This is a genomic window from Methanocorpusculum sp. (genome assembly GCF_030655665.1).
Lineage (GTDB): Archaea > Halobacteriota > Methanomicrobia > Methanomicrobiales > Methanocorpusculaceae > Methanocorpusculum.
In genome coordinates this window covers 398173-445239 of record NZ_JAUSPQ010000008.1, presented here as the reverse complement: position 1 = coordinate 445239, position 47067 = coordinate 398173, and the positions used below count along the sequence as shown (strand labels likewise).

The following is a 47067-nucleotide window of genomic DNA, read 5'->3' as shown; positions in this document are numbered from 1 at the left end:
ATGATTCGCGTTTTGTCCTCCACTTAAACAGCTCTACTATATCAGCATCAGATGCTTATATAGTCTTCGAACCGAATCCCCTTGGAGCCAGGCACGGAGTGCCAAGCCCTTTGGAGGTCAAATCCGAAGGCCTTGCGAGGTGACATAGTTACCCCCAATCACTTATAAACCCACCGAAACAGAAAGGAAACACACCCGAAAAAACCGGGAGGATTCCAACGCAGATCGGTTGGCTTGTGAGGTAATAATGTTAGGGATTCTGGCATATAAAGACGCCGGAATGATGTTAGAAACCCAGTGCTGAGAGACCAATGGAGATCAACATCGCGACAAATCCTAACAGACACAGGATCAGCAGAACATCCAAAACAATGATCCAAAAATTACGCTGCTTTTTGACTCTTCTCTGTAAAACCATCTGATATCACCACCCAAAGATCACCAAAGAACTCATCCTGTTCAAGATCAATCCAGCCGCCCTGAACAAGAAACAGACAGGGAAGATACACAAAATACAGAGGCCAGTGCAGCGTTGCCGCCAATTCATACAGCAAAACTCCCGGGTCCCGCGCATCAGGATGTGAGCGCACGACCGCATAGATCTGCTCGGCCATCTGCTCATAATCCTCATCATGCGCAATTCCCACGACCTCATCCGCATCCGGTTCTGCAAACAACTCATCCTCGGAATCAATATACCTCCGCCTTCTCTGCCTTCTCCGCTCCGCTTTCTCCGCGAGTTTCAGCTGCTTGATCAGCTCATACAGGGTAACCGGACGCTTCCGCGCATCTTTCCGCTTAAGTCTGCGGTCAATCTCCCGCTCCAAAAGCTCGATCGGACCAAGAGCCCGCTCCAGAACAACATCACCCTCCGAAAACGGATCCACCTCACCATCAAAAATATCTTCCTCATACTCCGCTTCACTCTCCTGCCCGTCAAGCAACTCGGACTTCATGCGAAGCAGAACTGACGCGTAAAAAATCGTCCGACCCGAAATCATCAAATCAAGTTCGCGTCTGTGTTCAAGCTCATTCAGGAAGCGTTCCGTAACCTCAACGATATCGATATTCCAGGGATCGATCTCTCCGCGCTTCGCCAGTTGATACAGGATCTCGACCGGTTCTTCGAGTTTCCCTTCAGAAATTACTTCAGTCATTCACCTTCACACCAGTCACAAGCGTACTCTTATCGCTCATGCGCAAAGTCACGCCCACCATCCGGTCCGATGCCTCAATCATCGGCTTCCTATGGGACACGATCACAAACTGACTTTTCGCGCAGATATCACGGACCATATGAGACAAACGTTCCACATTCATCCCGTCCAGATTGGAATCAACCTCATCCAGCGCATAGAACGGGGCCGGCATATACTGCTGGATCGCAAAAATAAACGAAAGGGTCGTAAGGGACTTCTCTCCTCCCGACATCATATTCAGCCGGGTGACTTCCTTTCCACGCGGCGAGACCTCGAAGGTCATGCCACCCAGAAACGGATCCTCAAGATTATCAAGGACCAGATGACCTGCACCGTCATTCAGCCGCGCATAAATATCCTGGAAATGGAGATTGATCGCCGAGTATGCTTCCATAAACACATCGAACTTCATCTGCCTGAAACTATCGATCTTATCAAGAAGGGCCTGACGTTCGCGTGACAGGGTTTCTTTCTTCTCGGTCCGCTCGACCGAACGCTTCTGGACCTCATCATACTGCTCGATCGCGCGCATATTTACGTTTCCAAGCTTTCTGACGGCCCGTTCGGTCGTAGCGACACGGTCAAGGATCTCATCCATCGAAAGATCACAAGCGATATCCTCCTCGATCGAACCCTTGATCTCCGACATCTCCAAAGCAAGAGAGGCCGACTTTTCATCGAACACAGAGATCTGTACATTACACCGCTCCTCGGAGCCCTGTAGTGCTGCGACCCTCAGCTGGGCCTCATCCGCCGCATGCTGAGCTCTGTTCCTCCCTTCGGTAAGCTGCTCGATCTCACCGGTAAAAGCCTTCATCTCATCCTCGAAAGCGGAGATAATTGATTTTGCCGTATCGATCGCCGCATAACATCCGGCGATCTCTTCTTCGATCGAGACGTTCTTAGCCTCAAGAGAAGTTCGTTCCCGCGTTATCTGCTCGACATTCTGTTTGAAATGCTGACGTTCAAGGTTAAGACCGGAAAGGTCACTCACTTTGTTTTCATACCGGCGATACGTATCATTGTAACCCGATTGAGCTTTTTGGAGTTTATCCGTAAGAAGATTGAACTCATCCTCATCCAGAACCGAACGCAGTTCACCCACTCTCTGATTCAGGACATCAATCTCATCAGAAAGTGCATCTACGCGGATCTCCAGTTCAGCGACCTGATTCGCCGTCTCCTTCTTGTCACGTTCCGTTTCTTCCAGAAGCCTGGAGGCCCGGACCTCATCATCCGCGATCTTATCAAGGATCCGGTTACAATCACTGATTTTAAGTTCGAACTTAACGATCGCCGAATCAAACTCGTTTCGTTCAGCACGAAGACCTTCGGCAACCGATCGGTGGCGAGCCTCAGCTGCGACAAGATCGGATTCATCTTCACGCAGATCGGTGAGTTTTGCAGAAATATCTGCAGACTCACGCCCCACGGCAACACCAAATCCACGGATATCTTTCCGGGTAAAACCACCGGTCATCGCTCCTCCCCTCTCCAAGAGCTCACCTTCAAGAGTCACCATCCGATACCTGCCCATGAGCCGACGGCCGGCATCCAGTGTCTCGACGATCACGGTCTGACCAAAAACCAAATTGAACGCATCCCGATATTCAGGATCGAAGTCGATCAGGTTGATCGCATAATCCACCACGCCGTTACCTGCGAGAGGGGGAAGAGGAGGCTGAGCCTTCATCTTGTTCAGGGGAAGAAGCGTCAAGCGACCCAGTCGTTCATCTTTCAAATACCGGATCACATTTGCAGCAGTCTGATCTGAGTCGACAACCACATTGTTGAGCCGGCCGCCTGCAGCGATGTTCAACGCCAATGCATATTCGGAGTCGATTACTTTTCCAAGACTGGAAACGGTACCAAACACCCCATCCAGACCAAGGATAGCGGAAATCGTACGATCCGAGGCGCCGGAAGCCTGCTGCTGGGCCTCGATCTGCATCTGCTTTTTCGTAAGCCTGGCAATCTCTTCCCTGAGTGGTTCGAGAGCCTTCCTTGCGCTCAGCATCGCCCGCTCGGTCTCTCCGAGCTGTTTATCAAGGAGCCCTTTGTTTTTTCTGGCATCCTGAAGATCACGTTCGAGACTTTCGATCTCGGCCTGCTTTTCGGAGCGTTCATCAGCCAGAGAACCCTGCTCCCTCTGGAGCTTCTCCAGTTCCTGTGCACGGACACGGCTCCTCTCAATAATGCCATCCCTTTGGATAACGATCGACCCGCGCTCCTCCTTCTTCACTTCGACCTGCCGCATCAGATCGACCAATTCAGCTTGTGCCCCCTTAGAATCACGGCTGCATTTACTAACGAGCTCGTTCGCTTTTTCCAGCGTCTTCTTCTGTGTTTCAAGCTCCATCGCCAGATTCGCTTTATCGATCTGAAGTGTCTGTGACTCCCGAATCTTATCGTTGAGCGTGTTCTGGTTTTTCTGGAGATCGAGATAGAGACGGTTCATCTCGGCGAGATTGCTCTCCTTCTCCTTTCTCCTCCGTGAGACGGTATCTTCAGCAACACGGATGTTGCCTTTTTCGGCTTCTATCCCGCCGATGATCCGCATATAGGCAGGACCCTGTTTGTGACTGATCTGCCGATCGATCTCATGTACATCCTCAAGACGAGCATTTTTCTCGTTTTCCTGAAGGGATATATCATTACGGATACAGGTACGTTTCTCCTCCTGCTCGGATCTTGAATGAGCAATAAGACCAAGTTCGCGTTCGAGATCATGAAGCCGGACGATCTGCTTCGCAGCTTTGAGATAATCGAGTTCTGCCTGAAGTTTTTGATATTTTACTGCACCTTCACGGGCATCGGCAAGCTCTTCCAACTGTTTGGCATAGGAAGCAAGAAGGATCTCTTCGCGGTCGATACTTGCCCTGACTTGTTCAAGTTCAACGAGAGCCTGTTCTTTTTTATCATCAAACTCCGCAACTCCCGCGATCTCATCAATGATACGCCTGCGTTCCAGATCGCTCATGTCCATAATCCGGGATATATCTCCCTGCATGACGACATTATATCCATGCGGTTTTATGCCGCGTTTTGCGAGATACTCTAGGATCTCCGTCTGGGAGCAGGTCTTTTCGTTCAGATAATAGTAACTATAGTATCCATTTGCAGTTCGTTTGATCCTCCGGCGGATCTTTGTATCGTCCGAAAAAGTGAGGGTGACCTCTGCGGTGTTTTTGCCGGACATGGTATTGATAAAATCAGTGAGCTTTTCAGCACGAAGATTTCGTGAGGTGGATAAAGACAGGACAAAAAGGATTGAGTCGATGATATTACTTTTTCCCGAGCCGTTCGGCCCGGATATTACGGTGAACCCTTCATAAAAAGGAATTTTTGTCTTTCTGGAAAAAGACTTGAAGTTGTCGATGTCAACCTGGACAATGTGCACGAATGAACTCCGTTAACGTTTGATTTCCACAGTGTCATTATCATCAGCTTCAATAACAGCTGAAGAGTCGGCACGAATAGATAAGGAGTGTGAGGTACGGGACGGGTTATACCCGGTACCTGCGATGATAACATTATGATCGTTCGTTTTCTTCCGTTTCTGAATGGTACCGTCCTGCTGCATGACATACTCAAACTCGCCGGGTTTCAGATTTTCGACAGGAACATCAGGGATTACAGGGGCCGATGCCCGTACCGGCTCAGGAGCGGGAGTCGGAGAAGGAGTAGGCCGGCTCATACGGGGAGCCGGAGCCTCGGCGACCGATCGTCTGACCGGTGGAGTGATACGGGATGCAGATTCGGCAGGGCGGGCAGGAGCAGGCTCTGCGATAGGTTCAGCGACGACCTCGCTCCTTCTGACGCCAAAGCGGGAGGCTTCCGGATGGCTCTTTATAGGAGTGCCGCCGAGTTTTTCCACCTGGGCACCAAGTTTACGCGTGACCGACTTCAGATCAAGAAGTTCCTCAGTAAGTCCTTTGACCATTATCTCAAGTTCGCGGATTTTATGTTCAAGTTCCTGAGTATTTTCTGCTTTTTCCACTACGATCTGCGCAGTTTCCTGTTTGCCGGCGAGCCCGCGTTCCTGCTCGGCAAGTTCATGCTCTAAGAATTTCATTCTGGTATCCATGATTGCATCTATCCTGTAAAATAATTAATAGGTTTTTCAGTGCCCATTCTATAATACACTTGTGTATCGGCCGGGCACATTTCAGAGATTCAGAGCGGAATCAGGGAATGATGACAACAATGATCCTGGGATTTGCATATGCATCTAAGAGAAAAAAGCGGGGGCCGGCTGAGCAGCTGCTCAAACCAGTCGGTATGTCTCAAGGTTCTGGGGAGACACAGTCTGAATGTGGAATTTTTTATAAATCGAACTGGCGAAGTCGATCGTCTTGGACTCTTCACCATGGATCGTAAACACCCGTTCGGGCTTCGGCTGAACATACTGAACATAGTTCATCAGCTGCTTCCGGTCTGCGTGACCGGAGAAACCTTCCACCGTCTGGATCTCCATATTGATAACGATCGTGCCGCGTTTGCCGATCGGCACTTCACGCCAGCCTTTCTGGATACGCCGGCCGTAGGTTCCTTCTGCCTGATACCCGACGAAGATGATCATATTCTTCGGGGAATCAGCAAGGTTGCTCAGATACTCGATGACCGGACCGCCGTTCATCATACCGCTCGTGGAGATGATCACACAGGGATCTTCTGAGAAGATGACCGCCTGACGTTTATCATAGGAATCCACCTGCTCGAAACATTCCGCAAGGAACGGATTGTAATTATCCCGGAAGATAAGGTTACGAAGGTCAGTGTTGAGATACTCGGGGTATGCCGTATGCATCGCCGTTGCTTCTTTGATCATGCCGTCAAGGTAAACTTTACACTTCGGGATACGATTATTTCTCATACCCTCTTCGATGGCGAGCATCAGTTCCTGGGACCGTCCAACGGCAAATGCCGGGATCAGAACTTTCCCGCCGCGACCGAGGGTTTCATTGATGACCTCATACAGACGCTCTTCCGCCTCGACCCTTGACGGGGCGAAGTCATCTGAACCGCCGTAAGTACTTTCAATGATGAGAGACTCTAACCGGGGGAACTGAGACACAGCCGGATTGAACAGCCGGCTCTTGCCGTAGAACAGATCTCCCGTAAAGGCAACATTGTACACGCCGTTGCCGACATTGAAGTGAGCGATCGCCGAGCCTAAGATATGACCGGCATTGTGTAAAGTCAGCTTCATGTCAGGAGCAATGTCGGTGACATCCCCATAGCCCAGAGCAATGGTATGTTTCACAAACTCACGGATCTCATTCGAGGAGTAGGGGGGCGTACGGTCCTCCTTGTTGTTCACATCCAGATAATCCAGTTGAAGCATTGTTGCAAGGTCACGGGTCGCCGGCGTTGTATAGACCGGACCATCATATCCGTATCTGAACAGAAGTGGAATAAATGCCGAGTGATCAAGATGGGCGTGGGTCAAAACGACGGCATCCAGATTCGTGAACGGATAGATCTCCGGAACATTCAGATACGGAGAGGAGGCAGCGCCGGTTGCGCCGGGTGATTCGCCGCAGTCGATCAGGACTTTACTCTCCGGCGTACTCAGAAGAAACGCCGCTCGACCGACCTGCCGGCAACAGCCGAGGGTCGTCAGACGAAGCCACTGGTCGTGATCGCGGCCGGTATAGATAGAATCCCGGTGGATCCGCTTACCGCACTTGCGAAGGAACTCTTTTCTCTCGTCACGGGATTCACGCAGATACTGACGGACCTGTTTGATGGTTACTGAAGGGATCGGCGGAGTTCTGGCCGCTTTTGGCGTCCAGCCGGTCTTCATGGTGATGTCGCGAAGGGTTGAACCATTCTTTCCGATGACAACACCGGGTTTTTCGGCCTCGATCAGGACCTCGCCGGTATCAGTATCAAAGAAAATATCCGTGATGCCGGCACTTTCCGGGACAACGGCCTTGATCATGTCATATGCTTCTTCCGTATCTCCCAGAATATTGGGGCGGACAACGATGCGTTTACGCAGGTCTCTCGCAAGTGTCTTGATCAGATCATGATCCTCGGCAAACAGTTTCGGATCATCGGTATAGATAACCATCTCAGGGCCTTCAAATTCAACATCCGTTACGGTAACTCCACGTGGAACTTTTTTATTAATAGTTACTTTGAGTTCTTTGAGTCTATCTTCAACCTGCATAAAATTCGTTTCCAAAAAAAGTAAAATTATTTTGCCGAAGGAAGATATTCAACTATTTTATCCTCAGGCAGATACGCGAATTTCTCCTGCGTTATGATTACCACATTGTATCCCTCTCCGGAGGCTGAGTCACGGAGCATCGCAGCGCGAAGAGCCCGAACGGCTAGTTCTATCGCCTCGTTCTCGGTCATATTGGTTTTGAAGCGATCCTCTAAAACACCATACGCGGTCAGGGAACCCGACCCGGTGGAGACAAAGTTCTCTTCAAGTGTGGCACCGCCGGCTGCATCTACTGAGTAGACCGAAGGACCGCTGGTGTCAACACCGCCAACAAGGAGCTGAACGTAATACGGCGAAAAGCGATTCTGGTTCAGGTAATTGGAGAGGATCGTGGCAGCTGCCCCGACACTGATCTCCTGGCCTCTGCGGATCTCGTAGAGATTACATTCAACATTGATGATTCTGACAAGCTGCTGGGCATCCCCAACCCCACCGGCGATTGTCATACCGATCTTATCAGTGATAGCATGTACTTTCTTTGCTTTCTTGCTTGCAATCAGGGTACCCATCGTTGCACGCCTTTCGGTAGCAAGGATGACTCCGCCGTTGAATACAATACCCACTGTGGTGGTTCCCGTTTTAACGTCCTGGTGTTCTTGTGACATGAGAAACCTCAAATTAAGGTACGCTACAAATTCATAAAACGCTGTTTTTATTTAAACAGCTAAAAGCGCTAATAGTTAAGTGTACGCAAAATGAGATAAACTTGCCGACTCAGGACAATTAAAAAAAAATCTTATAAAGTCCAGGTCTGCATATCCCGTGCACCGTGAGGATAGTTCCAGGGTATTTTATGACTCATATGAACACACCAGAACTCTTTTGGTGCCAGTTTTTCTGCGAGATGTTCTGCATCCTCTATATTCATGTGCTTGGTGATGTTCACTCCCGGCGGGAATATTCCGTCGAGCAGTAAAAGATCGGCGCCTTTCATCTGTTCAAGCGATGCTTCAGAGAGCTCGGCACGTGTATCACAGGAGTATACGAACGTTTTGCCGTCCGCGGTGATCCTGAGTCCGTACGTCGGTGTATCGTGAACGACCGGAAAGAGCGTAACCTCCATGCCGCAAATCTCCGTCGGTTCAAATGGATGGACAGGATGTTCCACGTGAGGAATGAAGGAGAAGATACCGCCGCAGTACTTCAGAACCTCAGGAGCCCCGTACACCGAGATCGGTTCCCGCTGGACCCGATAAAAATCACCGAATCCCATGAAATGATCGTAATGACCATGGGTCCAGATGACCGCATCGATACGCGGTGAGCCGGCAGCCAACAGCTGGGCACGCATATCCGGACCGGTGTCGATCAAAAGATGAAGACCCTTATGCTCGATCAGCAGGGAGGTCCGAAGCCGCTGTATTCCGGCTGCCTTTGCTTCGCTGCAGATCGGACAGTCGCAGCCGATCTTCGGCGTTCCGACGACATCTCCTGTTCCAAGGGCCGTGATTTTCATCTCAGGCGCACCCGGTCCGGACCAAATTCCTCCGGTTGACCAGTTCCATTCCAGCATTTACATCGGCCTCATCAATCTCCTTTCTTCCCGATAGAAGGGCCGAGACGATCGCTTCGGTGAGCATCATCCGGAGATCTGCGCCCGAAAAACCTTCTGTCCGTGCCGCAAGGGTGGTGAAATCGATCGTGCAGGGGATATCGGATGCCACATGATTCAGGATTGCTTCACGCATGCCTGCATCCGGGAGGGTAAAGGTGACGACTTCATCGAACCGGCGCCAGGCAGCCTCATCGAGCATTCCTGCATGGTTCGTTGCACCAATCAGCAACACCTGGTCTTTGATCAGATTTATGTGGTCGATACATTTGAGAAGGGTGTTGACCCCGCGTTTCATCGTGCCGTTGTCATCGGAAATACGGGTCTTTGCGATGTAGTCGAATTCATCGATGAAAAGGATACACGGAGCGATCTTCTTTGCAAGATCGAAGATCCGGTCGATGTTCTTGGAGGTCTCGCCAAGATACTGGGAGGTGATCATCGAAAGCCGGACTTCTAAGACCGGCATGTGGACAGACCGCGAAAGCGCAAGGGCAAATGAAGTTTTACCGGTTCCCGGCGGTCCAACCAGAAGGATCCTGCCAAGTTCATAGATACGGTGACTTCTGAGGAACTCCTGATTCTCCAGAGAGATCTGTACTTTTCTCACGATGGCAAGCTGGTCAGGGGTGCATACAAGATCCGAAAGAGAAAATTCGATCTCTTCCGGGGCATACGGGACCACAAGGTCAGCAGCTTCTTTGAACGACTCAGATTTTTCGGTGATCGCGGCAAGTCTGCCGGTCAGATATGCGGTGGTATCCTCGAAGATCGGAATATTGGCACGGGATTTTTTATAGTTGATATCGGTTTCTCCTGCGGTTTCCAGAGCGAGGGTGAGGGCAGGGTTCTGCATAAGTTTGGCAGGACCGACATGACGGTAATACCATTTCAGTGCCGGAGTGAAGGCGGTGACAGAGAACTGGCCAAGATCATTGCATAAGAGATACGAGTTCTTCTCATCCTGAATTATACGGCGGGCGGCAAGGGTCGGAAGATAGGATTTTAAAACTCCTTCTTTTATTACAACAGGGCGGGCGATGATACCGGGAGATTCGGTGCAGAACATCTGCCGGATTGATACGGGGAGGTCATTGACTTCTAAAGCAGGATTGGTGTTCACCACTTCTGCGGTAAGAACGATCTCGGTCAACTGCAAAAGTCCGGGGTCTATTGATATTGGATCCATGATATTCCATATATATGCGTGTGAAAAAAGTATAAGCCTTCGCGTGATGGACACTTCGAGAGAAGAAGAACAGCCATCCTTGTTTAGAGACATAACCCATGATTATCCAGTTTTCTTAATACTATTAAGATAGACTGAAAGAATGAAGTCAGACATTGCGACAGACGAATTCACGAATAATCGAGCGTGATAATCAAAAATGTCTATCCGTTTACTTCCAACGCCATGTGAATCGCTATGATTATTTCTCATTTCTGCAATAGCCGAAATAATCTTCTCTAATCCCGAGAGCAACATATTGATTCTTTTATCTAAATTTTTATCTCCATGCATATCATATAGATTTTTGACTTGTGTGTAGAGTTTGTTGATATCCCCACTAGCAGATGGGACATCATCTTTTTTTTCGATGACAAAAAAGAAAGTTTCTTCGAGAATGGTTCTTGACTTGGTAATTGCACTATCGTAATTACCATCATCGATATCTCTACAAGCTCTTTCGGAAAGATCCAGAATGTATTTACGATCAATCACTTTAGTCGCAGGAGCCTCAACAGATACAACCAAATTTATTTTTTTGACCTAAAATATTTCACCTTTGCGATAAAGTTCATTCCCACTAATGTGAAGCAAAATATTGATTTCTTCCAATATTTTCAGAACAATTGTTTCGTACGCCTTATCTTTATCATTTGGTAATAAATCAGATAACGAGTTAGTAAATTTATCTTTTGCAAAGAGAAAACCAAGAAGTTCTGATATTTTATTTTCTTTAATGCAAAATATTAAAAGATTATCAAGGTATTGCCATCTACTAAGTGCACCACCTGACGATGGATATTTAACTGAATTTCCAAAGAGGACAGATATTTTACAGATTTCTGTACCGGATAGATAAGGCATTGCAATATTTATGTTTTGGACGGTTCCAGAGACACCATTACAATTATCAAATTTACCAAATTTTTTATCACCATCAAGAATAGCTAAAATATCTTTATTTCTTAAAACTTGAAAGTCGCTCTTATCCATTAAATCACCACCATGAAGATCATAAAATCTATATATAGATAATCCATATTAAATCATCTTATATTAAGTCAATATCATTCAATTAAATTTAGTATAATCTTTTATTTTGGATAATTTCCATTATCTGTGTGAGAAAATAGATTGGAAAATACATTTAGAGTATACTCGAAAACACCCAAACCGAGATTATGATCGACTAATAAAAATAAATAAAAATCCAGCGCTCATGAGGAGGACATACTATTTCACCTCAGGCAACCAAACTCATAGAATAATGAATGAGCATCCACATGTTTCTGATATCCTGAATCAGGTAAGAGATGGAACACTTGACCCGGTGACTGCAGAAAAGAGGCTGACGGCCATGGCAGTGACCCGGGTCGGCGATGTGGCAAATCTGGATATGGAACGATGCAGCAGGTGCGGGATGCCCGAAGTCGTCCTGGCAGAAGGGAAAGATACCGACTCGCTCGTTAAGATCATGCACAGTTATGTACTGGCATCAGGGCGATGCGTAGCTTCACGCATCACCCAGGAACAGGTGAAAGCGGTATGTGAAAACCTCCCGGCCGGTATCACCCCGGAGGTCAGAGAACCAGGAGGGATCCTGATACTTTCGGACGGAACCCTTCCCATCCCATCTGGGGGTACTGTCGGGATCATGACCGCCGGGACATCCGATATCCGGGTTGCAGAAGAGGCACGGTCGATTGCTGAGGAGATGGGCGCAAGGGTCATCACCTCGTTCGATGTAGGTGTGGCAGGAATCCACCGGCTGATCCCGGCTCTGGAAAAACTTCGGGAGGCGGATGTATATGTGGTCTGCGCAGGGCGGGAAGGGACACTGCCCTCTGTGGTTGCGGGGCTGGTCGACAAACCGGTGATCGGCGTCCCGGTAAGTACCGGTTACGGATATATGGGACAGGGAGCGGCGGCTCTCGCAAGCATGCTTCAATCATGTGCAGTTATCACTGTAGTGAATATCGATGCAGGGTTCACCGCAGGGGCATTTGCGGCCAGGATCGCGGCACTGATTGGAGGAAAACAATGAAGCGGGGATTATACGTCGGACGGTTTCAGCCGTTCCATAATGGTCATAAAGCGGTGATCGACGGCCTTGCAAAAGAGGTCGATGAGCTGATCATCGGTATCGGCAGTGCAGATATCAGCCATGACATCCGACATCCGTTTACTGCGGGCGAGCGGGTCCTGATGATCACCCGGGCATTGAATGGTCTCGAGATCCCATTCTATGTAATCCCTCTAGAGGATGTCAAAAGAAATGCCCTCTGGGTGGCTCATGTCAAATCGATGGTGCCGCCGTTTGATACGGTGTATACCTCCAACCCGCTGGTGATCCAGCTCTTCGCAGAAGCAGGTATCCCAGTCATGTCACCACCGATGTATCTACGGGAGAGTCTCTCGGGAACTGCGGTCAGGAAAAAAATGTTTGCCGGAGATGCATGGGAAGGGTGTGTCCCGGAGGAAGTCGTCTCGGTGATCCGGGAGATCCACGGGATCGAACGGATGCAGCAGATCGCAAAAAGTGACTGATGATATTCTTTTTTTTACAAGATGTATTTTGATTTAGTATGTCCTGAAGAGAGAATTGTGACGGAATGATATCAGAGAATCGTCCCGGATCAACCCTCAAAAAAAATACATCATTCAGTTTTTATGAAATCACTTTGATCCACAGATGGAGATCACGGTAAGCTGCCGCCATCTTATCCTCGGCAGATGCTCCGATATCCGGTACCGTTTCATTATACAACAGGAACTCCAGACGGTTATAGTCGGTATCATACACAGTAAAATTATACATCTCCAGATACGTCGTGTTGTCGGCGACTTGGACCGAATACCGGTCAAGAACCTTAGACGAATAGATCACCGATGAGTTCGTTGCCGAGTCCCACTCCGCATTCAAAAGCAAAGTTTCCACAGTATACGTTACATCCCGATACTCATGGTTCCCGATCCCAACCCAGACAAACTGCTCGGTACCTGTAAAAAACTTCTCAGGATAGTCGTCTGCCATCTTATCCGCTCCCAATATATAGAACTCGGTAAACTTCTCCCCTTCTTTCGGAAATGCTATTACATATACGGTCGTGACTGCTGCAATCAAAATTGCCGCAATCAGGATCCAGGATAGCGCCTTGTCCAGCTTTGAACTGTTCTTTGGGAAAAATTCTGTCTTCAGCGCAGGCTTCACCTGCTCAAACGGCACGGCAAACCGCTCCTCTCCAGGAACAGAAGCACGTCTGTACACCGTGATAAGCATCATCACGAGAATGAAGATCACAAGGGAGGTAACGATCGGATCGAGCCGGATCCCAAACGGGGTATAATTCAGAACAAGCCCGATCAGCGGCACCACCGCTATCGAAAGACCGACCGACAAAGCAAATCGTTCGATACCGTCGATCGACTTCTTCTCAGGAAACAATGCAGCGATCAGAACATATCCCGGGATAAACAGGATCACCGGGACCGCAAATATCACCCGCAGAAACGTCTCATTCAATACCGGAACATAGATCATAGCTACCGTAAGCACGACCCAAACCAAAATCACCGCCAGATCCTTGGGGAAGTTCTTCGGGTCTGCCATACTGGCAAGCGTTGCATATATATCTTTTTCCGGCATGTGTAGTGGTAGTATTTGCAGGGAAGGATTATCAGTATTGTGTCTTTCTTTCTGCCGGACCGGCAGAAAATACCTTAGAGCGAGGAGGGGAATGTCGCATCAAGTGCAGCGGTCTTCTGACTTTTATGCAGTTTGTCCGACCAGGGAAGTTCACGCACCGCAGCAGACGCCTTTGCCATCTCAAAAAATGCATTTGCCTCCTCAAGACGACCAAGTTTCAGCAGACTGTAGGCGATCCCAACCCATGTATCGGCGTGGACACTTCTGAGTTCAAGAGCCTGAGTATAATAGGTGATCGAAGCGTCATATAAACCAAGATCCGTGAGATGACCCGCCATCTGCGAAAGAAATGCGAAATCACGCGAATCAAACCGTGCTGCCTGAGCAAACTGCTCGAGTGCTCCGGATGTATCATTCAATTTATAGAGGGTCTCTCCGAGATGCAGATGGATTTGGGCATTATCTTCAAAAGAAAGTGTCTGTAAAAACGCATCTTTCGCTTCATCATACCGTTCGCACCGGAAAAGAACATGGGCATATTTGAACCAGTTAGATGCATCAGGATGCTCTTCAACCATTTTTTTACGCAGCATCAATTCTTTATTGGTGGACATCATCTCCTCAGCAAATCTGTTGAGATGATGATGGACGGTCGCCATACGTTTATAGAGTCCGGGTTCATCCGGGTGTTTCAAAGCAAGGAGCGTATACAGAACAAGGGCCTCATCATATTTTCCAAGATACCCAAGCATATCTCCAACCAGATACTGATGGCGCAGATCCCCCGATGAGGTCGCAGCCTTTTCAAAGAGTATCTTCGCATCAGAAAACTGATGGATCTTTGCATAAGCCGAGCCAAGAGCCACAAGATATTCAGGATTTTCCGGATCAGAATTCAGAGCCGAATCATATGCATCGATCGCATCATAGAAGTTTTCCTGGGTGGTAAGGACATCACCCAGTAATATCCAGACTGCAGCATTGGCCGGATCTTCTTTCAGATACGTGCGATAGAGCTGCTGTGCTGCATCATATTCATGAAGAACGGTTTTATCTTTGGCACTCAGAATCAGAGATGAATCTGCCATATGAGGTATTATTGACAGTAACATAGGATATAGCTGACGTCTTGAAAGCAAAATACATCCAGTAGCCTTTTCACGGATAATGAATGCGGTCGAAAAAATATGAAAAGAATTTGTATTGCAATGAGGATAATCAATTGCCGGCAAGTTCTCTAATCACCGCGACGAGGGTGTTGACCTCGCTTTCGGTGTTATAAAAGGAAATGCATGCTCGTGCCGCTCCTTTTTCTGCAGAAAGATACCGCATAAGGGGTTCAGCACAGTGAACCCCGGATCTGATCTCGATCCCGTGCTCATCATCCAGCCACTCCGCGATCTCATGAGGTGCAAAACCTTCGATCGTGAAAGACACAACGCCGATACGGCTATTCTGATCTCTGCATGAGTAAAGGGTAACGCCCGGGATCTTCGAAAGTCCGTTGATCAGCAGGTCGGTGAGTTTTCGTTCATGTGCTTCGATCTGCTCCATACCGATGCCGGTCAGGAACTCCACCGCGGCGCCGAGCCCGATGCCTCCGGAGATGTTTGGCGTGCCGGCTTCGTATTTCTGATACCCGTCCGCCGGAACATATCCGTCGTCGTTGACGCTTGCGATCATCCCACCGCCAAGGAGAAGAGGTTCAAGGATCGGTTCTCTCATCCAGAGAACGCCGGTCCCCATAGGTCCAAACATCTTGTGGCCAGAGAAGGAGAGGAAGTCCACGCCAAGTGCCTCGACATCAACGGGCATTCGCGGAACAGACTGTGCTGCATCCACCGCGAGAAGTGCGCCGTACTTTTTACACAACTTTGAGATCTCTCTGATTGGTGTGATGGTACCCGTGACATTCGAGGCATGGGTCACGGCGACGAGCCGGACCGATGCATCCATCGCTGCTTCGAATGCAGCCATGTCAAGGGTCAGATCATCATTGAGTCCGACGATGCGAAGCTCGACGCCCTGGGCCTCCAATGCTCTCCAAGGCAGAAGATTTGAGTGGTGTTCGAGGATAGTAGTTACGATCACGTCCCCTTTCTTAAACGAAAGACCGCGGGCGATCGTGTTGATCGCTTCGGTCGTGTTTTTCACAAACACGGTAGTTCCTGCAGATCCGTTGATGAACGCGGCGACCTTTTCGTGAGCATGCCAGTATTTCTGGGTCGCGATCCTCGTCAGCCGGTGGACACCCCGACCGACATTCGCACGATACTGTCTTTCGAACTCATCCGTCGCCGCAAGCACGCACTCAGGAGACCAGGTCGTCGCTCCGTTGTCGAAGTACATCAGGTCCCCCATCATAGGGAACTCGGCGCGAAGAGCTTCCCAGTCCGGCTCTGGTATTTTTACCGGTTCGGGCTCTGTCTGGACACGATCCTCGACGATATCTGTTGTTTTGCCTTCCGGCATAAGGTGGGCAACCGAGGCGGGCGTGCTTCTTTTGGTCTTTTTTTCCGTCAGATCAAGACCTGCTTCTTTGACAAGCTCCAGCATTTTCGGGGGAAGCTCCTTCCAGCGCCAGAGACCCCAGGTGACGAACTCAGGCGGAAGACCTCGTTCATCTGCCCATCTCACGAGAAATTCTTCCCAGCGGTCTGCCATTTCCGGGTGGGTAACGTGAAGCGTCTCAAGCTCTGACTCGAGCATTGCCGGACAAAGGTAGCAGCCGATGCGTTCATATCCTCGTTCGTAGAGCGAATTGTAGGGCAGTTCTCTGAGCCAAAGATAGAAGAACACATCAAGAGCTCTCCATGAACGAATCGGCGAGAGGTTCAGCTGCAGGGGATTTGTCGGGTTCTGACTCAGTGCTTCGAGCGACGCCCGGCTCCAGGACTCATACCAGCGGTTTCCCTGGATCGTCAGGCACTCTCCGGTCTCTGCCAGATGGACTTTGAGCGGATTGAGTTTGAGCAGTTTGCAGCACCAGCGGTGATCCTTTCCCGGCGGTCCTGCTTTTTCCACTGCCTGCCAGAAATCACCGGCTTTCTGAATGATCTCGACACCCTCGGACTTCACAAACTCAACGGTCTCAGGGAACTCGAGGCCTGTGTCAATAAAGAACGCTTCGGTCACGCCGGCTTTTTTCGCGATGCTCCAGACGGCTGTGCTGTCTTTTCCTCCGGAAAATGAACAGTTGACCCTCGGTTTGAGGGGGGCATTCTGTCTGATCTCACGGACCGCATTGCGTTCCATGTTTTTGATGTGGAACGCATTCTTTTCGACCGCTTCATCCCACGACGGGTTCGGTCTGGATTTTATCGGAGAGATGCTGTTGAGCTCTTTTATCCTGACAGCTCCTTCTTTGAGGATACCGGTCCCGTATTTATTTTTATATCGGAGAATGACGACCCCGTCGGTGATCCCGGTCGTAGTGACTATGACCTTCTTCCCGCCAAGCCGTCCTTCCGGCAGACCTACTGCCTCCTTTTCGAGATCGATAATACCCTTATCTATTTTGCCGATCAGGTAAGGCAATGCCTCTGCCTCAAGATCGAGATTGAATCTTCGTGCGACCGGGTCGAACCAAAGCCACGCAAATCTTACACCGTTTGCGATGATGAGGTCGTTCCGGTCAAGCCCTCCTGCTTTGTTCAGAACGAGGATCTTCGGGACGGTGACGTTGTCGCCGAACCGGGTTTTTATGAGAGAAGATATGAGATCATGATCGGTTTTTAAGGCCGGCCTGATATCATACGGCTGCTGCAGAGAGATTTTTATGCTCTCCTTATCACAGGAACAGGTCTTTGCCAGCAGAGGGATGTTGCATGCAGGACACCAGTAAAGGAATTTGGTCACGAAGTCGTCGGTCTCTTTGATAAAATACCCCGGCTTGATCTCCTTTTTTGGAACAGGTTTCTTTTCTCCCCGTACACGGACTGGCTTATCTGCTTTCTTTCTAAAATGCGGTTTCTTATATTCGTGCGGCACGATGCCTATCTATTGGTTTTTTAGAGAGAAAAAGAACTGCCCCGCGGCAACTGTGTATCTTCGCCTTCACAGGACAAACTCATAACCAAAGAAAACCAATACTAGATTTACTATGGCAATACATCCGATAGATTTCCGGTATGGAACTCCAGAAATGAAACGTGTATGGAGTGAGGAGAACCGATTCACCTGTATCGTCCGCGCTGAAATCGCCCTTTCGCACGCCCAGGGAATCGTCGGGATGATCCCGATTGAGGATGCAGAGATCATTGAAAAGAATGCCCTATCGGCTTCACGCATTCGTGCGAAAGAGATAGAGGCAGAGATAAGTCATGATACGATGGCTATAACCCGGGCAGTTGCCGAAGTTTGTGGGGACGCGGGACGCTGGATCCATTTTGGAGCTACGTCGAATGATATCCTGGATACTGCGACCGGACTTCAGCTTAAAGAGGCATATGACCTGTTCGAGAATAAACTTGAAACGCTGATGGACGTGCTTCTGAAACGTGCTGAGGAAACCAAGAATCTGATCTGTATCGGGAGAACACACGGTCAGCAGGGCGTGCCGACGACCTACGGACTTCGGTTCGCGATCTGGGCGTCAGAGGTTTCTCGGCATCTCCTTCGGTTGAGAGAGAGCAGACCGCGTGTCGTCATCGGTAAGATGACCGGGGCAGTTGGAACGATGGCCGCTATGGGTGAACATGGTATCGAGGTTCAGACAGAGATGATGAAGTATCTGGATATCGGATCGGTGGATGTCTCATCCCAGGTGATTTCCCGCGATAGATATGCCGAGTACATCTTCCTGCTCGCAAACATCGCAACAACTCTGGACAAGATCGGTATCGAGGTCAGGTCTCTGCAGAGAACTGAGATCGGCGAGGTCGAGGAGTCGTTCTCGAAGAAACAGGTCGGTTCGTCGACGATGCCCCATAAGAGGAACCCGATCAAGAGCGAGCAGGTCTGCGGTCTTGCACGGATCGTTCGCGCCATGGTCGAACCGGCACTGCTGAACAATACTCTCTGGGATGAGCGTGATCTGACGAACTCATCCGCCGAGAGGATCACGTTCCCTGAGACCAGCATTCTGTGTGATCACTGTCTTCAGGTGATGACCGGGGTCGTGGAAAATCTGAGGATCAACACCGAGGCTGTCACCCGCAATCTGCAGTATCTGCATGGAATCAATCTTGCAGAGTCGGTGATGATCGAGCTGACGAAACGGGGAATGAAGCGTCAGGATGCCCACGAGATCATTCGCGAGGCAAGTATGGAGGCACTTGCGGCGAAGTTGCCGCTTGCGGAAATTCTTTCAGCAAAGCCCCAGATCACTTCGTATGTCTCGGCTGAGGAGATCGGAAGACTTCTGCAGCCTGAGACCTATGCGGGTCTTGCAGGCGTGCAGGTGGAGAATCTGATCAGAAAACTTGCACCGTACTGTACACTGTAATCTATTTTATATCACACTTTTTTGCGGGATTTGGCAAGAGAATACAAAGAGACCGCGAGGGAGGATATTTTTCCAGAAGAATCTACTGCGAACAAAGCAAAAATCATTCAAAAAGCAAAATATATTCTTTGAGAGGGGAAGGTTGTTATTTGACCGCCTTCACCGTCTTTTTCAGAACAGCAGGGCCGGCTTCATAGACCGCATTACCAACTATAATCGTATCAGCATACTGCCCCATCTCTGCAGCTTTTTCGCCGGAGTTGATCCCTCCGCCGTAAAATACCCGGGTCTGTGAAACGGCTTCAGAGACCGCCCTGGTGACGGAGGGGTCACCATACATCCCGCTGTACTCGATGTAAAACACCGGCATTGAGTAATACTTCTCGGCGATCACCGCGTAGGCAGCCACCTCAGCAGGGCTCAGATCGCATTTGGCGCGGGTGAGTTTTCCCACTGATGAGTTCGGATTCAGAACAACATAGGCTTCCTGGACCACTTTATCCCATTGGATCTCGGCGTGCAGTGCCCATTCTTTGTGGAGACCGGTTATGAATGCCGGATGACCTGCATTGAACACGGTCGGTACAAACACAAAGTCGATACCCTCAAATCTGGCACAGGAGGGATCGGCCGGCTCGACCGTGAGCGGGAGTCCAGCATCCCTGACGTTGTCATAGAGCAGGGCGAGGTTTTCAGGAGTTACGTCGAGCGTGCCGGAAAGCATGAGAGCGTCCGTTTCACTCGCCGCGATCTCTGCGATCTCTTCTTTGTTTAGGACCTTATCAGGGTCAAGTTTCGTGATATGACGCCAGGTTTGCCATCTCATTTTTCTGCCACCTTTTTTGAATATTTCTGCAGATCGGCGATCAGCTTCTCCTCGATGCCGGTCACCTTCGCGAGGGTCTTGACATCCGCCTTCACGAGAAGTTCCGGGCTGTAAACTCCCGCAAGCGCAAGCGGAGTGAGAAGTTCAAGATCAGCTTTTTTCCTGAGGGGGGCGATGCCTTCCTCGAATGCGGCCTTACTGATCTTTTCCGGGCACGGCCGGCAAAGTTTTTCGGCGACCTGTTTCTGGTGATTGCAGATCGTCGTGACCGACACCCCGGTCGCAAGAGACAGACCAGCCGGGTGGACCGCGACGAACTTCTCCGGATCATCGAATCCGGCATTGACATATTTTTTCAGCGTGATCGCGGGAACCCCATACTCCTTCATGCGGGAAATGTTGATCGTGGTCTTTGCCTCGGCCACAAGTGATGCGGCTTCTGCTTCGCTGAGTTTCGCCTCAAGAAGAGTCACGGGATCTGCCCGGGACAGGGCCTCGACATCCGTAACGCCCATAGAGATCATGGCCGCGCTCACTTTCGAGTGACCGCGCCCGCGTTTCGGGGCGACATGGGCCGAAATAAACTTCTTGAGTTCGGTTCGTTTTTTCAGGAGAGCAAGCACGCCTTCGGCCTCCCGGATGAGCTTTTCCGCCGCGGATGTTGAAAGACCGAGGTTCTTTGCAAGTACATCCGGACCGCGGGATATCAGCTCGGAGATGGTGTAAATGTGGACCGCATTGAGTTTCCGGATCCCCGCCTCAGTCATTCCCGGAAGAAGGAGGAAGGCATCGGTGTTCGATTTGATGTGGGAACAGAGCGGGCAGCCGATCTTCCATGCAGGAGCTCCTTTACGAAGCAGCTGGACATGGTTCAGGCCGTGGGTCTCGCACACCTCATCCATTTTGATGGCGTTACCCCAGGTCGCCGGCGGCAACCCTGCGTTGAACGTACAGTCAGGATATCCTGAACAGCCGATAAACTGAGAGCTGCCGACCCGTTTGATCCGAAGAGGTTTGCCGCATACGGGGCAGGGACCGATGGTCTGCTCCTCACGGGTCCGCTCCATCAGATCTCTGCCGATCGCGGCCTCGTTCTTTTCGAGAGCTTCGAAGATGCCGGAGAGCATATTTCTGGACTCGGAAAGGACCGCATTGATGGTTTTTGTCCCGGCAGCGATATCGGTCATGTGCTCTTCGAGCGTCTTCGTCATCGTCGGTTCGGTGATGGTCCCGGCAAACTCTTCGAGCGATTCGGTCACCGCACGACCGACGATCGTCGGTTTCATCGGGTTCCCTTCGATGTATTTGCGGCCGGACAGTTTGCTGATGACCTCGTGGCGGGTACTTTTCGTTCCAAGTCCGAGCTCTTCCATCCTCTGGATGAGCCGGCTCTGGGAGTAGCGTGCAGGAGGCTGGGTCTCCTTTTCCTCGGAGTTTTTCGAGAGAAGAGGCAGGGTGTCGCCTACAGCGAACACCGGCAGGATGTTTTCCTCGGCTTTACTGTAAGGATAGATCCCGCGCCAGCCGGGTTCAAGGATCCGGCCGCCCGTGATCGTATAGGGTTCGGACCCTGCCGACATATTCACCTTCATCGTCTCCCATTCCGCGTCGATACAGATCGTCGCAAAGAATCGTCTTACGATGAACTCATACAGTTTCCAAGAGACGTCGTCACCGATCTCCTCGCGGTTCGCAAGGGAAGTCGGGTAGATCGGCGGGTGGTCGGTCGTCTCTTTTTTGCCGCGGGTCGGAACAGAACGCAGGTGACCTTTGACATAGGCGGCTTCTTTGGTGAAGGCGCCGTGCGCAAATATCTCAAGCTGCTCTCCGATTTTCAGACTCTTTGGATAGGTGGTATTGTCGGTCCTCGGGTATGAGATGAATCCGCGCATATAGAGATCTTCGGCACGATTCATGGCATACGATGCCGAGATGCCCAGTCTGCTTGCACCGACGATTAACGCGGTGGTGTCGAGAGGAGCCGGAGCACGATCAACCTTGTGGCCGGTTATGACGTCCGTTACCTTGACGGGTTCCTTCGTCGCGTCATACGCAGACTTCGCCTCGGCAGAGTCAGTGAACCTTCCGTGAACATGGCGTGCCTCCACAGCGACTCCTGCCTTTTCTGAAGCTAGGGAGAGGACCCAGTACTTCGTCGGAACGAACGCTTCGATCTCGCGTTCCCGGTCAACGATCATTGCAAGGGTGGGGCTCTGCACCCTTCCTACGGAAAGGATACTGTCCGCTCCGCGGTGAGCTGTTATCGAAAGAAAACGGGTAAGTGAAGCCCCCCATACAAGATCGATGATCTGACGTGACTCGCCGGCAGCTGCAAGATTGAAATCGAGTGAGGTCGCCTCCTCGATCGATTTGACGATCTCGTCTTTGGTGATCGCCGAGAATCTTGCACGGTCGACCGGGACTTTTGTGTTAACTGCCCGGATGAGTTCAAATGCCTCCTTTCCGATCAGTTCTCCTTCGGTATCATAGTCGGTCGCGATCGTAACGCGGGTCGCTTTTTTTGCAAACTTCTGGAGGACCCCGACGATCTTCTTCTCGGTCGGTTTCTTGATGATCTCTGCATTTATCAGAGACTTGGGCGGGTGCTCGACGCTGCGCCAGTTGTTGTACCCATCCACAAAGTCGACCTCGACCACGTGACCCCGAAGACCCATCACGACCGTGTCATCGAAGACGTAATGCGCCGCGGCACCGTCTCTGGTGATCTGAACCTTTTCTTTGCCTGCAAGAAATGCGGCGATCCTTTCCGCAACGATGTTCTTTTCGGCGATAATGAGATGCATGCTTACTCTCCGAGAATTTCTGCAATCATCGCATGAATTTCACGGGGATCGGATTTTCCTTTGGTTTCCTTCAGGACCTGACCGACGATAAAGTTCAACGCACCTTTTTTGCCGGCTTTATGGTCAGCAACCGGCTGGGGATTGTTTGCCAGGATCGTTTCGACGATCCCGCGGAAACTTTCTCCGGACTCGCGGGTAAGACCGAGGCGTTCCACGATCGCACCGGGAGACTCGATCTTTTCACCCTGGCCCAGGGAATCGAGCCAGACACGGAGAACTTCGACACCTGCTTTGTCGGTGATCTTCTGGTCACGGACGAGGACGATGAGTTCTTTGAACTGCCCGGCATGAGAGGTTATCTTTGATAACGGCATGTCGCGGTAGTTGAGTTCGCCGATCAGGATGTCGGCGATCCAGGATGCAGCGATCTGCGCCCCTACAGGAGCGACGAGTTCATAAAACTCGGCTAAGTGCAGATCTCCCGTCAGCGTTCTCGCATGATTGACGGCGATACCGTACTGGGACATGAACCGGTCGCGGCGTGCATCCGGAAGTTCGGGAAGTGCGATGTTGTCGATCCAGTTCGCCACCCGAATGACCGGCAGATCCGGTTCAGGGAAGTACCGATAGTCATTCGCGGTCTCTTTTGATCGTGCAGAGGTGGTTGTGCCTTTTCCTTCCTGGAAATGACGAGTCTCGCGGGAGATCGTACCGCCCCTTCTGATCAGATTTTTCTGTCTCGTGATCTCAAAGGTCAGAGCTTTCTCCACCCCTTTGTACGAGGAGATGTTCTTGATCTCAACACGCTCGTGTCCTTTGATGGAGATGTTTGCATCGACACGGATGCTTCCTTCCTTTTCCGGATCGAAGACGTCGAGATACTCGAGCGTAGCCCGCAGTTTATTTAAGAGACGGCGTGCCTCTTTCGGGGAGCAAAGCTCGGGCTCGGTGACCATTTCGATCAGGGGAATACCTGATCTGTTATAGTCGACGAGAGTGTAGTGCCCGCGTTCCTTATTCCCCATATGAACAAGTCTGCCCGGGTCTTCTTCGACATGGATTCTCGTGAGGTTGACGACCTTCGGATTTCCGGCGTCGTCTTCGATCTCAATGTAGCCGCCAAGTGCAAGCGGGTTGTCTCCCATCGTGATCTGGTATGCTTTGACGAGATCCGGGTAGAAGTAATTCTTTCTGCAGAACTCACCCTCTTCGGGGATCCGGCAGTTAAGAGCCTTCGCGACTTTAAGTGCGTATTCGATCGCCTTTTTGTTTAAGACAGGAAGTGCTCCCGGAAGACCAAGACATACCGGACATACGTGTGTGTTCGGTGCGTCGGCACGGAAATCAGCCGAGCATCCGCAGAAGAGTTTCGATGCGGTATCAAGTTGACAGTGGACCTCAAGTCCGATCACGACGACGTAGTTTTCTTCCGCCATTTAAACCGCCTCCTCATAAGCCAGAGCAGCATTCAAAATGGTCTCTTCGCCAAACATTCTTCCCATCAGCTGGAGACCAACTGGCATACCGTGTGCAGTTCCGCAGGGAATGGAGATCGCAGGTATGCCGGCAATGTTTGCCGGAACGGTCAGGATATCAGCCAGATACATCTGAAGAGGGTCGGCAGTGAGTTCGCCGATCTTCGGCGCCACGTTCGGCATCGTCGGACCTGCGAGGAGATCGCAGGTCTGCAGAGCCGCAGCGAAATCTTTTGCAATGAGCTGTCTTGCATGCTGGGCTTTCACATAGTATTTTCCGTAGTATCCTGCCGTGAGAGCGAATGTTCCAAGAAGGATCCTGCGTTTGACTTCTGCCCCGAATCCTGCTTCACGGACTTTCGTGTAAGCATCGTGCCAGGGGAGGTTCATCTCCGGTTCGGGACCGAATCTGACACCGTCGAATCGGTCAAGATTGGAACTTGCCTCGCAGGTACAGGTAACGTAATAGGCCGGAAGGGCATACTTCATGGACGGGAGTGAAACCTCAGTGGTTTTTGCTCCGAGTTCTTCGAGCTTATTGATTGCGAGACGGACCTGTGCTTCGACATCTGCATCAACTCCCTCTCCGAAATATTCCTTCGGGATACCGATCGTTTTCCCGCAGATATCGGGAACTACGTTCCCATCGTAGGGTTTGTTGACGCTCGTCGAGTCTTTTTTGTCGTGACCGGCAATGACGGAAAAGAGTTTTGCCGTATCACGAACATTGGCCGCCAACGGACCGATCTGTTCAAACGAGTTGGCATAGGCGATCAGACCAAATCGGCTGACTCTGCCATAGGATGGTTTCAGACCAACGATCCCGCACCATGCAGCCGGACAGCGGATGGATCCGCCGGTGTCGCTTCCAAGAGCCATGGGGACTAGACCCCCGGCGATCGCGGCCGCCGAACCTCCGGAACTTCCTCCGGGAACGCGGGTCGTGTCACGCGGATTCAATGTCGGACCGAATGCACTGTTTTCGGTAGTTGAACCCATACCGAACTCGTCCATATTCGTTTTACCGGCGATAACTGCACCGGCCGCTTTCAGAAGAGTGACCGCGTGTGCATCATAGGGCGGTATGTATCCTTTGAGTATTTTGGATGCACAGGTCGTCTCGATGTCTTTTGTGGAGATATTGTCTTTTATTGAAACCCGGATCCCTGAAAGGATACCGGAGCCGGTCCCGGGAATTTCGGTCGTATTCAGATATGCATTGTAGGTATCGTTCATTTCAGATCACCTTCGGGGCACGGATATAGCCGTCTTCCGGATTGTGTGAGTTTCGGAGGGCGTCCTCCTGGGAAATGCATGGCCGAACCTCATCCTCACGGAAGATATTGACGAGTTGGCGCTCGAGAGGGCCAGTGGCCTCTAAAGTATCGAGAATGTCGAAATATTCGAGAATTGCATTGAAATGTTCGGTAAATTTACCGAGTTCTGAGGATGAAATGCCGATATCTGCTAGTTCGGCGATATGGAGTACTTCGTTTTCTTTGACCATGATTGGATATCCTTTTGCAAATTAGTACATTTGTGGTGAGTGTTTACGGAGTTATAAGCATTGTCACTCAGGCATACAAAATGGCGGGTGATACCTCAGAAATACCCGGGTAAGGGGTCGCCGCGGGAATCAAAAGCGCGTGAGATAGTATAGTGTGGTTTTACCTGCATATAAAAAAATAGGTCTGCAGACGATGATTATATCGATCCGGCGTGGGACCCACTCACATCACACCCTAAAATTCATCTTCAGGGGCGCAGGAAAAAACGGCAAACGGTCTCCATAATAGATCGAATCTAAAAGGAGAAACTAAAAAAAATATTGGAGGGCGGAGAACGCACTTAGATGGTGCGGAAGAACACAGTGTTGTTCATTCCCTTTGCGCCGAAGAACTTCTTACAGAATGCTGCGGCGACCGAGGGGACATACTCTTTGCAGCTGAAGATATCGATATAGGCTGCGTTGGTGTCATTCGCAAAGTGAGCAGAGAGGAGGGAAGTCTCGATGAGCTGGGTCATTGAGTAACCGGCGACTCTGTCATTTGGGCCGAAGTGGATGATCTGTGGTTCGCCGAAGCGTTTCATATCGATCAGGTCAGCAAGTTCCAGTACGAACTGGTGGATCTTTTCTGCATCACGGATCGTTGCCGGGTCACACTCTTTCAGGTCGATAGAGGTGCAAAGACCCCAGCAGTCTTCTTTCTTAAACTCTGCAATGACCTCTGCGTCGGTCAGGTGGTTTGCTGTCATCTGTTTCATAGATAAAGTCCTTCCATCGTGGCGTGCCTGCAACCTTAAAAGGCTGCATACCGCCTCAGACACACAATCTGCCTGGGGCTTCATCTATGAGGTTTAGCACCGTATTTTCCAGTTTTGGAACCCGGCTTATTTACTCTATACAGCACACGTTGGATAATAATATGTCAGCAGTTGAGCATTTAAATCTTTCCCTTAAAAAAATCCCCGCAAAATTGCCTGATTCGCTTTCTGCTGACTTATTTTCCTTATTTTCGTCATCTGCGACCTATTTTGGCATGAAAATCGATTTCGACCCATTATAGGTCACAAAATCAAAATCGGCACGATTAAACGCGAATAAAAAAAATACGCCATTTCAGGCGATGCGCCCCTGAAAGTATTGAGAAAATCGTGCAAATTTTTTCACAAAATACCGGGCGAAAGACAAGGACAAAAAACACATCAAATCATAGATGAAGTGTTCACCTTTAGTGACTCGATCAATTCCACACTCTGCACCATATCCTGCTGTGAAAACAGTAAAATCATTATCGGTGAATCATGCGGTCAATAACATTCTGAAAAGAAAAAAAAAGATATTTAGAGTAACCGATTCAGAGATTCGATCTCTGCACGGTCGATGCCCGGGATCTGGGAGAATAGAGCTTCGATCTTGTCGCCTGCTCCTTCATCATCTTCGGTGATCATTGCAATCTTGATTGCAGACAGACCAAATCCGATCGGTTCAATTTTCATATCTTCGATACCGGCTACTGTTGCTCTGATGTCTGCCTGAAGTTTCTCAAGATCAACTTCCGGGGATTCCGGCATGATTTTCAGAATAACAACAACTTCACCCATTGACTATTCAGAGCCCCTGGAATCCGCACTTCGGGCAGGTGTATTTAACACTCTGTTTTCTGCAGCGTGCACAGCGGTAAATTACCTCTCCACAGTCCGGGCATTTAAACTCGGTAGCACCGCGCTCTGCGAGCGGGGCATTGCATGATGTACATTTTATAGTTGCCATACGATCAAACTCCTTAGTTAATTGGCGTCCGATTATTATAAACGTGTGGCTTCAAAGTAATGCCGGACACTCCCAATGATCCTTCCGTTGATGATCTCCGCAGACACGCCGCTTCCTGCAAGAACGGATAGAAACGAGGAATCTAGAAGATCCGTCTCTGAATCGGCTGATTTTATGACCAGAAGACGGCATTTGATGACCCCAGCGATCCATGCCGAGATCGAGTCGGAGGTGATGTCCCATGTGTGAGGGAGCGGGTCTTCTCTTTGGAGAAGACGTTTTGGGAGAAATATCGTAGGTTCCTTTGGGATCACGAGTTCACTCGTGACCGGATATCCGAAAGTGGAAAGAAACCTGCCGTATTTTTCCATCGCATCGATCGCTTTCCAGTGCGCGGCATCATCGTCGATCTCCTCAGCCCGAACAAAATCCGCAAAAATCCCGCCGCCTGGAACGATAAGGATCGGTGATACCGGGAGCTCGGAAAGTATCTCTCCTGCAATATCCATCAGACTCCCGCCGAATTTTATCACCGTCCCGTCCGTCATACACTAATACTATGACGTAAATAAAGAAAAATCAGTATGAAAAGGTTGCTTCTCACACTTTTGCTCCTCACCATCTGCATATCCCCCGTCTCAGCTTTCGTTCTCACTGAGTTCTGCCCTGATGGATATGCCTCCGGAGACGGAGATGAGTATTTTGTTTTGGAAGGGACTGGCAGTCTCGCAGGATGGACCGTCTCCGACGGTGAAGGAACGATCTCTTTTCCTGCCGGGACTGTTTCCGGAGGGCGCATAGTTGTTGCCCGAAGTGCCGCAGCATATAATCAGATCCACGGCACACTCCCGGATTATGAGATCCTGGAGAGCGGGGCGACACCAAACGTCCTGCAGAGCGGAAGATTCCAACTGGCGAACACCGGTGATGACCTCTCGATTCTTTTGCAGGGACAAACCGTGCAGACAGTCTCCTGGCCAAATGAACTTGCAGCATCGAATGGTTTGGTCCATGTGTACACAAACGGGGTCTGGGACGAGCGGGTCTATAAGATCGGGCAGAGCAGATTCTCTCCAGAAACATTCATCGCAGACTCGGTGACACTGTTCGTCTCACCGGACTCGTCATATTCTGCAGTAACCGGCGTGATCCGTGACTCGAGCGAAACCCTGCTGATCTCCATGTACGAGTTTACGCATCCGGAAATCGCCCGTGAGATCGCCTCAGCTGTAGATCGGGGTGTTGAGGTAACACTCCTTCTCGAAGGAGGTCCGGTGGGCGGCATCTCTGATGAAGAAAAAGGCGTGATGAACTATCTGACAGAAAACGGCGTCTCCGTCAGTACGATCGAAAGTGAGGGAAACCTCCCCGCGAGGTACCTATATCTGCATGCAAAATATATGGTGGCGGATGATTACGTAACGGTCGTTCTTTCGGAAAACTTCAAACCAAGCGGCATACCCCTCACAGGAACCAAAGGAAACAGAGGATGGGGAGCAGTTGTCCGGGATGCAGAGATCGCCGATTACTTCACGGATGTGTTCACCGCCGACATTTCCGGCTACGACATTTATCCCTACATCCCCGGAACAGAACCTCTGCCGGAGACTTGGGCCGATGAAAAGATAACTCCGTATTTTTCTGAGCTGACTCTCTATAACGTGAACATAACGCCGGTCATCTCACCGGACACCAGCAGCCTTGTTCCTGAACTTATTCGATCAGCGACCAACTCCATTGATATTCAGCAGGCCTATATCTCGCCGTATCCCGATGGTGAAAATACCTGGCTCTCCGCAGTCCTTGATGCAGCGGACCGTGGAGCTGAAATCCGAGTGATGCTGGACGGCATGTATTATAATACTGAAGATGATGCGGACAATGATGAACTGGTGGCAACGCTGAACAGATACGGCAATGCCGTTTCTGCAAAACTGCTCTCACCGAGCGCATATCTTACCAAACTGCACAACAAAGGAGTGATCGTTGACGGCGAGTATGTTCTGATCAGTTCGATCAACTGGAACTACAACTCGCCGAACAACAACCGTGAAGCCGGACTGATCATACAAAGCACAGAGGCTGCCGAGTATTATACAGCAGTCTTTACCTTTGATTGGAATGGAGACTATGAGAAAGATCCGCTCTCCGCCGGAATCGGTTTTGACGTCCGGTTTCTGCTTGCCGGGGGCATTGCAATTCTTTTGATCGGCATCCTGATCTATCGGAGAAGATAACCACGACATATCCAACGATGAAATAATATTACAAGTATCAGATCAATGTGAAGTTGCCGTGAACGAGATGGCGGGTCTGATTAGAGACCCGATCCCACATATTTATTTGAATCCCTTCGCTTCCCTGACCTCCATCTCTTCCATTTCATCAAGATAGGGAAGGAGGGCTTTGATATATCCACGCGGGCCGACAGCAGTCTGCATCGTCCCGGTCTCCAGGATCTCTGCGGTGAGCGGCTGTTCTTTCAACATTTTTTCAACGTTTGCTCCCGGACCTTCGATCTGTTTCATATGCTTCTGCATATTTTTCAACCAATCCTCGATCTCAAGGACCGGCCGGTAATCCGGATCGACCATCCGGTATTTATCCACATCATCCATGACATTCGAGGTCTTTGCGATCTCTTCATCCATGTAGAGATACACATTGATCCGGTCACGCTGCCGGATCTCCCGGAGTTTCAGCAGATCGATCAGTTCACCTGGTTCGGGAAGATCTGTCATACCAGTCATGTATGTCGGTTGAAAATATTAAGATCACACCAGTATCCTGATGTCCGATATCCCGTTTGTGACGATCTCCTTTTTTCCGGCATAGGTGTCAACTTTTCCTACCACTCTGATATAATCTCCCGGCAAAAGAATGAGTTCACTGCCCCCATTTGGGACGAATACATCAACGCCCGAGACATTCACGATCAGATGACCGCCGGTACTGGTGATTTTTGTATCAAGGACGAAACCCTCTAAATAGACCAATGCTCCATCCTGTCTGTCATCCTGATAAGGGACTGCGCCTCCGTCCGGAAACAGGTATATCGTCCCAATATACAGTACGGCAAGCAGCAGAATCACGACGATCATGATCCCTACCGCGCGGCGTTCAGGACAGGTAAGCATACTGATTTGTGTGTATGTAACCCGGAACTGATTAATCTTCGTCTGCGGTCCGTTTTCCCCAAAAGGGCTTGTCATGGGGTGTTTTTAGTTCGAAACGTCTCGAACATAATTCTGTAAAACATCAGTTGGTTCAAAATATCACGAACAAGTGTAGGAAATTATTATATACTTTTAAGTCAATTATCTTGTATGCAGAGAACAAACATGCCCAAGTCGTGTCTCACGATCTTCCAATTACTGGAACGCACCGGTTCTCAGACGCACAAAGATATTGTCTTAAGCACAGGACTTGCGCCACGCACGGTCCGTTATGCGCTCAGACGTCTGAAGGAAAATGGTCTCATCATCGAGAAGTTCAACTTCCGTGATGCACGCCAGGCAATCTACATGCCAAAGATGACTGCAACTCCGAGTCACGCCTCGGCCTGAAGTCTCACGTATCTCCCTCAAGAATACACCTCACAAACTCACATTTTTCTTTTTTCGAGTCGTTTGACCGAATTTTTCCCACCTGTGTCGGTCGATTCAGTTAATCATAATGTCCTGAAAAAAGGCACCCGTCTTTCGTGCATTATTCCCTGTTTGTACACTCTTTTCTTTGTTTGCCAAACAATAGGAACTCACACCGACAAACGTCTTAATTTATTTGCACGTTCAATATTAATGCGATGTATGCAAAACGGCTTGACAATTTACCTCCGTATCTTTTTGCCCAGATAGATGCATTGAAGGCACAGAAGCGTGCCGAGGGTGTTGATTTGATTGATCTTGGTGTGGGGGACCCGGATTTACCGACGCCGAAGCATATTGTTGATGCGTTATGTGAAGCCGCTCGGGATCCTGCAACGCACCATTATCCCGATTACCTGGGAATGCTTGAGTACCGAAAAGCAGTAGCCACTTGGTATGACAGACGTTTCGGTGTGAAGCTCGATCCGAAAAAAGAAGTCCTTGCCCTGATCGGATCCAAAGAGGGTATTGCTCACATACCAGAAGCATTCGTGAATCCTGGAGATTATGTCCTAGTGTCCGATCCAGGATACCCAGTTTACAAGACCTCTACGCTCTTTGCAGAGGGAAAATGCCACCCAATGCCGCTTCTGGAGAAGAACAACTACCTCCCGGACTACTCCGCTATCCCGAAGGATGTTCTCAAAGGTGCAAAACTCATGTTCATCGGGTACCCGAACAACCCGACTGGAGCAGTTGCCCCCATGGAATTTTTCGAAGAGACAGTTGAATTTGCGAAGGACAATGACATCATTGTCGTCCACGACAACGCCTACTCGGAGATCTCCTTCGACGGCTACAAATCACCTTCCTTCCTTGAGGCAAAAGGTGCCATGGATGTCGGACTTGAGACCCACTCACTTTCCAAAACCTATAACATGACCGGCTGGCGTATCGGTATGTGTGTTGGAAATGCTGGTCTCATTGAGGCATTCGGCAGAGTCAAAACCAACATCGACTCAGGTGTATTCGACGCGATCCAGCGTGCTGCGATCACTGCTCTTACCGGACCTCAGGACTGTGTTGATCAGGCCTGTGCTGTGTATCAGGAACGCCGCGACGCCCTTGTCACCGGTCTTCGGTCACTTGGTTTTGAAATAACTTCACCGAAAGCCTCCTTCTATGTATGGATGAAGGTCCCAGACTCGGTCGAGTTCGTTGCAAGAATGATCAACGAGGCAGGAATCGTTGTTACACCAGGTACAGGATTCGGCACATCCGGAGCAGGATACATCCGCTTTGCCATTACCCGCCCGGTCGATAGAATCAAAGAAGCAATAGTCCGCATGAACGAATGCGGTATCCGAGGATAACATGAACCTTCCCGAATCACTCTCAGTCAGCGGAGGTCACCTTTTCTGCGGGGGCGCAGACTGCGTTGCCCTTGCAGAAAAGTACGGGACCCCGCTGTATGTCACGAACGAAAATCACGTGACCGGAAACTTCAGACGCTATGAAGCAGCACTGAAGAAGTACACAGACAATGTCCAGCTTCTCTATGCTGCAAAGGCAAATGAGAATCCAGTGATCATCCAGTCGCTTGCACGCGAAGGTGCAGGAGCAGACGTCTTCTCGCTCGGCGAGATGCGTGCAGCCCTCGAAGCCGGCATCCCGGCAGAGATCCTTCTCTTTAACGGCAGTTCAAAGACCGAAGCAGATCTTCGTGCTGCGATCGAAAAGGGCATAAAAATCTCGGTCGACTCTGTCGATGAGCTTCGCCAGATCGATACAATCTCGAAAGAGTTGAAGAAGACCGTCAAGATCGGTTTCCGCGTGAACCCCGAGATCGTTGTACCGACCCATCCAAAGATCGCCACAGGTATCAAAAACAGCAAGTTCGGCATCCCTGCCGAAATGATTCTGGAAGCATACAGTGAAGCCCTTTCCATGGAATATGTGATCCCGGTCGGCATGCACTGTCATATCGGTTCCCAGATCCTCGAAGTAGGACCTTTTGCTATCGCCTGCGGAGTCATCATGAAAGTGGCCGACGAGATCACCAAGATCGGCGTAAAACTCGAGTTCGTCGATTTCGGCGGAGGCCTTGGCATCCCGTATCACCGTGAAGGAACCGTTGACAAGGCCCCGACCCCTGAAGAGTACGCGGCAGCCGTAATGCCGGTATTCCTTGAAGGATGTAAAAAGGCAGGGATCTCCCCGGCATTCTGGGTCGAGCCCGGAAGATGGATGGTCGGCGAGTCGACGGTCCTTCTGGCCCGAGTCAACTCCGTGAAAAAGGTCCACAAGACCTTCGTGAACGTTGATGCAGGATTCAACCTGCTGATCCGTCCGGCGATGTATGACTCCTGGCATGAAGTCGTTGTAGCCAACAAAGCAGGTCAGCCGGCACAAGGAACCTATACGGTTACCGGCCCCATCTGTGAAACTGGAGATATTTTCGCGGCAGACCGCGCTCTGCCCACGGTCGTTGCCGGCGATCTCATCGCAGTCTTGGATACGGGAGCCTATGGATATGCCATGTCTTCCCAGTACAACTCGCGTCCCCGGTGTCCCGAGGTTTTAGTAAACGGCGACAAGGCAGAACTCATGCGCCGTGCCGAAACCTATGAGGAAATGACCGGCTGCGTCGTCACTCCTTCCTGGCACAGGAAATAAGGAATGCATTACGCGCTCGTCTCAGACCTGCTCACAAAAGAAGCGTTCGATGAGCGTGTGGAAAAGAAAGCCGAGTCTCTCGGTGGCCTCGTCGACGAGGTCACGGCGGCAATGCTGGTCGTCGATGAGCTGGGACGAAGCCATATAAAAATCGGCGACATCCCGTCTGCTCAGACCTCTATCGTCTCTTTTTTCGGCAAGATCCTCGAGATCAAACCTCCGCGTGAATTTACCCGCGAAGGCGAACCTCCGGGACTTGTAGCATCTGTCGTCCTCGGAGACCCCACAGGAACGGTGACGATGAGTCTCTGGGACGATCGGGCAGAGGCCACATCCGAGTTGGAGGTCGGCTCAGTGATCGAAGTGATCGCCAAGCCACGCCCGGGAAAGAAGGAGGTGACCTGTCTTGCCCTTCGGGAAAGCAATGTGACCATTGTTGAGACAAAAAAACCACCAAAGTCCGAGGTAATGGCCGCCCCCCTCACGGCAAAGATCCTTGCGGCATCCGAGATACGAGAGATCATTCGTCGTGACGGGACACCCTCATTCGTGCAGGAGTTCATCATAGGGGATGCTTCCGGAACGGCACGGCTTGTCTGCTGGGCCCCCGATCTGTTTGCTGATGTGGATGAGGGAGCATCCATCTCGATAGATGGAGTGCAGAGAAAGGAGGATGAGGGCATCGTTGAGTATGTTGTCTCAGACTCCGCAGAGATCCGCATCCTCCCTGATGAGATCGGAGCCCTCACCCGGGATGCAGCCGATGTGACCGAGGGCCAAAATCCGGTTGTGACCGGTATTGTATCGTCGGTCTCCGATGTCAGGACCTTTACCACCCGACGCGGGACCGAATCACGTGTGAGAAATGTGAGCGTCCAAAGCTCATCAAAGAAAAGCGGAGTGAATGTCGCTATATGGGGAGATGCGGCAGATGCGTTGTTTTTGCCGGGAGACCCTGTGCAGGTGATTAATGCCGCCGCGAAGCTGAACCGTTACGGGGAGCTGGAACTCTCCGTAGGCCGCGGGTCGGCAATCAGAACGATAAATCTCCCCGGAAAGAGTGTCTCCCTGACCGGAATTATTATCCCAAGACCCGAGGGTCTTTCGCTTGATGACGGAAAAGAGGTCTGGATCCTACTTACCAATGAAAGTCCGGTTCCCGGGACAACTGTTGATGTCGAGGGGATCTGCCGAAATGGACGGATAGAGGTCACAAACCTCGTATCAAACCCTATCGATGCTGACCCACTCATTCACAGGCTTGGATCTCTTTTATAATCCGAGTTTATCGGTGATCTTTCGTTTGGCATATTCGCCAAACGCCTTTTTGCATTCCGGAGACCGTATAAAATCATAGACGAGCTGGTCGATGATGGGCTTCACAAGGGGATTATTTCCGATTTCGCCTGCCATTTCAAGAAGAGCGTTTTTGTATTCGGGGTTATTTTTTTCTACCATACCGATACATGGGTCAAAGACGGGTATAAGGATATCGGATCAGTAAAAATTCCGGGGCGAAGTGAAAAAAATGGTAAGGCATCTCTCTGAGTGAGAGTGGTATTTTTGGATGTTCACGGGGCATTATCGCACCGCGCGGTTAGGGGTTTATAAGGCTCAGTGTTGATGTATTAGTATATCTGAAATACAGGAGTAAGAGAAGATATGACAGCACTTGACATTGAAGACATCCCGGGAGTCGGACCGGCAACAGCTGACCGGCTCCGTGATGCAGGCTACATCACCGTCGAAAGTATTGCGACCGCTACGCCGGTTGATCTCGCTGAGGCGGCAGAACTCGGTGAGTCCACCACAAAGAAAATCATCAAAGCTGCCCGGGAAATGGCCGACATCGGTGGATTCAAAACCGGGACAGATATCCTTGCACGCAGACAGGATATTCTCAAACTGAAGGTCCTTGTCCCCGAGATCGATGATTTATTCGGCGGCGGTCTTGAATCCCAGGCGATCACCGAACTCTACGGTGAATTTGGTTCAGGAAAGTCTCAGATCGCACATCAGCTCGCGATAAACTGCCAGCTCCCGCAGGAACTTGGCGGACTTGGCGGAAGTTGCCTCTACATCGACACCGAGAATACCTTCCGTCCCGAACGTATAGAGCAGATGGCAGAAGGGCTCGAACTCGCAGATCTCCCGGAAGGATATACCATTCCGACGCCTGACGAGTTTCTGGCAAATATCCACGTGGCACGCGCCCACTCTTCAGATCACCAGATGCTTCTGATCGACGCTGCCCGCGAACTCTCCAATGAGCTCACGGCATCCGGCCTTCCGGTCAAGCTCATCATCATCGATTCACTGACCAGTCTCTTCCGGTCAGAGTATGCCGGCCGCGGGACCCTTGCCGGAAGACAGCAGAAACTCAACCGGCACATGCACGACCTCTTCAAACTGGTCGACGATCTGAATGCGGTTGCCTTAGTAACAAATCAGGTCATGTCAAACCCTGGCCTTCTCTTCGGCGACCCGACCAAACCGATCGGTGGAAACATTGTAGGACATAATGCCACCTACCGCGTGTATCTCAGAAAGAGTAAAGCCGGCAAACGTATTGCAAGACTTGTGGACAGTCCAAACCTCCCCGACGGCGAAGCAACGTTCATGGTCGAAACCGCAGGTATCAAACCCTGCTGACCCCAATACTATTTTAATCATGCCCAAGGCATTCATCACCGATATTGACGGAACCTTAACAGACGAACGCCGCAGACTTTCGACTGAAGTTGTCGATGAGATGCGCAGGATCCTCGATGATGGGATCCCGATCATACTTGCATCAGGAAACACCCTCTGTTTTCTGGACGCCTTCTCCCACATGATCGGAACGGATGGGACCGTAATCGCCGAGAACGGCGGTGTGTACCGTCTGGGATATCTCGGCCGAAAACAAATTGCCGGCAACCAGGAAATCTGTCGTGCTGCCTATGAAAAGATCGTAGCGGAACTTCAGCCGAAAGGTGACGAACTGCGTCTTTTCAGCCCCAAATACCGGGAATCAGATATCGCATTTTCCCGTGATGCTCCTACCGAGATCATAAAAGACATACTCAAAGACATGCCGGTCAACGTCATCGACACAGGATTTGCCATTCACCTTCAGATCCCCGACATCACCAAAGGTGCAGCCTTCGAAAAACTGGCAGAGCTGATGGGACTCACTCCCGCAGACTTTCTGGTCGCGGGAGACTCTGTCAACGATGTGTCGATGCTGAAACTCGGCGGAATTTCAATTGCTCCGGCAAACGCCTCTCCAGAAGCAAAACAAGCCGCCGATATGGTAATGGACAAAACGTACGGCGAAGGAACAGCCGACGCTCTCCGAAAATACTTTTAAAAAAATTGAGTGAGTTATTGAGATCGTTCAGCGAAGCATATACCTGTCGACCACAATGAAGTCCGTTATGTCCTTCACTGCTTCAAACGGCAAGGTGATCGCCTCATTTTCGAGTTTATAACCGGTCGCATCAAAACCAGCATCAGGGCGGATGAGAAGTGCCTTCAACTGCCCGGTCGGCGCATCAAAGGAAATGTTCCTGATCTGTCCGATGATCTTACCATCGGTACTCATCACGCGCTTTCTACGGATATTATGGGTAAACTGCTCACTCTGCATGATTAATCAACTTTTAAGTTTGACAAGCTAGTATTTATCCGTTTGTATAAGTTACGCATTACAGAGAGGGAAACACCCGGATGATATCCGAATGGGTCAGGATGCCCACAGGTTTTCCATCCTCAGTAACGATAACTCTCCCAACATCCTGTTCCTTGAACTGTTTGATGACTTCGTACAGCCGCATATCCATCGGCATCGTTATCACGTTTGTAACCATCACTTCAGAAATGAGGGTCGTTGTGGGAAGCTCACGATCCAGTGCCGAAACAATATCGGTTTGAGTCAAGATCCCAAGAAGCGTTCCGTTCTCGACAACCGGCGCACCGTGGATCCGTCTCTGGAGAAAGGTCTTCATCACATACGCAAGAGTCATATCCGGCTCAAGCGAGATCAGCGGTGTACTCATATACTCCCGGATCTGTTTTTTCGGCAGAGAGGTCATCTCCGAGGTCGAGACCAGAAGGGCACTGTTGATCTCATCCTTTCCAAACACCTCACCTTTGATCAGCAATTTGTTTACCGGGGTCGGTCCGATAGTGATCTTGTCGCCGACATCAAACGCCCGCACATTGCCGATGATTTTAATGAGGGCATGACAAAGATCCGCATGCGTGAGTGTAGTAAAGGCGATCTCATTCACGCGCACCCCCTCAACCTTCTCACCGTTTTTCTGGATCATTACTTCACTCTCAGAGTAATCCGAAGATACGTTCAGTTCAGAATATGCGCGCGCTGTGGGCTGATATCCGCCTTTCGGACCCGGAATGCCGTCAACTAATCCAAGTACTTTCAGTGCGAGCATCTGATTTCTGACCGTTCCGGGGTTTCTTCGGATGATATCGGCAATGACCTCACTCTTGATTGGATGCGAATATTGATGATAAAGCGAGATAAGAGTAATAAGGATATCTTTTTGAATTAGTGATAAATCCATACTTACTGATTCTTTCTGATTGCTATAGTAATAAACCAAATGGATTGGATGAAAAATGTACTTCGATAAAATCCCGACAGTTCCAACAGCAGACGAGCTGCTTGACCGCAGTTTCCGCCGTGCCTCCAAGAAGATGCGGGAAAAAACAAGTAAACGTCATGCAAATGAGGATTTCGTCCGGGCGATCACCCAGGCGACGCATGACAAACTGGTGGTAATTATCCAGAGTTTCCCCGAGTTTGAAGAGCTCCCGCCCTTTTACCGGGATCTTTGTGATATCTTATTTGGGATGGATGCCTTAAAGATAAATCTGGGCATGGTGGGCTGGGCAGCAAAGAATGTGCGTGATGTGGGAAACAGCATCACCAAGGGAATGCGCTGGACCGACACGCAGGTCGAAAGAAGACGTGCCGTCGCACGAATCGCCTCGATCGTTCACCGTGCGGATGACTCTCTTCGGTATCTCAACGATGTCAGAAACGTTCTTCGAAAACTGCCCGTGATCAGCACCGATGAATTTACGATCGTGGTCGCCGGATACCCCAACGTGGGCAAATCCTCCTTCATCCGTCTGGTCTCCAGCGGTGAACCCGAGGTCGCCTCCTATCCGTTTACGACCAAAGGCGTTATCGTCGGTCACAGAAATGCCGAACGAAGACGCAAGATCCAGTTCATCGACACCCCCGGTCTTCTTGACCGTGCCGATGAGGAGAGAAACGTCATCGAAAAGCAGGCGCTCAATGCTCTGGTCTACGTGGCCGATCTGGTCCTGTTCATCATCGATGCAAGTGAGAGCTGCGGATACTCGTACGAGGCACAATTGAAACTCCGCGAGGAGATCGAATCGATCATTTCAGTTCCGATGATCTCTGTCGTAAACAAATCAGATGTAAAGACCGTTGAAGGATTCTTCAACATGTCCACCGTTTCCGGTGAAGGTGTTGACGAGGTCCTTGCAGAACTTCTCCGTCTCCGTGAAGAACTGAAGGTGGAAGAGACGGTCGATATCCGCGCCGAAATACCTATGCCGGAGATACGGCGGCACGGGGCAAGACTGGATACGGAAACAGACTTCTGATCCGGCAACTTTTTTTTTAATTTCATAAGGTATTTTGCATGGCCCGAAGATTCATCCATGCGTAAAAAAGGAGTTTGATATTTCAGTCTTTTTTATACTCGCCGTGTTTTCTCCAGAGATACCATAATCTCTGGAATGCTGAAAGATTCGTGCAAACGGCAACAAGGATCACGGCGATCCAGATCTGTCCGATAATACCGAAAAATACCAGAGAGATCATCGTCTCGGGTCTGCCGAAGAACCCGATCCCCTCCAGCGGATCCGAGATTTTTCCATCCTCTTTGCAGGTATAGCCGATTTCCGCATAGGTCACCGGTTTCACGAACGTGTTCATGATCGACCCGATAACAGCGAGTCCGGCGATCAGCATATCTGCTGTCGGCGCAAAACCCGTGAACTGAGAAATGATGGGGATCCCTGAAAGTCCGATTGCGAGAAGCACGATCCCATCAACATATTTATCAACGATCCAGTCACTGATAGCCCCAAAATCGCTCTTCTTCCCGGTTATCCGTGCGACTGAGCCGTCTGTCAGATCCAGAATACCTGAGATCAGCAGAAGAATGCTCCCCACGATAAACGACTGACAGAAGTAACAGACAGCTGCCCCTATCCCGAAGAAAAGCGAGAGAAGCGTGATCTGGTTGGGAGTCATTCCTGTCTTCACAAAAAGTCTGACAACCGGGTCGAGCCATCCCGTGAGTTTATACCTGAGTGATGTGATATTCATGGATATAGAGGTAAAATCATTTATCGGTGTGTGCTAAATATCTATACATCGTCAAGCTATATGAATCAGAAGGAAACTCCATGGATACATTACATAAACCACACGTGCTGATGATTTCAGAGATCACAGTTGACGGGAAACTCACTCTTGGCAAAGGTGTTTCCAGTAAAATACTGATGAAACATATGTCCCATGAAGCTGAGATCCTTCTCCACGAGACGCGTGCCGAGTATGACGCTATCATGGTTGGTTCATCTACCATACGCATCGACAACTCCTTTCTGACCGTCAGAATGGTCGAGGGAGAGAACCCACTCCGTGTTATCCCAAACAGCCTTGCCGATCTGCCGCTCGACGCGAACGTCTTCAACACGACGAATGCCCGGACGATCCTCGCCGTTTCGAAAGCGGCGCCCAAAGAACGTGTCGATGCATTCACCGCAAAAGGGGTCGATGTTGTCGTCTGCGGGGAAGACCGGGTGGATTTTCCAAAGCTGATGGATATCCTATACACCAAATACCAGATCAAAAAACTCATCATCGAGGGAGGGCCGACCCTCAACTGGCATATGCTTCACCATGATCTCGTTGATGAGATCAGACTGATCCACATGCCGTTCATCGTCGGCGGAAGCGATACGCCGTCTTTGGTCGGCGGGATGCAGATCAACTCGGAAAACGACATGATAAAACTTGAGCTGATGAATACGAAAATGTACGGCTCTAATATGGTCACCGAATACCGCGTCCTGTACTGAACGATCATTCTCTTTTTATCATGTCAGAATTTCGAGCTGGAGCTCCGCGTCAAAGATACGCAAAGCAGCAGGAATATGGCAGATTTTTTTCGAGGACTCTTTCCACGACGCGCAGATGTTTTGCATATACGCTTGCTTTTGTGTGACCTCCCGAACAGAATACACTAAGAGGTATTCAATCAAATAATTCTGATAATGACAGCATCAAAAATTCTTCTCCTCATTATTGATGGTGTGGGGGACAGACCGTGCAAGATCCTGGGAAATAAAACCCCGCTCGAAGCCGCTTCTCTCCCGAACCTTGACCGACTTGCCGCAGAAGGTATCTGCGGGATCATGGATCCGATCGCTCCTGGGATCCGTGGGGGTTCCGACACATCCCATCTCAGCCTTCTCGGCTACGATCCTCATATCTATTATACCGGCAGAGGACCCCTCGAGGCGGCAGGATGCGGTATCCAAATGGAACCCGGCATGATTGGATTTCGGGCAAACTACGCCACAGTCGATGAAGAAGGACGCGTGATCGACCGCCGGGCAGGCCGGATCGCCGACACGACCGAGATCACCGCAGCCGTGAAAAACGGGGTCGATCTTGCAAAATTCGGGGTCGTGATCGAGTTCGCTCCCGGAACCGGTCACCGTGCAGCCCTCGCTCTGAAAGGAAAAGGACTCAGCGCAGCGGTATCATCCAACGATCCGAAGAAGACCGGCGTCCTGCCGCAGACAATTCTTCCGGAAGATGACAGTAAAGAGGCGGCATTTACCGCTGAGGTCTGTAATGAGTTCTCGCGCCAAGCAGCCGAGATCCTCAATAATCATCCGGTCAACCTTGAGCGCAAAGCACGCGGCGAATATCCGGCAAATGTCGTTCTGATCCGGGGAGCAGGAGAAATGGGCGTCTATGAGACCTTCGAAGAGAAGCATGAACTTTCCGGCAGTGTGGTCGCGGCCGCGGCATTGATCGCCGGGATCGGCAGTTCGGTCGGCCTTGAACGCATCCCTGTCCTTCCAACTACCCCTCTCGCCGAACAGGTAAAACTGGTCTGCAGCGAGCTGGAGAGAAAGGATTTCGTTCTCTTTAACCTGAAGGCAGCTGACGAGTATGGACACGACGGAAAAGCGGTCGAGAAGATGAAATACCTTGAAGAGGCCGATGCGGCCCTTCTGCCGTTCTTTGACATTCCCGACCTGATGATCGCCGTCTGCGGCGATCACTCGACCCCCTGCACGATCAAAGATCACAGTGCCGACCCTGTTCCGCTGATCCTTCACGGAGACGGGACACGTATCGATACGGTCACCCGATACGACGAGATCTCCTGTGCTGCAGGGGGTCTTTGCCGGATATCCGGAGGCAGTCTGATGCCGATCCTCCTGGACCTTATTGACAAAACCCATAAGTACGGAGCATAACGATATACTAATACACGTGGTGGAGAATGGTTGAGGATAAAAAACGGATAATTATAGCTGAATCACTGCCTGAGGAGGAAGAAAAGTTCCTGACCTTACCCGAACTCACACCTGAAGAGGAGAAGGAACTTGAGGAACAGGCATCAGAGGATATCGGGGATAACCCCGAACCGCTGTTCTCCGAGGTGACTCCTGAGCAGAAAAAGCTCCTTGATCTGAATATTTCCGAAGTCGATGAGGATACTGCCTCAATGGTATTATCCTCCTCCGAACTGTTCAAAACCTGTTATCTCCCCGATAAAACCGAACTGCAGGAACGCAACCTCAAAACAAAACATGATATCCTGATCGGGGATCACTGTGATATCGGCTATGGTCTGTATGGAGATGACATTGTTATCAGCGAACTCTCCACTATGCACGGCGATATCGTCGCTGAAGGCGATCTCCGTATCGATAACTTCTGTGAAGTTCACGGAACGGTCCTTTGCAACGGAGATGCCTATCTTGGCGAAGGCGTCAAGATCCATGGCAAACTGAATGTCGGCGGCAATCTGGATATCGGGGACAATGTGGTGATCGATAAGGAGTTCAAGGCGTACGGGGATATCGCGATCAGAAATCCGATGCCGGTTGTTTTGTATCTCCTGCTCTATGTAATAACCATGCTGCATCTGGAGGGAGAGGAAGCCGCGAGAAAACGGGTGGAGAATCTTATCTCTGAAGTGAACGCTTCCCCTCTTGTGCTTCCACCGAAGACCACGATGGATCTTCGCTACTTCTCGGTCCCCACGCCGATGGAAATTGGAGCGAACTGTCGTCTGCACGGAAACATCAGGGCACAGTCAGTGAAGGTCCGCAAAGACACGACGCTCTTTGGCAGTATTCAGGCGACCCAGCGGATAAAACTCGGGCCGCGAACGGCGATCCACGGAGATGTCGTCGGACAGAATATCCGGGTCGAGCGCGGAGCAGATGTTCTGGGCGATGTCGCCGGCAGGACAGTCTGGCTGCATGAGGATGCACGGGTGAGCGGCGTGATCAAAGCTACCGATGGGCTTACCATCGGACATACGGATGGAAAATAAATGTCGTTACTTTCAGCAATTTTGGAGGTGGATAAGTTCAGGCTTCTCGAACCGGATTATGCATCGCTGGTGAATAATGGAGAGCCGGGTGTTTTGATCTGTGACGCAGAACCGGTCCCAAAGGGGGCCAGGCTTCTGATCGATGAAGATGAGAGCCCACTGCTGTTTGCGGTGAAGAGCGGGAACGAATGGTGCGGAACGTCCTGGCTTTTCCGGTCGCCGACCGCCGGTGAATTTTCTCTGTTCGAAGCAGCTGACGGAGATATCTATCAGGAGGAGCGCGAAAAGGTGGAGGATGCATGCCGGGCATATTATGCGGAGATCATCCGGACGGCGATCCCGCCGGCAGGAGATGATCTCACCGCCGACAGGATCGGAAAGGTCCGTGATCTTCTTCATGAGGTGTGGGGGCCCTCGATCTCAGGAATCGCGCTGGACGCCTGTGCCGGGTCAGGAATCGGTTCAATGCTCCTTAATGAGATGGGAGCAAGCCCTATCGCGTATGACAACGATCCTGAGCTTCTGGCACTGGGTCTTTCGTCAGGCAGAATTGCACCAACGCGTCTGGCCTGTATCGATGCACGGATCGCGTCAGCGTATCTTCCTGATGCGAAGTACGGTGTCGGGATAATGTTCGGGCAGATGTATGGATATACGCAGGATATCTGGCGGCCAATCGTTGAGGAGCTTGCCGGGATCACGGAAAACACGCTCATCACGGTAGCGACAGAAGAAGAAGCTCGCTGGGTGAGGGATTGGGCGAAAGATGTTGGGAAGACGCTGGATATCATGGAAAATACCCGTGATCCGATCTACGACCGCTGGGTCTGTTTCGGGTAAGGGTGTAGGGTGTGTAGGATGGATGTAGGGTTGTCCTACATCCTTTTACCGATTAATACGATTCCTTTTTTGATTTTAAGCTAGATTTAGATAGTGGTGTAGGGTTGTAGGGTGTTTTTCGTTCAGGAGGCAAGGGAGTAGTAAAACTATAGAGATACTATAGAGATTTGTGTACCGGGGTTGATGGATTTCATTTTATCCTACATACCCTACACCAAGCCAATATCCTGCTTATTTTTGCATTCTGCCGAATATAATGGGTTTTTACCCTACACCTCACCCTACATCAACCCTTCACCACCCTACATTGGGATCTGTATGGGTGGACGGTGAACAGTGTATTCAAACTAATTATGAAAGAAATAAACGATAAAAAAATCCAGAGGGGGGTATTTGGGGGTGACGACACCCCGTAGCTTTCTGCAGTATGTTTATTTGTTTAAATAAACACACATACCGGACTCAGACTTTATGGAAAGAGGTAAGTGGTCCTTCAAGGGTGTTCCCGTTCAGCGTATATCTTGTACCGCCAATAGTATAGACCCCGTTACCCAGATTCTCCCACGTAATAGCGTCACTGAATCCCATTACTGTTATCAGACCTTCGCCATTTCCCGACAGATCATAGGTGGTAGTCCCAAGCGAGCTTTCCCACGTTCCCACCACTGGATCAAGATAGGTACATCCGGCAGCAAAAGACGTTGCTGCACAAAGAAAAATTAAAGTTAGTATTACGAAAATTTTTTTCATATGGTATCATTACGCGGGAACAACATAAACCCGAGTGAAAAGGACATTTTCGATAATGAGGACGGAACCCCTCAAAAAGACGTTATGTATGACCCATTTTTTTCAGGAATTTTTCATCCATTCGGTTGATGGATCACAAGCACCGTCTAGCGAAGTTTTGTAAAAGAGCTGAGAAGACAGTGGATCCGTTGGGATTCGAACCCAAGACCTCCGCCATGTGAAGGCGACGTCATAACCACCTAGACCACGAATCCATTCAAAAAGGATGAAAGTGCACCGACCGGGAATCGAACCCGGGCTATTGGCTTGGAAGGCCAAAGTCATACCTCTAGACCATCAGTGCATGCTTTGCGTCACATATGTTTCTATTTGACCTAATTAAACCTGTCGAAAAAATATTGGGGTTCAGTATCCTCTGATTTCTGAACGAACTTTTTCCAGATTGGCGATCCTCTTTTCCAGGGACGGGTGGGTGGAAAATAACTCCATAACGGACTCGCCTGAGATCGCCGGGATGATGAAGAACGAGTTTGTCCCGGAAACCTCTCGTTTTGCATCGGGAGACGCAGCATTCATCCCGTTGCTGATCTTATTCAGAGCGCGGATAAGCGCATCCGGATCCCGGGTGAGATAGGCACTCCCGCGGTCTGCGGAGAACTCCCGGTACCGGGAAATTGCCATTGTCACGATCGTTCCGACGAGATAGACCACAAAAGTCAGGGCCATTGCCGCGATGAAGATAACGATCCCGCCGCCGTTTTCACTGTCCCTGTTCCCGCCGAACAGTGCCATGATAAAGGCATTATTCAGAATGATTGACGCAACCATCACCGCAAAACTGCCGACCGTCATCGTCAGCATGTCACGGTTCTTCACGTGAGCCATTTCATGCGCCAAGACAGCCTCCAGTTCGTCATCGGTCAGCAGATACCGAATATTCGGCGTCACGGCCACTACGGCTTTTCTCGGGCTTCTGCCGGTCGCAAATGCATTGGGGATGTTTGCCATTGCTCTGTGCTGAATGATCCCCACTTTCGGCATGGGAAGACCTGCTTCGTCGGCAAGCCGGCGAACCATTGCATAAAGCTTAGGCTCCTCATCCTCATCGACCAGCATTACCTTCATACTCCTCTGCACGAGTTTGTCGGAGAAGAAGTACTGCACAAATGCCATGACGAATACCAGCCCTATCAGGAAGTACATCATCGTTCCTTTCAGGAACACCATGACCACTGTCAGTATTACCAGATACAACAGGAGCATGATCATCCAGGCTATAACCTGACGACCAACCAAGCCCCAGTCACGTTTCCAAATCATTGTACTTAGTATGGATAATTCCGGAATAATAGGTTTCCTGACCCTGCAGAGTCAATCCGAAATATAAACTACATGAAGGACACAATAATGAATAATGACTGCAGATGATTTCGAAATAATCGAAGAGGAGTTCCCCGCCGACGAACTTGCCGATCTGGCATTTGGAATGTTCACCATCTTCATCGAAAAACATCAGGAATCACAAGGATCGTTTCTTTTCCGCGAGGTGGAATCCGGCGGGGATATCGATGGGCTTTGTCTAAAACTTATGCAGGAGTTTTCATCCGAATATGCCCCCCTCGCCGACCCTCTCCAGCGTTTTGGGACCGCGCAGGAAATTGCCGACCTCTATCGTTTTGGTGAAGGCATCATCCCATCAAAAACGGTAAAGTCATACTGGATCCAGCAGGATAAGCCGGGATCAACTACCGGCGCTTCCGGGGCGGAAGAAGCAGGAAAATGGCTGATCTTTGTCGGGCCAGAAGAGGTGGATGCTGCCTGGCAAAAAGTCCGTGATGCCACGATCGCAGGACGGCTTGGCATCGGGGCAAAAGTAAGTACGGCAAAG

45 protein-coding genes and 2 tRNA genes (1 of these 47 only partly in view) are annotated in these 47067 nt (G+C 50.3%); 16 read left to right on the top strand and 31 right to left on the bottom strand.

The genetic code is table 11. The annotated features are described in order from the left end of the window. Positions 1-383 precede the first annotated feature (383 nt). The 9 genes from Q7J08_RS08465 to Q7J08_RS08425 all read right to left on the bottom strand — a co-directional run bounded on the left by Q7J08_RS08465 (position 384) and on the right by Q7J08_RS08425 (position 11210). Entirely contained in the window at positions 384-1157 is a 774-nt protein-coding gene (locus Q7J08_RS08465; protein WP_304911245.1) for a segregation/condensation protein A, read from the bottom strand. After that, complete coding sequence (gene smc / locus Q7J08_RS08460) at positions 1150-4599, bottom strand: chromosome segregation protein SMC (protein ID WP_304911244.1); 3450 nt, start codon at positions 4597-4599, stop codon at positions 1150-1152. The genes Q7J08_RS08465 and smc overlap by 8 nt, the downstream gene beginning before the upstream one ends. A 12-nt stretch (positions 4600-4611) precedes the next feature. Continuing rightward, entirely contained in the window at positions 4612-5286 is a 675-nt protein-coding gene (locus Q7J08_RS08455; protein ID WP_304911243.1) for a hypothetical protein, read from the bottom strand. Between the two features lie 180 nt (positions 5287-5466). After that, positions 5467-7377 carry a beta-CASP ribonuclease aCPSF1 gene (locus Q7J08_RS08450; RefSeq protein ID WP_304911242.1) on the bottom strand — a complete coding sequence of 637 codons (1911 nt, stop codon included), beginning with the start codon at positions 7375-7377 and terminating at the stop codon, positions 5467-5469. 26 nt (positions 7378-7403) lie between these two features. Beyond that, positions 7404-8042 (bottom strand): archaeal proteasome endopeptidase complex subunit beta, encoded by a 639-nt coding sequence (gene psmB, locus Q7J08_RS08445; protein ID WP_304911241.1) that lies wholly within the window; start codon positions 8040-8042, stop codon positions 7404-7406. A 131-nt stretch (positions 8043-8173) separates the two neighbouring features. Then, on the bottom strand, positions 8174-8893 hold the full coding sequence (locus Q7J08_RS08440; RefSeq protein WP_304911240.1) for an MBL fold metallo-hydrolase: 720 nt from the start codon (positions 8891-8893) through the stop codon (positions 8174-8176). Position 8894: 1 nt separating this feature from the next. Then, positions 8895-10178 (bottom strand): ATP-binding protein, encoded by a 1284-nt coding sequence (locus Q7J08_RS08435; RefSeq protein ID WP_304911239.1) that lies wholly within the window; start codon positions 10176-10178, stop codon positions 8895-8897. Positions 10179-10280: 102 nt separating this feature from the next. Next, positions 10281-10745: an abortive infection family protein gene (locus tag Q7J08_RS08430; protein WP_304911238.1), complete on the bottom strand. Its 465-nt coding sequence runs from the start codon at positions 10743-10745 to the stop codon at positions 10281-10283. Between the two features lie 15 nt (positions 10746-10760). After that, the gene (locus Q7J08_RS08425) at positions 10761-11210 is read right to left on the bottom strand and encodes a hypothetical protein (protein ID WP_304911237.1); all 450 of its coding nucleotides are present in this window, start codon (positions 11208-11210) and stop codon (positions 10761-10763) included. 274 nt (positions 11211-11484) lie between these two features. Here Q7J08_RS08425 and larB point away from each other — a divergent pair, with 274 nt between their 5' ends. Further along, entirely contained in the window at positions 11485-12261 is a 777-nt protein-coding gene (gene larB / locus Q7J08_RS08420) for a nickel pincer cofactor biosynthesis protein LarB (RefSeq protein WP_304911236.1), read from the top strand. After that, positions 12258-12764 carry a nicotinamide-nucleotide adenylyltransferase gene (locus Q7J08_RS08415; protein ID WP_304911235.1) on the top strand — a complete coding sequence of 169 codons (507 nt, stop codon included), beginning with the start codon at positions 12258-12260 and terminating at the stop codon, positions 12762-12764. The genes larB and Q7J08_RS08415 overlap by 4 nt, the downstream gene beginning before the upstream one ends. A 121-nt stretch (positions 12765-12885) precedes the next feature. Here the strand turns inward: Q7J08_RS08415 and Q7J08_RS08410 are convergent, their stop codons facing one another. From Q7J08_RS08410 to Q7J08_RS08400, 3 genes are all read right to left on the bottom strand, one after another. Further along, on the bottom strand, positions 12886-13863 hold the full coding sequence (locus Q7J08_RS08410; protein WP_304911234.1) for a DUF1616 domain-containing protein: 978 nt from the start codon (positions 13861-13863) through the stop codon (positions 12886-12888). 74 nt (positions 13864-13937) lie between these two features. Further along, positions 13938-14951: a lipopolysaccharide assembly protein LapB gene (locus Q7J08_RS08405; RefSeq protein ID WP_304911233.1), complete on the bottom strand. Its 1014-nt coding sequence runs from the start codon at positions 14949-14951 to the stop codon at positions 13938-13940. 130 nt (positions 14952-15081) lie between these two features. Continuing rightward, complete coding sequence (locus Q7J08_RS08400) at positions 15082-17853, bottom strand: aminotransferase class V-fold PLP-dependent enzyme (RefSeq protein WP_370651246.1); 2772 nt, start codon at positions 17851-17853, stop codon at positions 15082-15084. Positions 17854-17965: 112 nt separating this feature from the next. Between Q7J08_RS08400 and purB the strand changes: the two genes are divergently transcribed. Next, positions 17966-19309, top strand: coding sequence for an adenylosuccinate lyase (gene purB, locus Q7J08_RS08395; protein ID WP_304911232.1), 1344 nt, complete (start codon positions 17966-17968; stop codon positions 19307-19309). Between the two features lie 145 nt (positions 19310-19454). Here the strand turns inward: purB and Q7J08_RS08390 are convergent, their stop codons facing one another. The 9 genes from Q7J08_RS08390 to Q7J08_RS08350 all read right to left on the bottom strand — a co-directional run bounded on the left by Q7J08_RS08390 (position 19455) and on the right by Q7J08_RS08350 (position 28236). Beyond that, positions 19455-20135 (bottom strand): phosphoglycerol geranylgeranyltransferase, encoded by a 681-nt coding sequence (locus Q7J08_RS08390; protein ID WP_304911231.1) that lies wholly within the window; start codon positions 20133-20135, stop codon positions 19455-19457. Then, a complete protein-coding gene (locus Q7J08_RS08385) occupies positions 20132-22939 on the bottom strand; it encodes a DNA topoisomerase I (RefSeq protein ID WP_304911230.1) in 2808 nt (935 codons plus the stop codon). The genes Q7J08_RS08390 and Q7J08_RS08385 overlap by 4 nt, the downstream gene beginning before the upstream one ends. 2 nt (positions 22940-22941) lie before the next feature. Further along, entirely contained in the window at positions 22942-24375 is a 1434-nt protein-coding gene (gene gatB, locus Q7J08_RS08380; protein ID WP_304911229.1) for an Asp-tRNA(Asn)/Glu-tRNA(Gln) amidotransferase subunit GatB, read from the bottom strand. Then, positions 24376-25650, bottom strand: coding sequence for an Asp-tRNA(Asn)/Glu-tRNA(Gln) amidotransferase subunit GatA (gene gatA / locus Q7J08_RS08375; protein ID WP_304911228.1), 1275 nt, complete (start codon positions 25648-25650; stop codon positions 24376-24378). A gap of 1 nt (position 25651) precedes the next feature. Next, the gene (gene gatC / locus Q7J08_RS08370) at positions 25652-25921 is read right to left on the bottom strand and encodes an Asp-tRNA(Asn)/Glu-tRNA(Gln) amidotransferase subunit GatC (protein ID WP_304911227.1); all 270 of its coding nucleotides are present in this window, start codon (positions 25919-25921) and stop codon (positions 25652-25654) included. Positions 25922-26262: 341 nt separating this feature from the next. Then, positions 26263-26679, bottom strand: a complete 417-nt coding sequence (gene speD / locus Q7J08_RS08365) for an S-adenosylmethionine decarboxylase (RefSeq protein ID WP_304911226.1) — start codon at positions 26677-26679, stop codon at positions 26263-26265. Between the two features lie 579 nt (positions 26680-27258). Beyond that, positions 27259-27519: an elongation factor 1-beta gene (locus tag Q7J08_RS08360; protein WP_304911225.1), complete on the bottom strand. Its 261-nt coding sequence runs from the start codon at positions 27517-27519 to the stop codon at positions 27259-27261. Between the two features lie 7 nt (positions 27520-27526). Further along, on the bottom strand, positions 27527-27688 hold the full coding sequence (locus Q7J08_RS08355; protein WP_042697446.1) for a zinc finger domain-containing protein: 162 nt from the start codon (positions 27686-27688) through the stop codon (positions 27527-27529). 35 nt (positions 27689-27723) lie between these two features. Further along, complete coding sequence (locus Q7J08_RS08350) at positions 27724-28236, bottom strand: uridylate kinase (protein ID WP_304911224.1); 513 nt, start codon at positions 28234-28236, stop codon at positions 27724-27726. Between the two features lie 36 nt (positions 28237-28272). On the opposite strand from Q7J08_RS08350, the gene Q7J08_RS08345 reads away from it, so the two are divergent. After that, positions 28273-29925 (top strand): phospholipase D-like domain-containing protein, encoded by a 1653-nt coding sequence (locus tag Q7J08_RS08345; protein WP_304911223.1) that lies wholly within the window; start codon positions 28273-28275, stop codon positions 29923-29925. 102 nt (positions 29926-30027) lie between these two features. Here the strand turns inward: Q7J08_RS08345 and Q7J08_RS08340 are convergent, their stop codons facing one another. Then, entirely contained in the window at positions 30028-30429 is a 402-nt protein-coding gene (locus Q7J08_RS08340) for a hypothetical protein (protein WP_304911222.1), read from the bottom strand. A 33-nt stretch (positions 30430-30462) separates the two neighbouring features. Continuing rightward, entirely contained in the window at positions 30463-30825 is a 363-nt protein-coding gene (locus Q7J08_RS08335; protein WP_304911221.1) for a hypothetical protein, read from the bottom strand. Positions 30826-31014: 189 nt separating this feature from the next. On the opposite strand from Q7J08_RS08335, the gene Q7J08_RS08330 reads away from it, so the two are divergent. From Q7J08_RS08330 to Q7J08_RS08315, 4 genes are all read left to right on the top strand, one after another. After that, a complete protein-coding gene (locus Q7J08_RS08330; protein ID WP_304911220.1) occupies positions 31015-31254 on the top strand; it encodes a winged helix-turn-helix domain-containing protein in 240 nt (79 codons plus the stop codon). Positions 31255-31493: 239 nt separating this feature from the next. Then, positions 31494-32648, top strand: a complete 1155-nt coding sequence (locus Q7J08_RS08325) for an LL-diaminopimelate aminotransferase (RefSeq protein WP_304911219.1) — start codon at positions 31494-31496, stop codon at positions 32646-32648. A 1-nt stretch (position 32649) separates the two neighbouring features. Continuing rightward, a complete protein-coding gene (gene lysA, locus Q7J08_RS08320) occupies positions 32650-33951 on the top strand; it encodes a diaminopimelate decarboxylase (RefSeq protein ID WP_304911218.1) in 1302 nt (433 codons plus the stop codon). A 3-nt stretch (positions 33952-33954) separates the two neighbouring features. Then, entirely contained in the window at positions 33955-35229 is a 1275-nt protein-coding gene (locus tag Q7J08_RS08315; RefSeq protein ID WP_304911217.1) for a hypothetical protein, read from the top strand. On the opposite strand, the gene Q7J08_RS08310 is transcribed toward Q7J08_RS08315, so the two are convergent. Then, on the bottom strand, positions 35224-35409 hold the full coding sequence (locus Q7J08_RS08310; RefSeq protein ID WP_304911216.1) for a hypothetical protein: 186 nt from the start codon (positions 35407-35409) through the stop codon (positions 35224-35226). The two genes, Q7J08_RS08315 and Q7J08_RS08310, sit on opposite strands and share 6 nt — an antisense overlap. A 204-nt stretch (positions 35410-35613) precedes the next feature. Here Q7J08_RS08310 and radA point away from each other — a divergent pair, with 204 nt between their 5' ends. Together radA and Q7J08_RS08300 are read left to right on the top strand one after the other, a co-directional pair. After that, complete coding sequence (gene radA / locus Q7J08_RS08305) at positions 35614-36603, top strand: DNA repair and recombination protein RadA (protein ID WP_304911215.1); 990 nt, start codon at positions 35614-35616, stop codon at positions 36601-36603. Positions 36604-36622: 19 nt separating this feature from the next. Then, a complete protein-coding gene (locus Q7J08_RS08300) occupies positions 36623-37303 on the top strand; it encodes a phosphoglycolate phosphatase (protein ID WP_304911214.1) in 681 nt (226 codons plus the stop codon). 27 nt (positions 37304-37330) lie between these two features. Here Q7J08_RS08300 and Q7J08_RS08295 read toward each other — a convergent pair whose 3' ends face one another. Together Q7J08_RS08295 and Q7J08_RS08290 are read right to left on the bottom strand one after the other, a co-directional pair. Then, a complete protein-coding gene (locus tag Q7J08_RS08295; protein ID WP_304911213.1) occupies positions 37331-37582 on the bottom strand; it encodes a PRC-barrel domain-containing protein in 252 nt (83 codons plus the stop codon). 58 nt (positions 37583-37640) lie between these two features. Further along, entirely contained in the window at positions 37641-38519 is an 879-nt protein-coding gene (locus tag Q7J08_RS08290) for a CBS domain-containing protein (protein ID WP_304911212.1), read from the bottom strand. Positions 38520-38574: 55 nt separating this feature from the next. Here Q7J08_RS08290 and Q7J08_RS08285 point away from each other — a divergent pair, with 55 nt between their 5' ends. Further along, positions 38575-39597, top strand: a complete 1023-nt coding sequence (locus Q7J08_RS08285) for a GTPase (RefSeq protein WP_304911211.1) — start codon at positions 38575-38577, stop codon at positions 39595-39597. An 82-nt stretch (positions 39598-39679) separates the two neighbouring features. Here Q7J08_RS08285 and Q7J08_RS08280 read toward each other — a convergent pair whose 3' ends face one another. Then, positions 39680-40327, bottom strand: coding sequence for a CDP-alcohol phosphatidyltransferase family protein (locus Q7J08_RS08280; protein ID WP_304911210.1), 648 nt, complete (start codon positions 40325-40327; stop codon positions 39680-39682). An 80-nt stretch (positions 40328-40407) separates the two neighbouring features. Between Q7J08_RS08280 and Q7J08_RS08275 the strand changes: the two genes are divergently transcribed. From Q7J08_RS08275 to Q7J08_RS08260, 4 genes are all read left to right on the top strand, one after another. Beyond that, positions 40408-41085, top strand: coding sequence for a dihydrofolate reductase family protein (locus Q7J08_RS08275; protein WP_304911209.1), 678 nt, complete (start codon positions 40408-40410; stop codon positions 41083-41085). A 195-nt stretch (positions 41086-41280) separates the two neighbouring features. Beyond that, complete coding sequence (locus tag Q7J08_RS08270) at positions 41281-42501, top strand: 2,3-bisphosphoglycerate-independent phosphoglycerate mutase (protein WP_304911208.1); 1221 nt, start codon at positions 41281-41283, stop codon at positions 42499-42501. 26 nt (positions 42502-42527) lie between these two features. Further along, positions 42528-43589, top strand: a complete 1062-nt coding sequence (locus Q7J08_RS08265) for a polymer-forming cytoskeletal protein (protein WP_304911207.1) — start codon at positions 42528-42530, stop codon at positions 43587-43589. Then, a complete protein-coding gene (locus tag Q7J08_RS08260) occupies positions 43590-44429 on the top strand; it encodes a hypothetical protein (protein ID WP_304911206.1) in 840 nt (279 codons plus the stop codon). A gap of 462 nt (positions 44430-44891) precedes the next feature. On the opposite strand, the gene Q7J08_RS08255 is transcribed toward Q7J08_RS08260, so the two are convergent. The 4 genes from Q7J08_RS08255 to htpX form a co-directional block, all read right to left on the bottom strand. Next, complete coding sequence (locus tag Q7J08_RS08255; protein ID WP_304911205.1) at positions 44892-45179, bottom strand: hypothetical protein; 288 nt, start codon at positions 45177-45179, stop codon at positions 44892-44894. Between the two features lie 180 nt (positions 45180-45359). Further along, positions 45360-45433 (bottom strand) — tRNA-Val (locus Q7J08_RS08250). A gap of 18 nt (positions 45434-45451) precedes the next feature. After that, a tRNA-Gly gene (locus tag Q7J08_RS08245) sits at positions 45452-45522 on the bottom strand. 62 nt (positions 45523-45584) lie between these two features. Next, positions 45585-46499: a zinc metalloprotease HtpX gene (gene htpX, locus Q7J08_RS08240; RefSeq protein WP_304911204.1), complete on the bottom strand. Its 915-nt coding sequence runs from the start codon at positions 46497-46499 to the stop codon at positions 45585-45587. A gap of 94 nt (positions 46500-46593) precedes the next feature. On the opposite strand from htpX, the gene Q7J08_RS08235 reads away from it, so the two are divergent. After that, on the top strand, positions 46594-47067 hold the 5' portion of the coding sequence (locus Q7J08_RS08235; protein WP_304911203.1) for a putative phosphothreonine lyase domain-containg protein. The gene runs 201 nt beyond the window's last position; 474 of the gene's 675 nt are visible here — the first part of the coding sequence; its start codon is at positions 46594-46596; its stop codon lies beyond the right edge, outside the window.

Bases quoted from the DNA above. Each gene is read 5' to 3' on its own strand.
- lysA (WP_304911218.1), top strand. From the start codon at position 32,650: ATGAACCTTCCCGAATCACTCTCAGTCAGCGGAGGTCACCTTTTCTGC.
- Q7J08_RS08270 (WP_304911208.1), top strand. From the start codon at position 41,281: ATGACAGCATCAAAAATTCTTCTCCTCATTATTGATGGTGTGGGGGAC.
- Q7J08_RS08310 (WP_304911216.1), bottom strand. From the start codon at position 35,409: ATGGTAGAAAAAAATAACCCCGAATACAAAAACGCTCTTCTTGAAATG.
- purB (WP_304911232.1), top strand. From the start codon at position 17,966: ATGGCAATACATCCGATAGATTTCCGGTATGGAACTCCAGAAATGAAA.
- larB (WP_304911236.1), top strand. From the start codon at position 11,485: ATGAATGAGCATCCACATGTTTCTGATATCCTGAATCAGGTAAGAGAT.
- Q7J08_RS08385 (WP_304911230.1), bottom strand. From the start codon at position 22,939: ATGCATCTCATTATCGCCGAAAAGAACATCGTTGCGGAAAGGATCGCC.
- Q7J08_RS08330 (WP_304911220.1), top strand. From the start codon at position 31,015: ATGCAGAGAACAAACATGCCCAAGTCGTGTCTCACGATCTTCCAATTA.
- Q7J08_RS08440 (WP_304911240.1), bottom strand. From the start codon at position 8,893: ATGAAAATCACGGCCCTTGGAACAGGAGATGTCGTCGGAACGCCGAAG.
- Q7J08_RS08390 (WP_304911231.1), bottom strand. From the start codon at position 20,135: ATGAGATGGCAAACCTGGCGTCATATCACGAAACTTGACCCTGATAAG.
- gatC (WP_304911227.1), bottom strand. From the start codon at position 25,921: ATGGTCAAAGAAAACGAAGTACTCCATATCGCCGAACTAGCAGATATC.
- Q7J08_RS08315 (WP_304911217.1), top strand. From the start codon at position 33,955: ATGCATTACGCGCTCGTCTCAGACCTGCTCACAAAAGAAGCGTTCGAT.
- Q7J08_RS08325 (WP_304911219.1), top strand. From the start codon at position 31,494: ATGTATGCAAAACGGCTTGACAATTTACCTCCGTATCTTTTTGCCCAG.
- psmB (WP_304911241.1), bottom strand. From the start codon at position 8,042: ATGTCACAAGAACACCAGGACGTTAAAACGGGAACCACCACAGTGGGT.
- Q7J08_RS08410 (WP_304911234.1), bottom strand. From the start codon at position 13,863: ATGCCGGAAAAAGATATATATGCAACGCTTGCCAGTATGGCAGACCCG.
- Q7J08_RS08280 (WP_304911210.1), bottom strand. From the start codon at position 40,327: ATGAATATCACATCACTCAGGTATAAACTCACGGGATGGCTCGACCCG.
- Q7J08_RS08260 (WP_304911206.1), top strand. From the start codon at position 43,590: ATGTCGTTACTTTCAGCAATTTTGGAGGTGGATAAGTTCAGGCTTCTC.
- Q7J08_RS08405 (WP_304911233.1), bottom strand. From the start codon at position 14,951: ATGGCAGATTCATCTCTGATTCTGAGTGCCAAAGATAAAACCGTTCTT.
- Q7J08_RS08455 (WP_304911243.1), bottom strand. From the start codon at position 5,286: ATGGATACCAGAATGAAATTCTTAGAGCATGAACTTGCCGAGCAGGAA.
- Q7J08_RS08335 (WP_304911221.1), bottom strand. From the start codon at position 30,825: ATGCTTACCTGTCCTGAACGCCGCGCGGTAGGGATCATGATCGTCGTG.
- Q7J08_RS08275 (WP_304911209.1), top strand. From the start codon at position 40,408: ATGGATACATTACATAAACCACACGTGCTGATGATTTCAGAGATCACA.
- gatA (WP_304911228.1), bottom strand. From the start codon at position 25,650: ATGAACGATACCTACAATGCATATCTGAATACGACCGAAATTCCCGGG.
- Q7J08_RS08265 (WP_304911207.1), top strand. From the start codon at position 42,528: ATGGTTGAGGATAAAAAACGGATAATTATAGCTGAATCACTGCCTGAG.
- Q7J08_RS08345 (WP_304911223.1), top strand. From the start codon at position 28,273: ATGAAAAGGTTGCTTCTCACACTTTTGCTCCTCACCATCTGCATATCC.
- Q7J08_RS08290 (WP_304911212.1), bottom strand. From the start codon at position 38,519: ATGGATTTATCACTAATTCAAAAAGATATCCTTATTACTCTTATCTCG.
- Q7J08_RS08350 (WP_304911224.1), bottom strand. From the start codon at position 28,236: ATGACGGACGGGACGGTGATAAAATTCGGCGGGAGTCTGATGGATATT.
- Q7J08_RS08415 (WP_304911235.1), top strand. From the start codon at position 12,258: ATGAAGCGGGGATTATACGTCGGACGGTTTCAGCCGTTCCATAATGGT.
- htpX (WP_304911204.1), bottom strand. From the start codon at position 46,499: ATGATTTGGAAACGTGACTGGGGCTTGGTTGGTCGTCAGGTTATAGCC.
- Q7J08_RS08300 (WP_304911214.1), top strand. From the start codon at position 36,623: ATGCCCAAGGCATTCATCACCGATATTGACGGAACCTTAACAGACGAA.
- Q7J08_RS08340 (WP_304911222.1), bottom strand. From the start codon at position 30,429: ATGACAGATCTTCCCGAACCAGGTGAACTGATCGATCTGCTGAAACTC.
- Q7J08_RS08465 (WP_304911245.1), bottom strand. From the start codon at position 1,157: ATGACTGAAGTAATTTCTGAAGGGAAACTCGAAGAACCGGTCGAGATC.
- Q7J08_RS08255 (WP_304911205.1), bottom strand. From the start codon at position 45,179: ATGAAAAAAATTTTCGTAATACTAACTTTAATTTTTCTTTGTGCAGCA.
- speD (WP_304911226.1), bottom strand. From the start codon at position 26,679: ATGAAACAGATGACAGCAAACCACCTGACCGACGCAGAGGTCATTGCA.
- Q7J08_RS08425 (WP_304911237.1), bottom strand. From the start codon at position 11,210: ATGGATAAGAGCGACTTTCAAGTTTTAAGAAATAAAGATATTTTAGCT.
- Q7J08_RS08355 (WP_042697446.1), bottom strand. From the start codon at position 27,688: ATGGCAACTATAAAATGTACATCATGCAATGCCCCGCTCGCAGAGCGC.
- gatB (WP_304911229.1), bottom strand. From the start codon at position 24,375: ATGGCGGAAGAAAACTACGTCGTCGTGATCGGACTTGAGGTCCACTGT.
- Q7J08_RS08295 (WP_304911213.1), bottom strand. From the start codon at position 37,582: ATGCAGAGTGAGCAGTTTACCCATAATATCCGTAGAAAGCGCGTGATG.
- Q7J08_RS08435 (WP_304911239.1), bottom strand. From the start codon at position 10,178: ATGGATCCAATATCAATAGACCCCGGACTTTTGCAGTTGACCGAGATC.
- Q7J08_RS08360 (WP_304911225.1), bottom strand. From the start codon at position 27,519: ATGGGTGAAGTTGTTGTTATTCTGAAAATCATGCCGGAATCCCCGGAA.
- Q7J08_RS08285 (WP_304911211.1), top strand. From the start codon at position 38,575: ATGTACTTCGATAAAATCCCGACAGTTCCAACAGCAGACGAGCTGCTT.
- Q7J08_RS08450 (WP_304911242.1), bottom strand. From the start codon at position 7,377: ATGCAGGTTGAAGATAGACTCAAAGAACTCAAAGTAACTATTAATAAA.
- radA (WP_304911215.1), top strand. From the start codon at position 35,614: ATGACAGCACTTGACATTGAAGACATCCCGGGAGTCGGACCGGCAACA.